The following is a 56,740-nucleotide window of genomic DNA, read 5'->3' as shown; positions in this document are numbered from 1 at the left end:
GCCGTCGCTCGACATCGTGTTGAACCTTCCCGGTACGCACAATGTCCAGAACGCATTGGCCGCGATTGCGATTGCGAGCGAACTCGAAGTGAAGGACGCGGACATCCAGCGCGCGCTCGCCGAATTCAACGGCGTGGGCCGCCGCTTCCAGCGCTACGGCGAAATTGCGGTCAACGGCGGCGGCACTTACACGTTGATCGACGATTATGGCCATCACCCGGTGGAGATGACCGCGACCATCGCTGCTGCGCGCGGCGCGTTTCCCGGGCGCCGTCTCGTGCTCGCGTTCCAGCCGCACCGCTATACGCGCACGCGTGACTGCTTCGAAGATTTCGTCAAAGTGCTGTCAACCGTCGACGCGCTCGTGCTGACCGATGTCTACGCCGCGGGCGAAGCGGCGATCGTTGCCGCCGATGGCCGCGCGCTTGCGCGTGCGATCCGCGTGGCAGGCAAGGTCGAGCCGGTGTTCGTCGAAACGGTGGACGAGGTGCCGAACGCGCTTGCCGCAATGGTGCGCGACGGCGATGTGGTGATCACGATGGGCGCGGGGTCGATCGGCAGTGTGCCGGGTCGCGTCGCTGCCAGCGAAGAGAAGGTGTGAGATGAGCGGCATTGATCCCAGGCGGTTCGGCAAGGTGGCGGTATTGCTCGGCGGCGTGTCCGCCGAGCGCGAGGTTTCGCTGAAGTCCGGCCGCCTCGTGTATGAAGCGCTGCGTGGCGCGGGCATCGACGCGCATCTGTTCGACCCGTCCGAGCGGCCGCTTTCGGCGCTCAAGGAAGAGGGCTTCGTGCGCGCGTTCAACGCACTGCACGGCGGCTACGGCGAGAACGGCCAGATCCAGGGCGCGCTCGACTTCGAGGGCATCCGTTACACGGGCACGGGCGTGCTCGGCTCGGCGCTCGGCATGGACAAATTCCGCGCCAAGCTCGTGTGGCAGCAGCTCGGCATTCCGACGCCGCCGTTCGAAACCGTGCTGCGCGACGACGACTACGCGGCGAAGGCGCCGGCCATCGTCGCGAAGCTCGGCCTGCCGCTCTTCGTGAAGCCGGCGTGCGAAGGTTCCAGCGTCGCGGTCATCAAGGTGAAGACCGCCGCCGAACTCGCACCGGCGCTCGAAGAGGCCGCGAAGTTCGACAAGATCGTGCTGGTGGAGAAGAGCATCGAAGGCGGCGGCGAGTACACCGCGTGCATCGCGGGCGATCTCGACTTGCCGCTCATCAAGATCGTGCCCGCGGGCGAGTTCTACGACTACGACGCGAAGTATCTCCTCGACAGCACGCAATACCTGATTCCGTGCGGCGTGGCGCCGGAGGAAGAGGCGCGCCTGAAGAAGCTCGCGCGCCGCGCGTTCGAGGTGCTCGGCTGCTCCGAGTGGGGCCGTGCCGATTTCATGATCGACGGCGCGGGCAACCCGTATTTCCTCGAGGTGAACACGGCGCCGGGCATGACCGATCACTCGCTGCCGCCGAAGGCGGCGCGCGCCATCGGCATCTCGTATCAGGATCTGGTTGTGCAGGTGCTCGCGCTTACGTTGAAGGATTGACGCCACTAATTGACGCCACTAACGGACCTTTACCGACGAATTGAATTAAGCCAACTGACGCAACAATCTCGACATGTGGAATAACGTACGCCAGCTCAACCTCGCCGCCAATGCAATGCACGCGTTTCTCGCGCTCGCATTGCTGGTGGCCGGTGGTTTCTGGCTGGTGCAGCGGCCGAATTTTGCGCTGCGCGAAATCCGCATCGAGGGCGACACCGATCACATCAATGCGCCGACCGTGCGCGCGAGCGTGGTGGGCCGGCTGAAAGGCAACTACTTCACCGTCGATCTCGATGCCGCGCGCCAGGCCTTCGAGCAGATGCCGTGGGTGCGTCACGCGAGCGTGCGCCGCGTGTGGCCGAACGCGCTGGCGGTGAACCTCGAAGAGTACAAGCCGATCGCCACCTGGGGCAGCGATCAGCTCGTGAGCACGGACGGCGAGTTGTTCACCGCGAACCAGGCCGAACTCGACGAGGAACTGCCCGCGTTCGACGGTCCCGAAGGCAGTGCGAAAGAGGTCGTTGCGCGTTACCGCGATTTCGTCAAATGGTTTGCGCCTCTCGGCCTCACCCCGGACGAAGTGACGCTCTCGCCGCGCTACGCATGGACCGTCAAGCTTTCGAACGGCACGCAGGTGGAACTGGGCCGCGAGCGCAACGCGGAAACGCTCGGGGAGCGCTCGCGCCGGCTCATCGCGGCATGGGCAGCGGTCACGCAACGTTGGGGGGAAGACGTCGAGTATGCGGATTTGCGCTATCCGAATGGATTTGCGATTCGAGCGGCCGGCATGCGCTTTATCAGCGACACGGCCCCCGGCAAGAAGTAACAGCACATCACACGCAACGAGCACGCTATGAGTAAAGACTACAAAGATCTGCTGGTCTCCCTCGACATCGGGACGTCGAAGGTGGTGGCCGTCGTCGCCGAATTGAAGGGCGAAGGCCACTACGAGGTGATCGGACTCGGCCAGAGCGAATCGAAGGGGCTCAAGAAGGGCGTCGTGGTGAATATCGAGGCCACGGTGCAGTCCATTCAACGCGCGCTCGAAGAAGCGGAGCTGATGGCGGACTGCAAGATCACGAACGTGTTTACCGGCATCGCGGGCAGCCATATCCGCAGCTTCAATTCGAGCGGGATGGTCGCGATCAAGGAGAAGGAAGTCACGCAGGCGGACGTCGCGCGCGTGATCGAGACCGCGAAGGCGATCAACATCCCGACCGACCAGCAGGTGCTGCACATCCTCACGCAGGAATTCATCATCGACGGCCAGGAGGATGTGCGCGAGCCGATCGGCATGAGCGGCATCCGTCTCGAAGTGAAGGTGCACATCGTCACGGGCGCGGTGAGCGCGGCGCAGAACGTCGTGAAGTGCGTGCGCCGCTGCGGCCTCGAAGTGAACGATCTGATCCTGCAGCCGCTGGCGTCGTCGCTCGCGGTGCTGACCGAGGACGAAAAGGAACTCGGCGTCGTGCTGGTGGACGTGGGCGGCGGCACGACCGACATCGCGATCTTCAGTGAAGGCGCGATTCGCCAGACGGCGGTGATTCCGATCGCGGGCGACCAGGTGACGAGCGACATCGCGATGGCGCTGCGCACGCCGACGCCCGACGCGGAAGACATCAAGGTGAGCTACGGCATCGCGAAGCAGGCGCTGGCCGATCCGGACGAGATGATCGAAGTGCCGGGGCTCGGCGAGCGCGGTCCGCGCACGCTGTCGCGCCAGGCGCTGGCGGCTGTGATCGAGCCGCGCGTGGAAGAGCTTTTCTCGCTCGTGCAGCAGGTGGTGCGCGAGTCGGGTTACGAAGAACTGCTGAGTTCGGGCGTCGTGCTGACGGGCGGCGCCGCGATGATGCCGGGCATGGTCGAACTCGGCGAGGACATTTTCCTCAAGCCGGTGCGCATTGGCGTGCCGGAGTATGCGGGCGGTCTCGCTGACGTCGTGCGCAATCCGCGCTACTCGACGGCGATGGGCCTGCTCGCGGAAGGCCGCTCGCAGCGCATGCGCGGTCGCAAGGTTGCAGTGCAGTCGGGATCGATGGGCCAGGTCTTCACGCGGATGAAGGACTGGTTCCTCGGCAACTTCTGACGACAGGGAACAAGCAGGTAATAAGCAGGGAACAGGCAGGAAACAAGTAATTGGCAGATGAGAATACGCGCCGGTGACGGCGGCCGGCGCGCACAGGAAGGTTGCCCGATCTTCCTGCGGATAACGGCCGAAGAGCGGTATCTCTTTCTTGACGGAGGCAACATGGAATTCCAGATGCTGGAAACGGAAACCAACGGCACCATCATCAAGGTGGTGGGCGTAGGTGGCGCTGGCGGCAATGCCGTGCAGCACATGATCAACCGCGGCGTTCAGGGCGTCGACTTCATCGTGATGAACACGGATGCGCAGGCGCTTTCGCGCTCGCGCGCATCAGCCGTGATCCAGCTCGGCAACACTGGCCTTGGCGCCGGTGCGAAGCCGGAAATGGGCCGCCTGGCGGCTGAAGAAGCACGCGAGCGCATCGCGGACGCACTGCTCGGCGCGCACATGGTGTTCATCACCGCGGGCATGGGCGGCGGCACCGGCACGGGCGCAGCCCCGGTCGTGGCGCAGATCGCCAAGGAAATGGGCATTCTGACTGTTGGCGTCGTGAGCAAGCCGTTCGAGTTCGAAGGCGGCAAGCGTATGCGCGTGGCAGAAGCCGGTGCGCAGCAACTGGAGGATCACGTCGACTCGCTGATTGTCGTGCTCAACGACAAGCTGTTCGACGTGATGGGCGATGACGCCGAGATGGACAAGTGCTTCCAGTGCGCGGACGACGTTCTGAACAACGCAGTGGCCGGTATCGCCGAAATCATCAACGTCGACGGTCTCGTGAACGTCGACTTCGAAGACGTGAAGACGGTGATGGGCGAGCAGGGCAAGGCGATGATGGGCACGGCGACGGTTGCCGGCGTCGATCGCGCGCGCCTCGCAGCCGAACAGGCCGTGGCGAGCCCGCTGCTCGAAGGCGTCGATCTGTCCGGCGCGCGCGGCGTGCTGGTCAACATCACGTCGAGCCGCTCGCTGCGTTTGTCGGAAACGCGCGAAGTGATGAACACCATCAAGAGCTACGCGGCGGAAGACGCCACGGTGATCTTCGGCGCGGTGTACGACGACGCGATGGGCGACGCGCTGCGCGTGACGGTGGTCGCAACGGGTCTTGGCCGCGCGGCGAAGAAGCAGCAGTCGGCGGCGCCGATGACGCTGCTGCGCACCGGCACGGACAACCATCCGGTTCCGGCGATGCAGGCGTACGCACCGCAGTCCTCGGCGGGCGCGACGGCCGATTACGGCGCGCTCGATACGCCGGCTGTGTGGCGCACGTCGCGCGACACCGCGGCTTCGCATGTTCAGGCGCTGCAGGAAAAGGGCGTCGATACGTACGATATCCCGGCGTTCCTGCGCAAGCAGGCGGACTGAGGGCTGGCGTACATGGGACCAGCGTGCGGTGCGGCCAGGCCGGAGTAAGCACGGCGGGATCTGAGTGAGCGATGCGGGATCTGAGTGGGCGCTAAAGCGCCAGCTCCGGTCGAGACGCAGACTTGGGTCGATACGCCAGCTCCGGCCGACGCGCGCGAAGCGTCGCGATGAAAGCCAGCAGGGCCGCGTCCGCGAGGACGATCGGCAGGGATGGTTGCCCGCTTGCGTTTCTGCGAGCAGGGAGGACGGTGTTCCGTCTGACGATTCTGAAAGCCTGGTGGCAGATAATGGCGAGATATCGCGCGTTGAACGCTGGCGCACGTAGGCGAACAACGAGTAGCAGGACGAGTAGTGATCGAACTGGGTGAATCGCTGCCGGACGTGAACCTCCACGAATTCGTCGAGGACATGCACGAAGGCTGCACGCAGGGGCCGAAAAGCCTGAGCGTGCGCGAAGAGGCGGCGGGCAAATGCGTGGTGATCTTCGGATTGCCGCGTGCATTCACGCCCGCGACTTCGGCGAGACAGGTGCTGGGATACGTCGAGTGGGCCGAGGCGATTGCCCCGGCTGGCATCGACGAAATCTGGTACGTGTCGGTTAGCGATGCGTTCGTGACGGGCGCGTGGGGACGCGATCTGCGTACCGCGGGCAAGGTACGCACGATGGGCGACGGCAGTGCAACATTCACCCTGGCGCTTGGTCTGGAGCAGGATTTGTCGGCGCGTGGCATGGGGATTCGTTCCCTGCGCTACGCAATGGTGGTCGACGATGGCGTAGTCAAGACGCTGGATGTCGAAGCACCCGGCAAGTTCGAAGTCAAGGATGTGTCGAACATCCACGCAACGTTGAGGCCCGAATGAGCGCTTCGACCGGCGACACGTTGCCGCAGCGCAACGAGCCGGCGGCGCAAATGTGACGGGCCATTACGTCGCACCAGGCGGGCCGATGACCGAAAACGCCTCCGTTTCGGACATCGGCTCCGCTGTTTCTCCCGCTCGCGTAATAGCGGGAAACAGATTGTCACGCTGGGGGAAACAGCGAAAACCCTATATCTGGAGTATAATTCGCGCTATTAGTTAAAAAGTCCCGATTGGGATTTTCTATGGGCAGGGTTATGTTGAAGCAGCGAACCATTAAATCGATCGTGAAAACGGTCGGCATCGGCCTGCACTCGGGCCGCAAAGTCGACTTGACGCTCCGTCCGGCTGCGCCGGATACGGGCATCGTGTTTTCGCGCGTGGATTTGCCGACTCCGGTGGATATTCCCGCGTCGGCGATGTCGATTGGCGACACGCGTCTCGCGTCGGTGCTGCAAAAAGACGGCGCGCGCGTTTCGACGGTCGAGCACCTGATGTCCGCGTGCGCGGGCCTTGGCATCGACAACCTCTACGTCGACGTGACCGCCGAAGAAATTCCGATCATGGACGGTAGCGCGGCCTCGTTCGTGTTCCTGATCCAGTCGGCCGGGATCGAAGAGCAGAACGCCGCGAAGAAATTCATCAAGGTCAAGAAGCCCGTGGAAATCCGCGAGGGCGACAAGTTTGCGCGCCTCGATCCGTATTTCGGCTTCAGGCTCAAGTTCACGATCGATTTTCGCCATCCGGCTGTCGACAAGACGGGCCAGGCGCTCGAAGTCGATTTCGCCAACACGTCGTATGTGCGCGAAATCGCGCGCGCGCGCACGTTCGGCTTCGCGCATGAGGTCGAAATGATGCGCGAGCTGGGCCTCGCGCGCGGCGGAAGCATGGACAACGCGATTGTGCTCGACGAGTACCGCATCCTGAACAACGACGGCCTGCGCTACGACGACGAATTCGTGAAGCACAAGATGCTCGACGCCATCGGCGATCTTTATGTGGTGGGGCACCCGCTGCTCGCGTCGTACACGGCGTACAAGTCGGGTCACGGCCTGAACAACTTGCTGCTGCGCGAATTGCTCAAGCACGAGGACGCTTACGAGATCGTCACCTTCGACGACATGCACAAGGCGCCGCGCGGCTTCGGCTACGAAGCGCAGACCGCATTCGCCTGAGCGCGAACGCGAACACGTCAGGCGATCAGCGAAAAGGGTGGCATCATGCCGCCCTTTTTCATTTTCAGCGCTTGTTCGAATGGCGCGCCGCCATTTTCGCCAGCGCGATTTGCAGCGGCGAAGGCGGCAATTCCTCGCTGAGCGCCTGCAGCGCCGCCGCGCCGACCGGCGTCATGCGCGCCTGCTTCGGCGGTTTCGCTTCCTTGACCGATTGCGGACGCACGCGGATACGCACGGCGTCGAGCGGCCAGCCGCGCGCCTGCAGGTCGGCCACGAGGCGCGGTTCCAGATGCCGCAGCCGCGCCGCGAGCGCATTATGGGCGGTGAAGAGCGCGAGCTTGCCGTCCTTGATGAAGCCCGGCTCCACGCTGGCCGCGAGGTAATCGGGCAGCAGCGCGTCGAGGTCGCGCTGCATCGCCGCCATCTGCTCGACGCCGGCGCGCAGCGGCGCGAACGCGTCGGTGCGGCTCAGCAGTTCGCCCACGGGCTGGGCGTAGCGCGGCGCAGACGGCCTTGAAAATGGCGAGAAGCGGCTCATGTTGGGAAGAGGACGGGCGCACACGTAAAGTCGCGTGCAATTGCCGCCATTGTAGCTTGCACGGCAAGCGCCCACGCGCCTTCCGGCAGCCTGGACCGGACCTGCCAGCAGGCAGGGCCGCTCAGCCGGGAGGCTTTCCGTGCGGGCATTTGGCGCGTCATCTCGTCTTGCCGCTGACATAAGCGGGCATGAGGGTGCGTGCTAAAATGCCCGATTCGAATCCACCATTTTGGGCTTAAGCCGCCGAGGTCTTTCCGATTCGGGTGCAGCCGCAGGTTTGGCAGGTTGAACGCCGAAAACCACGCACGAATCCCGACCGAAGCCGCGACGCAGACACCGATCCGATGACCACCGGTTTCTTACAGAAAATCTTTGGCAGCCGCAATCAGCGCCTGATCAAGCAATATCAGAAGACGGTCGCGGCGATCAATGCGCTCGAACCGCAGATCGAGCAGTACAGCGACGAGCAACTGCGCGCGAAGACCACTGAGTTCCGCGAGCGCGTGGCGAACGGCGCGTCGCTCGACGAACTGCTGCCGGAGGCTTTCGCGGTCTGCCGCGAGGCCAGCAAGCGCGTGCTCAAGATGCGCCACTTCGACGTCCAGCTGATCGGCGGCATGGTGCTCCATTACGGCAAGATCGCCGAAATGCGCACCGGCGAGGGCAAGACGCTCGTCGCAACGCTCGCTGCCTACCTGAACGCGCTCTCCGGGCGCGGCGTGCACGTCGTGACGGTGAACGACTACCTCGCGCAGCGCGACGCCGAATGGATGGGCCGCCTGTACAACTTCCTGGGCCTGAGCGTCGGCGTCAATCTCTCGCAGATGGACCACGCCATGAAGCAGCAGGCGTACAGCTCGGACATCACGTACGGCACGAACAACGAGTTCGGCTTCGACTACCTGCGCGACAACATGGTCTACGAGACCGAGCAGCGCGTGCAGCGTGCGCTGAACTTCGCCGTCGTCGACGAAGTGGACTCGATCCTCATTGACGAAGCGCGCACGCCGCTCATCATCTCCGGCCAGGCCGAAGATCACACCGAACTCTACGTGCGCATGAATGCGCTGCCGCCGCTGCTCGAGCGCCAGATCGGCGAAGAGAAGGCCGACGGCACGGGCGTCGAAAAGCCGGGCGACTATACGCTCGACGAAAAGGGCCGCCAGGTGTTCCTCACGGAGTCCGGCCACGAGAAGGCCGAGCGCATGCTCTCCGAGTGGGGACTGATCGGCGAGGGCGAAAGCCTTTACGCGCCGCAGAACATCACACTGATGCACCACGTGTACGCGGCCCTGCGCGCGCACACGCTGTTCTTCAAGGACCAGCACTACGTGGTGCAGAACGGCGAAGTCGTCATCGTCGACGAATTCACCGGCCGTCTGATGTCCGGCCGCCGCTGGTCGGATGGCCTGCACCAGGCCGTCGAGGCGAAGGAACACGTGAAGATCCAGAGCGAGAACCAGACGCTCGCCTCGATCACGTTCCAGAACTACTTCCGCATGTACGCGAAGCTGTCGGGCATGACCGGCACCGCCGACACGGAAGCGTACGAATTCAACGAGATCTACGGTCTCGAAACCGTCGTGATCCCGACGAACCGCGTGCCCAAGCGCGCCGACAAGCAGGATCAGATCTACAAGAGCGCAAAAGAGCGTTACGACGCCGTGATCCGCGACATCCGCGAGTGCTACGAGCGCGGCCAGCCGGTGCTCGTCGGCACGACGTCGATCGAGAACTCCGAACTGCTCTCCGACCTGCTCACGAAGGCCGGGCTGCCGCACGAAGTGCTCAACGCCAAGCAGCACGCGCGCGAAGCGGCGATCGTCGCCGAAGCGGGCCGTCCGCAGCGCATCACGATCGCCACGAACATGGCGGGCCGCGGTACCGACATCGTGCTCGGCGGCAATGCCGAAAAGCAGGCGTCGTTCATCGAAGCCGACGAATCGATCGCCGACGACGAAAAGGCGCGCCGCATCCAGCAGCTCAACGACGAATGGCAGACGCTGCACGATCATGTGAAGGCCGCAGGCGGTCTGCACATCATCGGCACCGAGCGCCACGAGTCGCGCCGTATCGACAATCAGCTGCGCGGCCGTGCGGGCCGTCAGGGCGATCCGGGTTCGTCGCGCTTCTATCTGTCGCTCGAAGACCCGCTGCTGCGCATCTTCGCAGGCGACCGCGTGCGCTCCATCATGGACCGCCTGAAGATGCCCGAAGGCGAGGCGATCGAGGCAGGCATCGTCACGCGTTCGATCGAGTCGGCGCAGCGCAAGGTCGAAGCGCGCAACTTCGATATCCGCAAGCAGCTGCTCGAATACGACGACGTGTCGAACGACCAGCGCAAGGTGATCTACCAGCAGCGCAACGAACTGCTCGAAGCGCACGACATCACCGAAACCATCGGCGCGATGCGTCATGGCGTGATGTCGGAACTCGTGCGCGAGTTCGTGCCGGCGGGCAGCATCGAGGAACAGTGGGACGTGCCCGAACTGGAGGAAGTGCTGCGCAACGAATGGCAGCTCGACCTGGCGATTCAGGAGATGATCAACGAGTCGTCGTCGATCGACGCCGACGAGATTCTCGAAGCCGTGGTCGCCGCCGCCGACGAAGCCTACGAGCAGAAGGTCGCGCTCGTCGGACGCGAATCGTTCAGCGCATTCGAGCGCTCGGTCATGCTGCAGACGCTCGACCGCAGCTGGCGCGAACACCTCGCTGCGCTCGACCATCTGCGCCAGGGCATCCATCTGCGCGGCTATGCGCAGAAGAATCCGAAGCAGGAATACAAGCGCGAGGCGTTCGAACTGTTCGCCGCGATGCTCGACGCCGTGAAGAACGAAGTCACGAAGATCGTGATGAACGTGCAGATCCAGTCGCCCGAGCAGCTCGAAGAGGCCGCCGAGCAACTGGACGAGCAGGGCGGCCATCTCGAGAATGTCGAGTTCCGCCACGCCGAATTCGCCGAAGCCGATGCAGTGACGGCGGCGCCTGTTGCGGCCGACGCCGCTGCGGCGATGGTCGGCGCGGCCATGAGCCACGCGCACGCCGCGCCGGACGGCCAGAACATGCCGAAGGTGGGCCGCAACGATCCGTGCCCGTGCGGCAGCGGCAAGAAGTACAAGCAGTGCCACGGCAAGATTGCGTGATGCCGGGCGGCGCGCGCTTGATGTGATGCGCGCCGCCGTCGGCTTTGCGCGGCCCCGCAGTTGGCTCAGCAGTTTGCTCAGCGGTTAGCCCCGCAGTTGATTCCGTGGCCCGGACTTCGTGTCTGGGCCTTGCCTTTTGATTCCCAATGCCGGCCAGGCTGTAAGCGCCTCGGTCGGCATTGCCTTTTCGACAGGTCGCCACCATGGCTGTCAATTTTCCCTCGATCGATCCCGCACAACTTCATCCGGTCGCCGGCGTGACGCTCGGCTGGGCCGAAGCCAACATTCGCAAGCCCAACCGCAAGGACGTGCTGGTGATTTCCGTCGACAAAGGCGCGAGCGTCGCGGGCGTGTTCACGCTGAACCGCTTCTGCGCAGCGCCGGTAACGGTGTGCCGCGAGCATCTCGCGAAGGTGCGTAGCGGCAGCAAGGGAATCCGCGCGCTCGTCATCAACACGGGCAACGCGAATGCGGGCACGGGCGAGCCCGGTCTTGCCGACGCGCGCGCGACCTGCGATGAACTCGCGCGTCTCGCGGGCATCGAGCCCGCGCAGGTGCTGCCGTTCTCGACGGGCGTGATTCTGGAGCCGTTGCCGGTCGACCGCCTGAAGGCCGGCCTGCCTGCCGCGCTCGCGAACCGCAAGGCCGCGAACTGGTACGACGCGGCGCAATCGATCATGACCACCGACACGCTGCCGAAGGCCGCGTCGCGCCAGGTGGTGATCGATGGCCACACGGTCACGCTCACGGGCATCAGCAAGGGCGCGGGCATGATCAAGCCGAACATGGCGACGATGCTCGGCTTCCTCGCATTCGATGCGAACGTGGCGCAGCCGGTGCTCGACGAACTCGTGAAGCACGTCGCGGACCGCTCGTTCAACTGCATCACCATCGACGGCGATACGTCGACGAACGACTCGTTCATGCTGATCGCATCGGGCAAGTCGAGCCTGCCGGCCATCACGTCGACGGACTCGCCCGCCTACGCGGCGCTGCGCGACGCCGTGACCGACGTGGCGCAGACGCTCTCGCAACTGATCGTGCGCGACGGCGAAGGCGCGACGAAGTTCATGACAGTGCAGGTCGAAGGCGGCAAGGACGTCGCCGAATGCCGCCAGATCGCCTACGCGATCGGCCATTCGCCGCTCGTGAAGACGGCTTTCTACGCATCGGATCCCAACCTCGGCCGCATCCTGGCCGCAATCGGCTATGCGGGCGTGACGGATCTCGATGTCGGCAAGATCGACCTGTATCTCGACGACGTGCTCGTCGCGAAGAGCGGCGGGCGCAACCCGGCGTACCGCGAGGAAGACGGCCAGCGCGTCATGAAGAAGAGCGAGATCCTGATCCGCGTGCTGCTCGGCCGCGGCGATGCACAGGCCACGGTCTGGACCTGCGATCTCTCGCACGACTACGTGAGCATCAACGCCGACTACCGCTCCTGATCTGGCGGCTTACGGCTCTTCAGGCTCTTACGCACATGGACAAGCTCGAACAGTTTCTGACCCGCGCCGAAGCATTGATCGGCCGCCTCGAAGCGGTGCTGCCGCCGGCCGCTCCGGTTGTCGACTGGAACGCTGCGGTGGCGTTTCGCTGGCGTAAGCGTCAGGGCCGCGGCTATCTGCAGCCGGTGCCGTCGGTGTCGTCGATCACGCTCGACGACCTGCAGAACATCGACCGCCAGAAAGATCTCATCGAACGCAACACGCGCCAGTTCGTGCAGAAGAAGCCCGCGAACAACGTGCTGCTCACCGGCGCGCGCGGCACGGGCAAGTCTTCGCTGATCAAGGCGTGCCTGAACGCATTCGCGAACGACGGCCTGCGCCTCATCGAAGTCGACAAGGACGATCTGCACGATCTGGGTGACATCGTCGATCTGATCTCGGGGCGCACCGAGCGATTCATCGTGTTCTGCGACGACCTCTCGTTCGAGGAAGGCGAATCCGGCTACAAGGCGCTCAAGGTGGCGCTGGACGGCTCGGTGGCCGCGCAGGGCGACAACGTGCTGATCTACGCGACCTCGAACCGCCGCCACTTGCTGCCCGAGTACATGAGCGAGAACGAGACGTACCGGCATATGCCGGACGGCGAAATCCATCCGGGCGAGGTGATCGAGGAGAAGATCTCGCTGTCCGAGCGCTTCGGCCTGTGGGTGAGCTTCTATCCGTTCAAGCAGGACGACTATCTGACAATCGTCGGCCACTGGCTGCGCCATTTCGGTTGTGGCGACGCCGATGTCGAAGCCGCACGCAGCGACGCGCTCGTCTGGGCGCTGGAGCGCGGCTCGCGCTCGGGCCGCGTCGCGTGGCAGTTCGCGCGCGACTGGTCGGGCAAGAAGGTGCAAGACGCATGAGCGGCGCCAACGGAGCAGGTAAGGCGCAGACGCGTCCGGTGACAGAAGTGGCGGTTGGCGTGATGGTGCAGCCGGACGGCCGCTATCTGCTCGCGCAGCGCCCTGACGGCAAACCCTACGCGGGCTACTGGGAGTTTCCGGGCGGCAAGCTGGAGGCGGGCGAGTCGGTCGAGGCGGCGCTTGCGCGCGAGCTGCACGAGGAACTGGGCATCGACGTGAAGGCGTGCCATCTGTGGCACACGCTCGAACACGATTATCCGCACGCGTACGTGCGCCTCTATTTCTGCAAAGTGACCGAGTGGAGCGGCGAGCCGCACGGACGCGAGGGCCAGGCGTTCGTCTGGCAGTCGCTGCCGGCGAGCGTCGAACCGCTTCTGCCCGCCGCCATTCCCGTGCTGGAATTGCTGGCAGCCGAGTGAGGCGACAAAAAAAGCCGCTGCGTGAATCGCGTAGCGGCTTTTTGCTTTTTGGTGTGTCTGCTTATTGGCCTGCTTGTTGACCTGCTTACTGGCGCGTGTCGGTGGGGGGCGCGTCCTCGGGCGGCGTCTCTTCGTCGTTACCGCCGATGCGGTACTTTTCGGCGGCCCAGGCGCCCAGGTCGATCTGCCTGCAACGTTCGGAGCAGAACGGGCGGAACCGGTTTTCCGGCACCCAGCGGACATCCTTGCCGCAAGTCGGACATTTGACGACGGTGACCATTTGCTTAGCCGGCTGCTGCCGCGTTGGTGAACATGTTGCCGTGACGCGACATCACAGGCTGCACAGCGTGAGCTGGAACGGCACGTCGACATCGACGGCGCGCGGCCGCAGATCGCCATCCTGCACGGTGAAGCGCACCCACAGCATGTACTTGTTGGCGCTCGCTTCCGGGATCATGCGCAAATCCGGTGCCACGCGTACCTGCATCAGCTGATAGGCACGGCCCGCGAGCATCTGCTGGTAGCTGCCCTGCATTGCCATCACCTTCGACGCCTGACCCGATTCGCGCGCGAGACGCAGCACGATCGAAGCCGCGTCGCGCAACGGCAGCAGCGGCATCACCCACTTGGCGATATCTTGACGGCGCTGGTCGGGATGCAATTGTTGCCACGCGTAGTACGACGGCAGGTCGAACTTGCAGGTGCCGCCCGGAATGATCGCGCGGCTGCGGATGCTCGTGAGCCACTCGTTTTCGGAGAGATGCTGGCCGGTCTTGCCCTGCATCTGCGTGAGGCCCGCGAGTGTCTGCTCGATTTCGCCGAGCACGGTTTCGAGCGCGTTCTGTTCGATGCCGGGATTGCCGCGGAACGGTGCGAGCGTCTGACGTTGCCTTTCGAGTTCCTTCATCAGGTCCGACTTGAGGTCGGCGCGGCCTGCGACTTCCGCGATTTCGAAAAGCGTGGTGAGCGCGACGTGGTGTTCCCTCGGATCCTCCTGCGTCAGGAAAAACGTGAAGCGCTCGAACAGGTCTTCGAGGCGCAGCAGCGTACGGATTCGCTCGTTGAAGGGATACTCGTAAAGAATCAAGCGCGCTCGCCTCTGGCGTGGTCGGTGAAGGATTGCAGCACATTCTAATGCCGCAAGACTACGGTCGCAATCGCGGGGGGACCGGGCAGTTGCGCGTAATTTCGGCGGACCACATGTCGATCGCAGCCCGATCACGCGTGGATCGCCGACTTGTCACCGGTTGATCGCCAGCATGACGCGCTCGTGTAGCAACGCTTAAGTACGACGAACGCTTCTTTGCACGCCTGTGGCGGCACGCTTGCCGAGGCTGCTGCAGCTCAGGCGTGCGGGCCTGCTGCCTGTTCCTGTGCAAGCGCGACGTACTCCGCGTGCAGTGCATCCACGTCGCGGCCGAGTGTTTCGAGCGATGCGCCGTCGTTGAGCACGACGTGATCGGCCGCGGCGAGACGCGCCTCGCGCGTGGCCTGGCGCGCGATGATGGCCAGCACCTGCTCGCGCGTAAAGTCGTTGCGGCGTATCACGCGTGCGATCTGTGTCTCGACGCTGCAATCGACGTCGAGGACACGGTCGACGCGCTTCTTCCAGGTACCGGATTCCACGAGAAGCGGCACCACGACGATCACATAGGGCCCGCTCGCGGCGCGCGACGCCCGCTCGGTTTCCGCGCGGATCAGCGGATGCGTAATCGCTTCGAGCCGCTTGCGCGCCGATTCGTCGCTAAAGACCCGCGCGCGCATGCGGGCGCGGTCCATCGAGCCGTCGGGTGCAACGAATTCGGGGCCGAATTGTTCCAGGATCTGTGGCATCGCGGCACCGTGGGGAGCCGTGATCTGATGGGCGATCAGATCGGTGTCGATCACCGGCACGCCGCGTGCCGCAAACAGATCCGCCACAGTCGATTTGCCGCTGCCTATGCCTCCTGTCAGTCCGACTGAGAACATCGATCAGTTCCCCCACACAAAATAAAGCGGCGTGCCTGCGAACAGCGTGACAAACGCGCCCAGGGCAAGATACGGACCGAACGGCAGCGGCTCTTCGAAGCGCATGCGCCCGGTCCATGTGGCTGCGAGTCCGATCACCGCGCCAGCCACGGCGGCGATTGCGACGATCTGGGGCAGCGCGCCCCAGCCGAGCCACGCGCCGAGCGCAGCCAGCAGCTTGAAATCGCCCTGACCCATGCCTTCGATGCCGCGCAGCAGCCGGAACAGCCAGTAGATGCACCAGAGTGCGAGATAGCCTGCGATGGCGCCGATTACCGCAGCGCGCAGGCTGACGAACGTGCCGGACAGATTCACGATCAGTCCGGCCCAGAGCAGCGGCTGCGTGATTTCGTCGTAAAGCATCTGATGCTCGAGATCGATCGCGCTTGCAGCAATCAGCGCCGCGCACAGTGCGAACGCGGCCAGCGCCTTGCCCGAAGGGCCGAACACGGCGAGCGCGAGCAGCGCACACAGCGCGCCCGCGAGTTCGATGAGCGGATAGCGAACGCTCACACGCGCGCGGCAGTGGCTGCAGCGTCCGCGCAGTACGAGCCAGCTCAGCAAGGGAATGTTTTCCCACGCGCGCAGTACGTGGCCGCAGTGCGGGCAGGCGCTGCGCGGAAGCCACAGGTTGTAGCGGCCGGGCAGGCCGTCGTCGGCGAAGTGCTCGCCGGTGGTTTCCACGGCGTCGGCGGAATCAGCGGCAGCGGCATCGGCGCGCCAGGCGCGTTCGAGCATGATCGGCAAGCGATGCACGACCACGTTCAGAAAGCTGCCCACGACGAGCCCCAGCACGATTGCCAGGCAAGCCAGAAGGGCGGGCGGCAACGCACCGAGTGGTCCGTCAGACGCGAACCCGGAAGTGAACAGAATATGAGCGGGCATGGGCAGTATTGGAATCTGGCAGCGATGCTACACCACGTTGCCGAGTTCAATGATAGGAAGATACATCGCGACGACAAGTCCGCCGACGAGCGCGCCGAGCACGACGATCACAAGCGGCTCGCATAAACTCGAAAGCAGCCCGATTTTTTCGTCAACCTGACGGTCGGCGAGCGACGCGACGTCGAGCAGCATCGCGTCGAGCGCCCCCGACTCTTCCGCCACGGCAACCGGCTGGATCACTTCGACAGGAAAGCAGCCCGCAGCGCGCATGGCGGCTGCGAGCCGCTCGCCATGCCGCAGCCGTGTGCTGATGCCCACAGTCGCGTGGTCGAAGTGTGCGTTGCCGCTGGCATGGGTGAGCGAGTCGAACGCGTCGGCGAGCGGCGTGCCTGCGGCGAGTAGCGTGCCGAGCGCCCGGCTCCAGCGCGCCGCGCAGAGTGCGGTGAGCAGTGTGCCCGCGAGCGGCAGTTTCAGCGCGAGGCGACCGAAGGCGATGCGGGCGCGCGCGGAACGTCGCATCGCGCCGCGCGCTGCGAACACGGCTGTTGCGCAGCACGCGGCGACGGGCAGGCTCCAGCGTGCCGCCCCCGCTGACAGCATCAGCACGAACTGCGTGGGCGCCGGCAATGCCGCGCCGAAGCCTTCGAAGATCTGCCTGAACGTTGGGACGACCCAGATGAGCAATGCCGCCGTGATCGCGACCGCGAGCAACAGCACGGCAACCGGATAGGTGAGTGCAGCGCGCACTTTCGCGCGTTGTGCGGCGGCGCGCTCGCGATCGTCGGCGATGCGCGCGAGCACGGCGACCAGCGCGCCCGACGCCTCACCGACCGCCACCAGCTGGCAATACAGTGCGCCGAAACGCTGAGGATGGCGTGCGAGTGAATCGGAAAAGCGCATGCCGGCCGAGATATCGCGCGCGAGCGTGCCGACGATGCGCGGCATGCCCTGCGGTCCCGGTGACTGTGCGAGCAGGTCGAGTGCGGGTGCAAGCGGCAGGCCGGCGTGCAGGAGGCTCGACAACTGGCGTGTGAAACGCGTGATGTCTGCCGGACCGGCGCGTGGGACGGGTGCCTCGCGCTGTCGTGCGAGCGCTGTGATCGTGATGCGTTCGCGCTTGAGCGCGTCGCGCGCGGCAGCGGCGTCGATAGCGATCGACGTGCCGCGCCTCACTGCGCCCGTCGCGTCAATGCCGCGCCAGGCGAACCGCCATTCAGACGGCGCGCGATCCCGATGAGGGCGTGCGGGCGTCATGGCGAATCCGTGGCCGAGAGCGCCTCGGCAAGGCTCGTCGTACCGTCGCGTACGCGTGCCAGTGCGGCTTCGCGCAGCGTCGCCGCGCCGTCCGCGCGCGCCTGCTGGGCAATGACGTGTGCACCTTGCTTCGCGACGATCCGTTCGCGCATCGCAGCCGAGACCGGCATGACCTCATGGATTCCGATGCGCCCGCGATACCCGATGCCGTGGCACGATTCGCAGCCGCATGCTTCGTAAATCGTTTGATCTCCGTCCAGCCCGGCCGCGCGCAACACCGCTGCCGATTCCCGCGCCGGCACGCGGCATTGCGGGCAAAGCCTCCGCACGAGCCGCTGCGCCGTGACGAGCCGCAGCGCGCCCGCAAGGTTATAAGGCTCGACGCCGATATCGATCAGGCGCGCGGCTGCTGCGGGCGCGTCGTTGGTGTGCAGTGTCGAGAGCACGAGGTGGCCGGTCTGCGCGGCTTTCACCGCGACGCTCGCGGTTTCCTCGTCGCGAATCTCGCCGATCATGATCACGTCCGGGTCCTGGCGCAGCAATGCGCGCAGGGCGACGGCAAACGTGAGTCCGGCCTTCTCGCGCACATTGACCTGGTTGATGCCCGCGAGCTGGATCTCCGCGGGATCTTCCACCGAGCACAGATTGCGCGAGTCGTTGTTCAGCATCTGCAGGAAGCAGTACAGCGAGAGCGTCTTGCCGCTGCCGGTCGGCCCCGTCACGAGCACGAGGCCGTGCGGCGCGCGGATCGCATCGGCGACGCTCTGCCGCTGTGCTTCGTCGAGCCCGAGCGCCGCGAGCGTGAGGTTCTCGGGCAACGCTTCGAGCCGCCGCAACACGAGCTTTTCGCCGAACAACGTAGGCAGCGAATTCACGCGATAGTCTTCGGCGGCTTGCGCCGGCAGCGGCGATACGAGCCGCAAGCGGCCGTCGAGCGGAACGCGCCGCTCGGCGATATCCATGCGTGCGAGCACCTTGACGCGTGTGATGAACGCATCGCGTAGATGCCTGGGCGGCCGCGCCACCTCGTGCAGCACGCCATCGATGCGCAGCCGGATACGCCAGCCGTGCTCGAGCGGCTCGACGTGAAGATCGGAGGCGTTGCGGCGTGCCGCAACGCTCAGCATGTCGGTGAGGAGGCGCACGGCAGGAGCGTCGTCGACGCCCGCCGAGGCAGCGGGTGTGGCGAAGCGCGGTGCGGGCACCGCGGGGCGCGGCGCGCCGCCGCTCGCCACGGTCTGAAGAGCCGCGAATACGCGGTTCGATGCCAAACGATAAGGAATGGAAAACATCGGACGGAGCCACCTCGAACAAGGAACGGCTCCATCATCGAACGGCGCACGGCTCGCGCGCCATTCGGCCAGACGGCTAACGGCGCGACAGCAGCTTCTTCGTTTTCTTTTGCGGGTTCGCGCCCGGCTTGAAGAGCTTCACCGTGCGCACGGCCTGATCGTCGCTGCGCAGCACTTCGAGCTTCGCGTCGCCGATCTGCATGCAGACGTCGCCTTCCGGAATCTCTTCGAGTGCTTCGAGGATCAGGCCGTTGAGCGTCTTCGGTCCGTCGGTGGGAAGCGTCAGGTGCAGCCAGCGGTTCAGTTCGCGCAACGGCATGCTGCCGGGCACGATGCATTCGCCGTCCTCGTTCCAGCCGCCGCGGCCTGCGCCGCTCCTCGGCAGCGTCGTCGTGAATTCGCCGATCAGTTCCTCGATGATGTCTTCCGGCGTGACGATGCCTTCCATCTCGCCGTATTCGTTCACGACGAGCGCGATGCGGTGGCGGCTTTCCTGGAAGTACTGAAGCTGCTGGAACACGGGCGTGCCGGTCGGCACGAAGTAGGGATCGGCGAGCAGCTCGCGCAGCGTCTCGCGGTCCACTTGCCGGTTGTGCAGCGCGGACAGCGTCTTGCGCACGTGCAACACGCCAAGCACGCGGTCGATATCGCCCTGATAGACGATCAGCTTGTTGTGATAGCAGGTTTCGAGCTGATGCAGGATGTCTTCGAGCGGCGCTTCGAAGTCGAGCGCCTCGACGCGGCGGCGCGGGATCATCACATCGTCGACGGTGATGTTTTCGAGATCGAACAGGTTCAGCAGGATGCTGCGGTGCTTGGTCGGCATGAAGCTGCCGGATTCGAGCACGATGGTGCGCAGTTCCTCGGTCGAGAGGCGCTGGTCGCGCCCCTGGCTCGTGTTGATGCGCAACAGGCGCAGGACGCCGTTCGCGAACTGGTTCACGAACCACACGACAGGCTTGGTGACGCGCATGAGCGGCGCGATCATGAGGCTCGCGGGCAGGGCGATCTTCTCGGGGAAGGTTGCGCCGACGATCTTCGGCATGATTTCCGCGAACACGATGATCAGGAATGCGACGATACCGGTCGCGATCGACAGGACCAGATTGTCGTGGCCGAACGTGCGCAGCGCGATCGAGGTGGTGAGGACCGGGATGATCGTGTTGAACAGGTTGTTGCCGATCAGGATCACCGTGAGCAGCAGATCGGTGCGGCCGAGCAGGTTTTGCGCGGTCTTCGCGCCGAGCGCGCCGTGGTTGACGAGGTATTTCAGTCGATGACGGTTGAGCGCCATCATCGACGTTTCAGAGATGGAGAAGAAGCTGGAGCCGATGAGCAGGAGTAAGACGGCGCAAACTTGCGCCCATAAAGGAATTTGGTCCACGCGTCGTGAATGTCAGAGTGAGTGAAACGGATGAGATGACTATAGCAGAGGGGGTCTTGCGGTACTGGCGCCGCGATGCAGCCGGCGTTGGGGCGCACACGGAGGCGGGCGGTGCGCGGGGACTAGGCTATCCCGCTTGTAGCCCGCTTCCGTCCGGCTTCTGTCCGGCTTCTGTCCGGCTTCTGTCCGATTGCGCGGCAGGCGCGAAGTGAGTCTTAAGACGTGAGCCTTAAGAAGCAAGCCTTAAAAGCAGGCAAAAAAAAAACCGCACAACATGTGTGCGGTTTTTCGAAATTCTGGTCGGGGTGAGAGGATTCGAACCTCCGGCCTCTACGTCCCGAACGTAGCGCTCTACCAGGCTAAGCTACACCCCGAAATTTCCTGCTACTCAACTAGACTTTACAGCTTGCTTCGTCTTCTTCAAGACTGGCGCGTCGTCGAGTAAGAACATAATTCTAGCAGGCTATCTTTGTAAATGGAAGAGGGGAAGGCCGAAATTGCATCGGCGGCGGCTTGTGCCTCGGCCTTCGCGCACGCGAGCGTGTGATCGAGCGCGCCCGAGCGCGTGATCGCCGTGAAGATTTCATTGAAGCGCGTCGTGCCGCCTTGTTCGATGGCTTCGCGCGCAAGCGCCGATTCCGCTGCCGTGCCGTGCTCGATCAGCCAGATGAGCGGCAGCGTGGGCTTGCCTTCGCGCAGATCGTCGCCGGCGTTCTTCCCCATCGCTTCGGCCGTGCCTGCGTAGTCGAGCCAGTCGTCCATGATCTGGAACGCCGTGCCGATGCGACGGCCGAACTCCGCAGCCGCTTCCTCGGTTCGCGCGTCCGACCCCGACAGCACCGCGCCAAGCTGCGCCGCAGCCTCGAAGAGCTTCGCGGTCTTGTAACGGATCACGCGCATGTAGCGGGACACGTCCACGTCGGCGTCGTGCATGTTCAGGAGCTGGAGCACTTCGCCTTCGGAGATGATCGTCGTGGCTTGCGACAGGATTTCCATCACGCGCATCTTGCCCACGCCCACCATCATTTCGAACGAGCGCGAATACAGATAATCGCCGACCAGCACGCTCGCTGCGTTGCCGAACAGCGCGTTGGCCGTCTGGCGGCCGCGCCGCAGGTCGGATTCGTCGACCACGTCGTCGTGCAGCAGCGTCGCCGTGTGGATGAACTCGACCACGGCGGCGAGTGAGTGCCGGTGCGTGCTGCGGTCGCCGAGCGCGCCAGCCACGAGCAGCAGCAGCGCCGGGCGCAGCCGTTTGCCTCCCGCGCCGATGATGTACTCGGAGATCTGGTTGATCAGCATCACCTCGGACGCCAGGCTTTGCCGGATGACGCGGTTGACCTGCTCCATGTCAGCGGCGATCGGGGCAAGCAGGGTAGTTGCGCTGGGGGTAGGGGTGGCGGTGGACGGCATGATGACGTTTATCGATAGTGCCGCGGATTATAAGGCGAATCGCGCGATTCCCGGACGTTGTCATACGGTCCTGGCCGCTTCTTCATCGCTTGCTCTTCGCTTCCTGGCCGGCTGCCTTGCCGCTTCACCGTCGTTTCCTGGCGCTTTCCAGGCAGTTTCCTGGCGGTTTCCTGGTGGCGAGCAGCGGTCCCGTCAGGCGCCGCCGCCCGGAAAAGGTGCGCCGGGCGGTGCCTGGACGCTTGCGGGCGTTCGGTGTCAAGGAGTTTTGACTGCGCAGCTAACTCCATGTATAATCAGCGGTTTCCAGCGCCAAATGTAGCTTGCAGGTTTGTCAACAAACAGGCTGGAAAGTATTTTTAGAGTGAGGTTCTCAATGTACGCGGTCATAAAAACCGGCGGCAAGCAGTATAAGGTTGCCGTTGGCGAAAAACTTAAAGTAGAACAGATACCGGCAGACATTGACGCAGAAATCACGCTCGACCAGGTTCTCGCAGTGGGCGAAGGCGAATCGATTAAGTTCGGTACGCCGCTGGTCAGTGGGGCTTCCGTCAAGGCTACCGTTGTCTCGCAAGGTCGTCACGCCAAAGTGACCATCTTCAAGATGCGTCGCCGGAAGCACTACCAGAAGCACGGCGGCCACCGCCAGAACTACACCGAACTGCGCATCGACGCGATCAACGCTTAAGTCGACGCAAAGCGCACGAAGGTAAAGGAGCAAACAAATGGCACACAAAAAGGCTGGCGGTTCCTCGCGGAACGGCCGTGACTCAGAGTCGAAACGACTTGGCGTGAAGGTGTTCGGCGGCCAGGCGATCCTCGCAGGCGGCATCATCGTTCGCCAGCGCGGCACCCGCATGCACCCGGGCAACAACGTCGGCATCGGCAAGGACCACACGCTGTACGCGCTGGTTGACGGCCACGTCACGTTCACGACCAAGGGCGCAGCGAATAAGCACATGGTCAACGTCGTCCCGGCAGCGGCCTAAGCTTTTTAGCCCGCTCGCAATCGACGCAAGGAAGGCCCCGCGAAGTTTGCGGGGCCTTTTTGTTTATTGTTGTTTATCGTTTTTTATTGGCCCGGGCCATGCCGGTCTCAGCCGTTCGGCCAGGTTGGTCAAGCGAAGCGGCGCGCGGCAAAATAACGACATCCACGGGACGGAGTAACGCATGAAGTTCATTGACGAAGCGAAGATCGAAGTCATCGCCGGCGATGGGGGCGATGGCAGCGCGTCGATGCGGCGCGAGAAGTTCGTCCCGTTCGGCGGCCCGGACGGCGGCGACGGCGGGCGCGGCGGCAGCGTCTACGCGATTGCAGACCGCAACATCAACACGCTGATCGACTACCGCTATACGAAGAAGCATCTGGCGCGCAACGGCGAGAATGGCCGCGGCGCGGACTGCTATGGCAAGGGCGGCGACGACGTCACTCTACGCATGCCGGTAGGCACGGCCATCACCGATCAGGACACCGGCGAGCTGATCGCCGACCTCACCGAGCACGACCAGCGCGTCATGGTCGCGCAGGGCGGCGCAGGCGGCCTCGGCAATCTGCATTTCAAGTCGTCCACGAACCGCGCGCCGCGCCAGAAGACCGAAGGCAAGCCCGGCGAGCGCCGCATGCTCAAGCTCGAACTCAAGGTGCTGGCGGACGTCGGCCTGCTCGGCATGCCGAACGCGGGCAAGTCCACGTTTATTTCGTCCGTGTCGAACGCGCGGCCGAAAGTGGCGGACTATCCGTTCACGACGCTTGCGCCGAACCTCGGCGTGGTCCGCGTAGGGCCGAGCAAGAGCTTCGTGATCGCCGATATTCCGGGCCTGATCGAAGGCGCGGCGGAAGGCGCGGGCCTCGGTCACCAGTTCCTGCGCCATCTGCAGCGTACCAACCTGCTGCTGCATCTTGTCGACCTCGCGCCGTTCGACGAAGCGGTCGACCCGGTGGCTGAGGCGAAAGCCATCGTCGGCGAACTGCGCAAATACGACGAGTCGCTCTACGAGAAGCCGCGCTGGCTCGTGCTCAACAAACTCGACATGGTGCCCGAAGAGGAGCGTGCCGCGCGCGTGGCCGATTTTGTGAAGCGCTACGAGTGGGACGGCCCCGTGTTCGAGATCTCGGCGCTTACCGGCCAGGGCTGCGAAAATCTCTGCTACGCCGTGTACGACTACGTCTCCGCGCATTCGGATGCGCGCCGTGCCGAGCAAGCTGAAGATCTCGCGTCCGACGTGCGCTTTCGCGACACGCCGCCCGCCGAAGGCGGCGTCGCCCAGCCGCAGGAGTAATACCTCGCCAGTGTCGGCGCGCAGGGCGCGCCGGCGGTCGCATCGTCATCCGTTATTTGGGGAGATCGCGCAGTATGCGTTCCGTCATCGCCGATTCCCGGCGTCTGGTAGTGAAAGTCGGTTCGAGCCTCGTCACGAACGACGGCCGGGGGCTCGATCATGCGGCGATCGGCCGCTGGGCCAAGCAGATCGCGGCGCTGCGTTCGCAGGGCAAGGAAGTTGTGCTGGTCAGCTCGGGCGCGATTGCCGAAGGCATGCAGCGGCTCGGGTGGTCGAAGCGCCCGCGTGAGATCGACGAACTGCAGGCAGCCGCGGCGGTTGGCCAGATGGGGCTCGCCCATGTGTACGAGAGCCGTTTTGCCGAGCATGGCATCCGCACGGCGCAGATCCTGCTCACGCACGCCGACCTCGCCGATCGCGAACGCTATCTGAACGCGCGCTCGACGCTGCTCACGCTGCTGCGTCTCGGCGTCGTGCCGATCATCAACGAGAACGACACGGTCGTTACCGACGAAATCAAGTTCGGCGACAACGACACGCTCGGCGCGCTCGTCGCCAATCTGATCGAAGGCGACGCGCTCATCATCCTGACCGACCAGAGCGGCCTTTACACGGCCGATCCGCGCAAGGATCCGACGGCGACGCTCGTTCAGGAAGCGGACGCGGGCGATCCGGAACTCGAAGCGATGGCGGGCGGCGCCGGATCGAGCATCGGCCGCGGCGGCATGCTGACCAAGATCCTCGCCGCCAGGCGCGCGGCCCACAGCGGCGCGAATACCGTGATCGCGAGTGGCCGCGAGTCCGAGGTGCTCGTGCGTCTTGCTGCGGGCGAGGCGATCGGCACGCAGTTGATCGCACGCACCGCACGCATGGCCGCACGCAAGCAGTGGATGACCGACCACCTTCAGGTGCGCGGGCACGTCGTGATCGACGATGGCGCCGTTCAGAAGCTCACCACCGATGGCAAAAGCTTGCTGCCGATCGGCGTGACCGGCGTGCACGGCGCTTTTGCGCGCGGCGAGGTGATTGCGTGTCTGAACCTTGCGGGCGTCGAGGTCGCGCGCGGACTCACCAACTACAGTAGCGCGGAAGCAAATCTGATCCAGCGTCACGCGAGCAGCGAGATCGAGAGCGTCCTCGGTTACATGCTCGAACCCGAGCTGATCCACCGCGACAATCTCGTGCTCGTCTGACACTTCTCCATACGCGTACCCAGCAAAAAAGCCGCGCCGGCGCAGAGCCGGGGCGGCTTTCGTACTTTAAAACGCAACATCGGAGCGAAGCTTAAGAACGCAACTTAAAACGCAACTTAAACGCAACGTCAGCGAATGAGCGTGGATTGCGTGCGTCCGTAACGCAGGTTCTGGAGGATGACCGCCGCCTTCGCCATGGGCAACTTGTTCTCGCAGAAGTAGTCCTGATAGAGCGAGGCGTGATACGCGTTCAACGAGCCGTTCTCGATGCGCGACCAATCGTTCGCCACGGTTTTGTCCCAGCCGTTGTGATCGGCGTCGAGGCTCGCATAGAGGCGCCATTCGTACGTATCGCAGCGAATGCCTTCGTAGTTCACGTTGCGTGCGCCCGTCGGGCTCGTGATGACGATCGTGTAGCGCACGACGCCGTCCGTGCCGACCGTGAGCGAAGCGGGATCGACGGCGAACTTGAGCGGCGTGTTGTTGGAGACGTCGAACGGCAGCAGCTTCGCATCGGCCTGGGGCAGCGGCGGCAGCGCTTCGAGCTTGTTTTCCTGCCAGTCGCCTTTACGGTCGAGCAGATAGACGAACGCGCTGTCGTCCTTGTTGGTGGGGCCGGAGCTGCCGCAACCGGCCAGCAGGACGCTACTTGCGGCTGCGGCGCACACCGCAGCAAGAGCAATTCGGTTCAAATTGATTTCCCTTCGTAGCAACGTCGCGACGCGCGCGAAGAGCACCGCGACGCAAATGCAAACGGCGACGCGAGTCTGGCTCGCGCCGCCGGTTCTTGTGTCCAGCGCGCCGTCGTCGGCCTGTCAGTCATGCTCGTCCGGCGCAGGCACGATCATACTCTGGCTCGGACTGCAATCGCCTTCGGCCGATGCGCCATCCGGCTCGTGGACGAACTCGGGCTCGGCCTGCACCGCGTTGGCGTGCGCCGACGTGACGACGCGCGGATAGCGCACTTCGTGAGCGTGCAGGCTGGCACGATCCTGCCGCGCCGCTGCGGGGCGCCGCAGGAAGCGCGACAATTCCGTCAACGCGAGTTGATAGACGTCGCGCTTGAACTCGATGACCGCTTCGAGCGGCACCCAGTATTCGTTCCAGCGCCACGCATCGAACTCGGGATGCTCCGTTGCCCGCAGGCAGATATCGCAGTCGCGCCCGACCATGCGCAGCAGAAACCAGATCTGCTTCTGACCGCGATAATGGCCGCGCACTTCGCGCTTGATGAACTTGTCCGGCACCTCATAACGCAACCAGTCGCGCGTGCGACCGACAATCTTGACGTGCTCAGGTAGCAGCCCGGTTTCTTCTTGCAACTCCCGATACATTGCCTGCATGGGGGTCTCACCATATTTGATGCCCCCTTGCGGAAACTGCCAGGAATGTTCGCGAACCCGCTTGCCCCAAAACACCTCGTTATGCGCGTTCAAGAGGATGATGCCGACGTTCGGGCGAAAGCCTTCACGATCCAGCATACAACCACCTTCGAATCCTTTAAAATTGCTTTGATTATAAACAGATAACGGTCCTCACGCACCCGAGCGCCGGAAGATTGGAGCGATTTACTGCGCATTCTCGCAAGAGCGCACAAACGACGCGCGCAATCAAGGTACGAAGGAGCGTTCGCTCGCGAGGTCGGCTCGCGCCCTGTTTAGTGCGCTAGCATGTCGACACCGCGCAGTTCCGGGAATGCCTATACCCGTTTCCCGTTTCACCTTGTTCGGGCGGTCCGCACGGGCCGCCGCTTTTGGAAAATCTGAATGAAAGCCTCCCGTTTCTTTATCGGCACCCTGAAGGAAGCGCCGGCTGACGCCGAGATCGTCAGCCACAAGTTGATGGTTCGCGCGGGCATGATCCGTCGCGTCGCAGGCGGCATCTACAACTATCTGCCGATCGGCCTGCGCTCGATCCGCAAGGTCGAGCAGATCGTGCGCGAGGAAATGAACCGCGCGGGTGCGATCGAACTGCTGATGCCGTCGGTGCAGCCGGCCGAACTGTGGCAGGAATCGGGGCGCTGGGAGCAATACGGACCGGAGCTGCTGCGCTTCAAGGACCGCAAGCAGAGCGATTTCGTGATGGGGCCGACGCACGAGGAAGTCATCACCGACATCGCGCGCAACCAGATCAAGAGCTATCGCCAGATGCCGGTGAACTTCTATCAGGTGCAGACGAAGTTCCGCGACGAAATCCGTCCCCGTTTCGGCGTGATGCGCGGCCGCGAATTCATCATGAAGGACGCGTATTCGTTCGATAAGGACGTCGACGGCCTCAAGGTTTCGTACCAGAAGATGTACGACGCCTACACGCGGATCTTCACGCGTCTGGGCCTTCAGTTCCGCGCCGTGGCGGCCGACAACGGTTCGATCGGCGGCAGCGGCTCGCACGAATTCCACGTGATCGCCGAGACCGGCGAGGACGACATCGCCTATTGCCCGACGTCCGATTTCGCGGCGAACGTCGAAGCCGCCGACGCGCTGCCGCTCATCGCGCAACGCGGTGCGGCAACCGAAGCGCTCACGAAGACCGCGACGCCGAGCGCGCCGAAGTGCGAGCAGGTCGCCGAGCTGCTCGGCATTCCGCTTGAGCGCACGATCAAGTCGATCGTGCTCGCGACGGATAACGACGAAGGCGCCGAACCGACGATCTGGCTGTTGCTCCTGCGCGGCGACCACGATCTGAACGAGATCAAGGCGAGCAAGCTCGAAGGCCTCGCCCATTTCCGCTTCGCGAGCGAAGCCGAGATCGTCGAGTGGTTCGGCACGCCGCCGGGCTACCTCGGCCCGATCGGCACGAAGAAGCCGGTGAAGGTAATCGCCGATTCGACGGTCGCGAACATGAGCGACTTTGTCGTCGGCGCGAACGAAGTGGACTTCCACACGACGGGCGTGAACTGGGGCCGCGATCTGCCGGAGCCGGTCGTCGCCGACATCCGCAACGTGAAGAAGGGCGATCCTTCGCCGGACGGCAAGGGCGTGCTCGACATCTGCCGCGGCATCGAAGTGGGCCACGTGTTCCAGCTCGGCACGAAATACTCCGAAGCGATGAACGCCACGTTCCTCGGCGAAAACGGCAAGCCGCAACCGATGCAGATGGGCTGCTACGGCATCGGCGTCACGCGTATTCTCGGTGCCGCGATCGAACAGAACTTCGACGACAAGGGCATCATCTGGCCGGAATCGATCGCACCGTTCCACGTCGTCGTGTGCCCGATGGGCCTCGACCGCAGCGAACTCGTGCGCGAGCACGCCGAGCGCGTCTACGACGAACTCCTGAAGGCGGGCATCGACGCGATCCTCGACGATCGCGGCGAGCGTCCGGGCGTTATGTTCGCGGACTGGGAACTGATCGGCGTGCCGCATCGCCTCGTGATCGGCGAGCGCGGCCTGAAGGAAGGCAAGATCGAGTACCAGGGCCGCCGCGACACGGAAGCGACGCTGCTGCCGGTCGACGAGGCCGCACAGGCCGTGGCGCAGAAGGTCCGCGCCGCGCTCGCGCGCTAAGCGTCGCGGAGCACGGCAAGCGTGGAGTACAGCTTTCTGTCCGCGACGGTCCTGCTGCTGCTCATCACCGATCCGCTCGGCAACATTCCGCTCTTCATCGGGTGTTTGCACCATGTACCGCCGGCGCGCCGGGCGATCGTGATCCTGAGAGAAGTGGCGATTGCCTTCGTGATCCTGCTCATCTTCATGGTGGCCGGCAACGCCTTCCTGCGGATGATGGGGCTCACGGATACGTCGCTGCGCATCGGCGGCGGCATCGTCCTGTTCCTCATCGCGCTGCGCATGATCTTCCCGCATCCGGGCGGTCCGTTCGGCGGCAGCGACAAGGGCGGCGAGCCGCTTATCGTGCCGCTGGCCATTCCCGCGCTGGCGGGGCCCTCGGCGCTCGCCACCGTGATGCTGCTCACCTCGCAGGCGCCTGGCAAGCTGCTCGAATGGATGGCGGCGCTCACGGTGACGATGGTGGTCTGCGCGGTGGTGCTCGTGCTGGCCGAGCGCATTCAGCTGTGGCTCGGCGAGCGCGTGGTGACGGCGTTTGAACGGCTCATGGGACTCGTGCTGGTGGCGATCTCGGTCGAGATGATCCTCGCGGGGATCAGCAAGTTCGTCCACAGCCTTTGATCGCTCGCGAATGCGCCAACGAAAAAGCCGCCCCCTTCAGGGCGGCTTTTTTACGTCGCGTATTCCGCGCGCGCGGCGGGGCGCATGAATTACCTATGCGTCCGCTTATGTGCTTGCTTATGCGTCTTCAGTCAGCGCGCGGATAGTCGGCAGATTGCGCCAGTATCCCTTGGCGTCCATGCCGCAGCCGAATACGTAGCGATCCGGCACCGGGAAGCCGCAATAGTCGGGATGCAGCGGCTTCGCCTTCGGGATGATCTTCTCGCACAGCACCGCCGAGAGGAATCGCTTCGCACCCATCGCGAGGATGCGGTCGCGGATCGCGGCCATGGTCTCGCCTTCGTCGAGGATGTCGTCGAGCACCAGCACCACGCGATCCTTCACCGATTCGCGCGGCGCCACGCGCCACTGCATTTCGGCGCTGCCCTTGATGGCATTGCGATAGCGCGTGAGGTGGATGTAATCGAATTCGAGCGGGAAGTCGAGGTGGGGCAGCAGCATGCCGGTGAAGACGGCGGCGCCGCCCATCACCGAAAGCACGAGCGGGAAGTCTTCGCTGACTTCGGCGCGGATGGCTTCGGCCATCCGGCCGATCGACTCATCGACCGCTTGCCTGGAAACGATCTCTTCGGAGTGGCGGAATATGTGCAGGGCTTCTTCGCGATTCATGACTCAGGCGGGATCGTAGCTGTAGCTATTCAGTGTGGAAAATAACGCTGGCGCGCGCTACAGCATAAACCCGCGCTTTCCGGCTCGCGCGCCGCATTACGGACGATGGGCCGCCGCGCTGCGCCCGAACGCATCCGGGCGCCGCGCCGGACCCGAAAGATTACCGCATGCCGGGCATCATGCCCTTCATGCCGCGCATCATCTTCTGCAGATTGCCGCCCTTGAGCTTCTTCATCATGGTGCGCATCTGCTCGTACTGGTTCAGCACGCGATTCACTTCCTGGACCTGCACGCCCGCGCCCGCCGCGATGCGGCGCTTGCGGGTTGCCTTGATGAGTTCCGGCTTGGCGCGCTCGGCGGCCGTCATCGAATTGATGATGCCTTCCATGCGGCGCAGCTGCTTTTCGGCGACGCCCATGTCGGCGCCCGCGGCGGCCTGCTGGAACTGTGCTGGCAGCTTGTCCATGAGCGTCGAGAGACCGCCCATTTTCTTCATCTGCGAAAGCTGCGCGCGGAAATCGTTGAGATCGAAGTCGCCGCCTTTCTTGACCTTGTCGGCGAGCTTCTGCGCGGCCTGCACGTCGACGCCGCGCTGCGCTTCCTCGACGAGCGCAAGAATGTCGCCCATGCCGAGAATCCGGTTCGCCATGCGATCCGGATGGAAGACTTCGAGGCCGTCGAGTTTTTCCGCGACGCCGACGAACTTGATCGGCTTGCCCGTGATGTGGCGCACGGAGAGCGCCGCGCCGCCGCGCGAGTCGCCATCGAGCTTGGTGAGCACGACGCCGGTGAGCGGCAGGGCGTCATTGAACGCCTTCGCGGTGTTGACGGCGTCCTGGCCGAGCATCGCATCGACGACGAAGAGCGTTTCTGCGGGATTGAGCGCCGAGTGAAGCGCGGTGATCTCGTTCATCATCGCTTCGTCGATGCCGAGGCGGCCGGCCGTGTCGACGAGCAGCACGTCGTGATAGTGGCGCTTCGCCCAATCGACGGCCGCATTGGCGATGTCGACGGGTTTCTGGTCGGGCTGCGACGGGAAGAACTCGGCGCCGACCTGCTCGGTCACCGTCTTCAACTGCGCGATGGCGGCCGGACGATAGACGTCGCACGAAACGGTGAGCACCTTCTTCCTGTGCTTGTCGCGCAGCAGTTTCGCGAGCTTGCCGACGGTGGTCGTTTTACCGGCGCCCTGCAGGCCGGCCATCAGGATCACGGCGGGCGGCGAGACGGCGAGATTGAGTTCGGCGGCCTTGCCTTCGTAATCGCCGCCGATCACGGCGGTCAGCTCGCGCTGCACCACGCCGACGAGCGCCTGCCCGGGCGACAGGCTGCCGATCACTTCTTCGCCGAGCGCCTTTTCCTTCACCTTGGCGATGAATTCGCGCACGACGGGCAGCGCGACGTCCGCCTCGAGCAGTGCAAGACGCACTTCGCGCAGCATTTCCTGCGTGTTGGCCTCGGTCAGCCGGGCTTCGCCGCGCAGCGTCTTGACGACGCGCGCCATCCGTTGAGTGAGATTGTCGAGCATGGGGAGCGGTGAACAGTGCAGCCCGAGTCACAAGCGCGCGGGTGCAACCGTCGCTGCCTGAGGGGGCTATAGTAAACTTCGAATATGGATATTGTACTGTATGCCCTCACTGCACTCCTCTACGGCGGTTTGTGCACCGCCGACTGGCGCGCGCTGCGCCGCGCAGGCGCGCGCCCGCTCCTCGGCAGCGTGCCGCCGGTGCCGATCACGGCGCCGGTAGACGTCGCCGGCGACGGAGTGCCGCGCACCCGCAGTTTCGGGCCGGTATCGCGTACTTTGCTGTTCATCGCGCTTGCGGCGCACGGCCTGCTGCTGCACACGACGATCTTCCACGACAACGAGATGATCTTCGGCTTCGCGTTCGCGTTGTCGGCGATGCTCTGGCTCGGCGTAGGCATCTACTGGATCGAGAGCTTTTTCTTCCAGCTCGACGGGCTGCGTCTCATGCTGCTGCCGCTCGCCGTGGTGGCGTTGCTTTTGCCCGTTTTGTTCGGTGGCGTGCGCGTGCTTCCATATGCCGCAGCGCCGATGTTCAAGCTGCACTTCGTCATCGCGAACGTCGCCTACGGCCTCTTCGCCATCGCCGCTTTGCACGCCATCCTGATGCTCGCCGTCGAGCGCCGTCTGCACGCGCTGCGCGGCGGCGGCATGCAGCACAACGCGCTGACGCGCGGCGGCGGCTGGCTGTCGAGCTGGATCGAAACGCTGCCGCCGCTCCTCACGATGGAGAAGCTGCTGTTCCGCCTGATCAGCGCAGGCTTTGCACTGCTCACGCTCACGCTCGTCTCGGGCATCGTGTTCAGCGAGCAGTTGATCGACAAACCGCTCTCGCTCGACCACAAGACCGTCTTCGCGATCCTCTCGTGGCTGATGTTCGGCGCGCTGCTCACGGCACGCAAGATTTCGGGCTGGCGCGGCCGCGCCGCGCTGCGCTGGGTGATCGCCTCGTTCGTTGCGTTGCTGCTCGCGTACGTCGGCAGCCGGTTCGTCTTCGAGGTGCTGCTGCACCGTTCCGTTGCCTGAGCGCGTATCGATACGCGCATCGATATCATGAGACAGCTTTTCCTTCTGATTCTGCTGTTCGTCGTCGGACAGTGGTTCGTCAAGTCACTGCGCGGCGCACAGTCGCGTTCCGGCTCGCAAGGGCAACGCACGCCAGGCGCCCAGGGTGGCCAAGGCGCTCAAGGTGGCCAGAGCGGCCAGAGCGGGCGGGGCGCAAGCCGTCCGAATGGCCAGCCGGCGCTGGCTGAACCGATGGTCCGCTGCACCGAATGCGGCGTGCACGCGCCGCGCAGCGAGTCCGTGATGATCGGCTCGCAGTCGTTCTGCAGCGACGAACACGCGCGCGCCTACGCCGCACGCACGGCGAGCCAGGATCGCGCCGCGCGATGAGCGCAGCGTCACCGTTCGAGGCGGACGCGCAGGGCTGGGTGGCCGCCGCGCGCCGCCTGCCGTCGCCGAACTTCGAAGCGCGCCCCGCGGGCGCCGTGCCGACGCTCATCGTCGTGCACAACATCAGCCTGCCGCCCGACACCTTCGGCGGTCCGGAAATCGCCGACCTCTTCCTCAATCGCCTCGACTGCGACGCGCATCCTTACTTCGATCAGCATCTGCGCGGCGTGCGCGTGTCGGCGCACTTCGTGATCCATCGCGATGGCGCGCTCGAACAGTTCGTCTCCTGCGACGCGCGTGCATGGCACGCGGGCGTGTCGAACTTCTTCGGCCGCGAGCGTTGCAACGACTTCTCGATCGGCATCGAACTCGAAGGCAGCGACACGACGGCGTTCGAGCCCGCGCAATACGCGACGCTCGCGGCGCTCGTGAAGGCGCTCGCCGCGCGCTATCCGATCCGTGCGCTCGCCGGTCATTCAGACATTGCACCGGGCCGCAAGACCGATCCCGGGCCGCATTTCGACTGGGCGCGCCTGCAACGCGACACGCAGCTTGCCGACGCGTACTTCCCCTGCTTTCGTCAGCCGGGCGCAACCGATGCGACGCTGTGACTCTGCGTTGCTGGCATAAAAAATCGCTCTGACAGTTGCGTTACCGCAAGGCCCCGGCGCGCCGGAGCGTTTCTGATTGTCAAGAGTTTGCGCTGAAATAAATTGGTTTGATCGAGTCCGAATCTTCACTATACTTGGTGAACGACATTCGCTTTTACACCATATGTTGTGTTGTGATGCGGCGCCCGGCTCCTTGAGCACGGCGCCGCGTGCATTAGCGGCACAGGAAAAAAGAATGATGTGCGGTGTATCCGGCGCAAGCAGGCGCAAGCCGGCGCACCGGCTGTAGTCGGGAAAGAGGGCGCAGCCAATGATCGCGGCATGCACGATGAACACTCGTATCGCGTTTGTCCCATCTGCCTTGCCGCATCCGGCAGCCTCGCCAGGCTGGCTTTCTTTCTCCACCCGATCGACCGCGCACGGGGGCGCGGCATCCGATTTAATCCGCGAAAACGCTTCGCACACTTCCAGGACCAGGAGCTTTGCACATGCAAACGACCGATAACGTCTCGAGCCGGGTAGAAGGCGCGCCTGTTGCGCATACGCCGGGTGGCCAGCCGCAAACCGGCCAGGCGGGCACGTCGCAGTTCGAGGACCACAAGGTGATCCGTCGCAACGGCAGCGTGGTGCCGTTCGAGCCGTCGAAGATCGCGATCGCGATGACCAAGGCATTTCTGGCCGTCAACGGCGGACAGGGCGCGGCCTCGGCACGCGTGCGCGAACTCGTCGAGCAACTCACGCAGAACGTCGTGCGCGCGCTCGTGCGCAGCCGTCCGAATGGCGGCACGTTCCATATCGAAGACATCCAGGATCAGGTCGAACTCGCGCTGATGCGCGGCGGCGAGCACAACGTCGCGCGCGCCTACGTGCTGTATCGCGAGAAGCGCAACCAGGAACGCGGCCACGCGCTCGAAACGCAGGCAGCGGCGGCGCCTGGCCTGAACGTCACCGACAACGGCGTGACGCGTCCGCTCGACATGGGCGCGCTGCGCGCGCTGATCGTCTCGGCATGCGAGCACCTCGGCGACGCAGTGAACCCGGATCCGATCGTCGCGGAAACGGTGAAGAACCTCTACGACGGCGTGCCGATGGCACAGGTCTACGACTCGGCCATCCTCGCTGCACGCACGATGATCGAAAAGGACCCGGCGTACAGCCAGGTCACGGCGCGCATTCTGCTGCACACGATCCGTCGCGAAATTCTCGAAGAGGAAGTGACGCAGGCGCAGATGGCCGAGCGCTACGCCGAATACTTTCCGCAGTTCGTGAAGCGCGGCGCGGAAGCGGGCCTGCTCGACGACAAGCTGCTCCAGTTCGACTTGAAGCGCCTCGCATCGGCGCTCGACGCGAACCGCGATCTGCAGTTCGGCTACCTCGGCCTGCAGACGCTCTACGACCGCTACTTCCTGCACGTCGAAGGCACCCGCATCGAGATGCCCCAGGCATTCTTCATGCGCGTCGCGATGGGCCTGTCGCTCAACGAGATCGACCGCGAAGCGCGCGCGATCGAGTTCTACAACATCCTTTCGTCGTTCGACTTCATGTCGTCGACGCCGACGCTGTTCAACTCGGGCACGCACCGCTCGCAGCTCTCGTCGTGCTACCTGACGACCGTCTCCGACGATCTCGACGGCATCTACGAGGCGCTCAAGGACAACGCGCTGCTTTCGAAGTTTGCTGGCGGCCTCGGCAATGACTGGTCGCGCGTGCGCGCGCTCGGCTCGCACATCAAGGGCACCAACGGCAAGTCGCAGGGCGTGGTGCCGTTCCTGAAGGTGGTCAACGACACGGCGGTCGCCGTGAACCAGGGCGGCAAGCGCAAGGGCGCAGTCTGCGCGTACCTGGAGTCGTGGCACCTCGACATCGAAGAGTTCCTCGAGCTGCGCAAGAACACCGGCGACGACCGCCGCCGCACGCACGACATGAACACGGCGAACTGGATTCCCGATCTGTTCATGAAGCGCGTGATGGAAGGCGGCGACTGGACGCTCTTCTCGCCGTCGTCCTGCCCGGACCTGCACGACAAGTTCGGCGAGGACTTCGAGCGGGCTTACGTCGCTTACGAAGAGAAGGCCGCGCGCGGCGAGATCAAGCTGTACAAGAAAATGCCGGCGGCCCAGCTGTGGCGCAAGATGCTCGGCATGCTGTTCGAAACCGGCCATCCGTGGATCACGTTCAAGGACCCGTGCAACGTGCGCTCCCCGCAGCAGCATGTCGGCGTCGTCCACTCGTCGAACCTGTGCACGGAAATCACGCTCAACACCAACGACAACGAGATCGCGGTCTGCAACCTCGGCTCCGTGAACCTCGTCGCGCACATGGTCGAGCAGGCCGACGGCAGCTACGCGCTCGACCAGGACAAGCTCAAGCGCACGATCAGCGTCGCGATGCGCATGCTCGATAACGTTATCGACATCAACTACTACGCGGTGCCGAAGGCGCGCAACTCGAACCTGAAGCACCGTCCGGTCGGCATGGGCATCATGGGCTTCCAGGACTGTCTGCATCTGCTGCGTACGCCGTATGCATCGCAGGCGGCGGTCGAGTTCGCCGATCAGTCGATGGAAGCGGTCTGCTACTACGCCTACTGGGCGTCGAGCGAGCTGGCCGAAGAGCGCGGCCGCTACTCGACGTATCGCGGCTCGCTGTGGGATCGCGGCATCCTTCCGCAGGACACGCTGAAGCTGCTGGCCGACGCGCGCGGCGGTTACGTCGAAGTCGACACGAGCGAGACGATGGACTGGGCGTCGCTGCGCGCGCGCATCGCAACGCACGGCATGCGCAACTCGAACTGCGTGGCAATCGCGCCGACGGCGACGATCTCGAACATCATCGGCGTCGCGGCCTGTATCGAGCCGACGTTCCAGAACCTCTACGTGAAGTCGAACCTCTCGGGCGAGTTCACGGTGGTCAACGATTACCTGGTGCGCGACCTGAAGGCGCGCGGCCTGTGGGACGAGGTGATGGTCGCCGACCTGAAGTACTTCGACGGCACGCTCTCGCGCATCGACCGCGTTCCGGCCGATCTGCGCGCGATCTACGCGACGGCGTTCGAAGTCGATCCGACGTGGCTCGTCGAAGCGGCGTCGCGCCGCCAGAAGTGGATCGACCAGGCGCAGTCGCTGAACATCTACATGGCGGGCGCGTCGGGCAAGAAGCTCGACGAGGTCTACAAGCTCGCATGGGTGCGCGGTCTGAAGACGACGTACTACCTGCGCACGATGGCGGCGACGCACGTCGAGAAGTCGACGGTGGCGCACGGCGCGCTGAACGCGGTGCCGACGGGCGGCAACAGCGGCGATGGCGGCAACGGCGGCGGCACTGGCGGCAGCGGCGCGGCGGGCTCCGGCGGCGCATTCGGCGGCGCGGGTTTTGGCGGGTCAGGTGGTGGTGCCGACTCGACGCTCCTGCAATCGGCAGCGCCCGAGGCCGACGGTCCCGTGTGCATGATGCGTCCGGGCGATCCGGGCTTCGAAGAGTGCGAAGCCTGCCAGTGATGCACGCTGCAGTGCACCGCGTTTGAAGCGGCACAGCAGCCGTACTAGTAAACAGCAGGCAGCAGTTAACAAGAAAAGGCGAGGAAAAGGCGGCGCGTGCGATGCGCGCCGCCAACAGCCAGGTTCGCGGCGCTCGCATCAACCGCGACCGCACATTTCCCGGCACGCACGCCGCGACTCGCGCAAAGATCGGCGAGAGGGCATCAGGAATCCCTGGAGTTTTCGCCGATGCACGCGGGTTGCTTCATGGGTTGCTTCACGACATGCAGCGACATGCAGCGACGAGCATGCGAAGTCCGCCGGTGAAGCAGTGACCGAGGCATGCAGTGCTCTTGCACGTCGTGCGTCGCGCGCTGCGAACACACGCTCTTTCAAGACTCATTCGACACACGCGAAGGCATTCACTCACGCAGTTATCGCAGCGCTTGCGCGAAGCGATCGACACGATGCGATGACAAAGTGTTGTATGCAGGTCGCACCGTGAATCGAAATCAGAACTTTTCGTGTGCGAGCCCTTTTACCGCTCACGAAAAGATGGTACAAACCGATCTAAATTGATGGTGACATTTATGCTCAACTGGGATGACGAGATCACGGCCGTAAATCCGTCGAGCGGTGCGCAGCAAAACACGATGCGTAACGCCGCGGGCCAGGCTGTCCCGGCTGCCGATGTGCAGTTCGGTCTGCGTTCCACTCCTCAGGCAACCACGGCGGAAAATATTTTCTCCAGCGACTTCGCAGTTCCCCCGCCGCCTCCGGCGCCGGTGTCCTCCGAAGCGCGCGTGAATGTCGCCGACAAGCGCATCATCAACGGTCAGACCGACGTGAACCAGTTGGTCCCGTTCAAGTACAAGTGGGCCTGGGAAAAATATCTGGCGGGCTGCGCGAACCACTGGATGCCGCAGGAAATCAACATGTCCCGCGACATCGCGCTCTGGAAGGACCCGAACGGTCTGTCCGACGACGAGCGACGCATCGTCAAGCGCAACCTCGGCTTCTTCGTGACGGCCGACTCCCTCGCCGCGAACAATATCGTACTGGGCACCTACCGCCACATCACGGCGCCCGAATGCCGCCAGTTCCTGCTGCGCCAGGCGTTCGAAGAGGCGATCCACACGCACGCTTACCAGTACATCGTCGAATCGCTCGGTCTGGACGAGGGCGAGATCTTCAACGCGTACCACGAGGTCAAGTCGATCCGCGACAAGGACGAGTTCCTGATCCCGTTCATTCATACGCTCACGGATCCGTCGTTCAGGACCGGCACGCTCGAAGCCGACCAGAAGCTGCTCAAGTCGCTGATCGTGTTCGCCTGCATCATGGAAGGCCTGTTCTTCTATGTCGGCTTTACCCAGATCCTCGCGCTTGGCCGCCAGAACAAGATGACTGGCGCGGCGGAGCAATATCAGTACATCCTGCGTGACGAGTCGATGCACTGCAACTTCGGCATCGACCTCATCAACCAGATCAAGCTCGAGAACCCGCACCTGTGGACCCCCGCGTTCCGTGCAGAGATCGCTGATCTGTTCAAGCAGGCGGTCGACCTCGAATACCGCTACGCGGAAGACACGATGCCGCGTGGCGTGCTCGGTCTGAACGCGGCGATGTTCAAGGGCTACCTGCGCTTCATCAGCAACCGTCGTTGCCAGCAGATCGGTATCGATCCGCTGTTCCCGAACGAGGAAAACCCGTTCCCGTGGATGAGCGAGATGATCGACCTGAAGAAGGAGCGTAACTTCTTCGAAACACGTGTGATCGAATATCAGACAGGCGGTGCACTGTCCTGGGAGTGAGCGGGACGCACAGCGGATCAAGTCTTTGTGGGGATGCCGGCGGCGCTTGCGCAAGCGCCTCTACCGGCTAGATGATTAGGAGCAGGAACGCCTGATGCAAAGCGTGCCCGGAGCCCTGGCGGCTCACCGATATGACTGGCACTTTGCGAACCCTTCAGAGGGATGGGCAAACTTCCCCCCGGAAAAAGGCGCGGGCCGTGTGGCCGGCGTCTTCAACGAACGTTGGCCGGCGTCGGTATCCGATGCCGGATTGACATGGCGCGCGGTGCCAAAGGGCATCGCGCGCCTTACCGCATTCATTAGCGTAAGCGCGCGGGATCAGCGTACGCCGATGAATAGCCCGCTTCGCAGCGTGCGCCTTGAGAAGCGTTCGCGGGAAGCGGGTTTTGACGAAGGGCGATGTTTGAACTGACTCTCATCTGAACCTGAAGGAGAAGAAAATGGTTACTGCCAAGAAGAAACCGGCGGCCAAGAAGGCTGCAGTGAAGAAAGTCGCAGCGAAGAAAGCCGCACCGGCAAAGAAAGTCGCAGCGAAGAAAGTAGCGGTCAAGAAGGTCGCAGCGAAGAAAGTCGCCGTGAAGAAGGTTGCTGCGAAGAAGGCAGCGCCGGCGAAGAAGGCCGCTGTGAAGAAGGTTGCAGCCAAGAAGGTCGTGGCGAAGAAAGTCGCGGCCAAGAAGGTTGCAGCGAAGAAAGTCGCCGTGAAGAAGATCGCAGCGAAGAAGGCTGCACCGGCGAAGAAGGCCGCAGCGAAGAAAGTTGCAGCGAAGAAAGTCGCCGTAAAGAAGGTTGCGGTGAAGAAGGCTGCACCGGCGAAGAAGGCCGCTGCGAAGAAGGCTGCGCCCGCGAAGAAGGCTGCAGCGAAGAAGGCTGCGCCTGCGAAGAAGGCTGCAGCGAAGAAGGCTGCGCCTGCGAAGAAGGCTGCTGCGAAGACGGCTGCGCCTGCGAAGAAGGTCGCACCGGCAAAGAAGGTCGCGCCGGCAAAGAAGGTCGCTGCAAAGAAGGCACCGGCGAAGAAGGCTGCCGCCAGGAAGGCCGCCGCTGCGCCCGCACCCGCTGCCCCTGCTGCTGCGCAATCGCCCGCTCCCGCAGCAACCGTGAAGACCGCCCTGAACCCGGCCGCAGCATGGCCGTTCCCGACCGGCAGCCGTCCGTAATACGCAGTACCAGGCGAGGCGCGCATCGCGCGCTTCGCGCTTCGGGGCGATTCGAGGCCCGATGCAGATCCCGTCGCAGGGCACGCCCGCGACGGGATTTTTTTCGCCCATTATCGGGGCGAACATCGGGGCGAACATCGGCCCGAACGCCCGTGCGCAGGCATGAAAAAAGGCGCATGCACAGGGGAGCACATGCGCCTGAGGTTCCGCGTGTGGCGAGAGGCGCCTTTCGCGGTACAGGGGAAACCGGTGTCGTTGCTTAGTGCGTGACGCGGGTGACGCCGCCGCTCGAGAGCAGCCGTACACGGTCTCCGGCGTTGAAGACTTCGCCCGTGGCGGTCTGCGTGATCGCACGCAGGTCGCCCGTGTCGAGGCGCACGGTGATCTCCAGGCCGTCGTGCATCGCGAGACCGTTTTCCGCTGCGTTGCCGGCCACCGCGCCCGCAATGCCGCCAATGATGCCCGTGACGATCGAGCCGCGCCCGCCGCCGATCGCACTGCCGGCCACGGCGCCGAGCGCACCGCCGCCGATGGCGCCCAGGCCGCTCGGCTGGCCGTCGTTCGAGCTGATCTTCACGACACGCACGCTTTCGACCGTCGCCATGCGAACCGTGGCCTCGCGCTGCGCTTGCGACGCCGTGTAGACGTTGGCGGAACTGCTGTTATACGCACAGCCCGTAACCGCGAGCGAACCTGCGATCAGGACTGCAACAATTGGACGATTCATTAGATTCATTATTCTGATACCCCGTAGGTCTCAACGGCATTCTCGAAGGTGTTCAAAGGCCCCCGCGCGGGGACCGGGTTCAATTCGGCAGTTCGTAACCGAACGCCTGCTTGAACCGTTCATTGATCTGCGCGCGCGTGGGCGCGTAGGTCTGCGGACCAAGATGTTCGATCTTGAGCGCGCCCATCAGGCTGGCGAGCCGTCCGGCGGTTGCCCAGCCGAGACCGTTCTCGATGCCGTAGAGCAGGCCGCCGCGGAACGCGTCGCCGCAACCGGTCGGATCCAGCACGCGGGCAGCCTGGACCGGAGGAATTTCCTCGACGCCGCCGTCGTGGTAGATCTGCGAACCGTGCTCGCCGCGCGTGACGATCAGCGCATCGACCTTGCCGGCGATTTCTTCGAGCGACCAGCCGGTGCGGTGACTGACCAGGTTGGCTTCGTAGTCGTTGACCGCGACGTAGGTCGCGAGTTCAATCGCGTGCCGCAGCGACGGACCGTCGAAGAGCGGCAGACCCTGGCCCGGATCGAAGATGAACGGCACGCCGGCGGCGGCCATCTGCTCGACGTGCTGGACCATGCCGTCGAAGCCGTCCGGCGCGACGATGCCGAGCTTGATGCCGGGCGCTTCATCGGCGCGGTTCAGGTGCGACTGCATCATCGCGCCCGGATGGAATGCGGTGATCTGGTTGTTCTCGAGGTCGGTCGTGATCATGGCCTGCGCCGACCACGTGTCGGGCAGCACGCGCACGTGCGCTTTCGACAGGCCGAGCGTGTCGAGGCGGTCGAGGTAGGGTTGCGCGTCGGCGCCGCCGAGCGTCGCCATGATGCGCGCATCGCCGCCGAGCAGATGCAGCGAGTAGGCGATGTTGCCCGCGCAGCCGCCGAATTCGCGGCGCATCGTCGGCACGAGGAAGCTCACGTTCAGGATGTGCACCTGTTCGGGCAGGATGTGTTCCCGGAAGCGACCTTCGAAGGTCATGATGTTGTCGTAGGCGAGCGAGCCGCAAATCAGCGTAGCCAAGGCTGGAATTCCTGTAGGGCGTGTGGAGAGAGTTGAGAAAGCCGCGCGCCGCCGCCCTGCGTGTGCAGTGCGCGGCGCGCGGCTGCCAGATTACTTCAGTGCGGCGAGCGCAGCATCGTAGTTCGGTTCGTTCTTGATTTCGGCCACGCGTTCGGCGTAGACGACCTTGTCGTTCGCGTCGATGACGACCACCGCGCGCGCGGTCAGGCCGGTGAGCGGGCCGCTCGTCACATCGACGCCGTACGCCTGGGCGAAATCATGGCCGCGGAAGGTCGAGGCCGTGACGACGTTGTCGATGCCTTCGGTCGTGCAAAAGCGCGCAGCCGCGAACGGCAGATCGCCCGAGATCACGACGACGACCGTATTGTCGAGCTTGCCCGCGGCTTCGTTGAACTTGCGCGTCGACGTGGCGCAGACCGGCGTGTCGAGGCTCGGGACGATGTTGAGCACCTTGCGCTTGCCCGCGAAGTCGGCGAGCGAGACGGGCTTCAGGTCCTTGCCGACGAGCGAGAATGCCGGTGCTTTCTGCCCGGCGGTCGGGAACGGACCTGCGACGTCGATCGGGTTACCACCCAGCGTGACTTGACTCATGATGTGCTCTCCGGAAGTTCATGTAGCAACGAAAGAGGCACCCGGCAGCGCCGGGCGCAGGGAGCGCGCGAGCCGCGCGAGAGCGACTGCGCAGAGGGAACGTGCATCAGGGATAGAAGATCTCGATGCGGAAGTTCGATGCGACGACATTGCCGGTATCGAGCCGCACGATGATCGTCTGCGTGGTGCGAGCGGGCAGGCCCGCCTCGATACGCGTGCCGGGCGCGACGTAATCCTGTGGCCACAGCACGCGGCGCACGACCACGTTGTTCTGACGGTCGAGCAGCGTGAGTTCGATGGCCGGAAACGCGAGCGCCACGTCGAAGTGATTGCGCAGCGGCACCTTCAGTTCGAGATGGTGCGGATCGTCGACCTGGCGCAGATCGGACGGCTCGACCTGCAGGCCGTCGATGTCGCGCGGCGGCAGCACGCGGCAGCCGAGTTGCTCGCACGCCTGCACATAGAACCGCTGCGAGGCGGGCCAATAGACCATCACGGTTTCGCGCATCCACCAGGCAGCCTGAGCGGCGAGCAGCGCGAGCAGGACCAGCGCGAGCAGCGCGCCGACGATGCGCCAGCCCGTGCGGCGCGATTCGCGTGCGGGCGCCTCGCGGGTGACGGCGAACGGTGCGGCGCCTTCATCCGGTGAAAGCGCGCTGAAGCCGGGCTTTGCAGATGCGGAAGCGGCTGCTGCTGAGGCGGCAGCGCCGGGCGGGACAGGATCGGGCGCGCCGGTGTGGGCGGACGATGCTTCGTTCGCCGAAAGGGTCGGTTCGGTGAGATCCGGTGTGACCTGCTGCCAGTGCGCGGCGGCCGAATGTGCCGCTGCAGCCGCTCCTGCGGCTGCAGCTGCTTGTGCAGCACCTGTGTCTGCTGGCGGTTCGGGCGGGAAGTGCGGCTCGGCGGGCGCATGCACGATTGTCGGCGTGACGCTCGGCGTCAGTCCGGACGACGGCAGATGCTCGGCGTTGTAGAGGAAGCGGTCGTCGATATGGCTGTCGGCGCGCTGCGCCCACGGATCCCATCCGGGGGTGGCGAAGTCGGGTGCGCCGGGTGTGCCGGTTGGCTGGCTCGCCGCAGGCGAGCCTTCGGGCGGATGCACAGCGGCGGGCGCGGGCTGCGCTGCGGTCAGGCCCGCAACGACGTCGGCGGCAACGGGTACGGCACTGGCGAAATCGCCGCCCACGGGCACGTCGAACAGGCTGCCCGACGCGTCAAACGTTTCCTGACAGTGGCCGCAGCGCACAAGTCCGCGCCGCACGGCAAGCTGCGCGGGCTGGATTCGGAAGACGGTTTCGCAGAATGGGCAGCGCGTTGCCAGAAGCATGTGGGCTGGGGATCCGGGTAGGCCGTACAGTTGGCGATACCCGCCATTCTACTGGCATTCCGCGGTTAGCCGCGCCGCGTGCCTGCGAGGCACACCCAGCCCTCGTGTTCGCGCCAGACCGAGATATCGATCCACGGCTCGTAGACGCGCGCGACTTCCTCCGCCTGGCGCGCGAGGATGCCGGACAGCGCGAGGCGTCCACCCGGCTTCACGCGCGACGAGAGCATCGACGCCATGAGCTTCAGCGGGTTCGAAAGAATGTTCGCGACGACGATGTCGAATTCGCCCGGCGGGCAGTCGTCGGGCAGGCCGTAGGTGACATCGGCGTGATTGCGCGCGCTGTTCTGGCGTGCCGATTCGACGGCCTGCGGATCGATGTCGATGCCGATCACGGGATTGGCGCCGCACTTCTTCGCAAGAATCGCGAGGATGCCCGAGCCGCAGCCGTAATCGAGCAGCGATGCGCCCGGCTTCACGTTCTGTTCGAGCCACTCCATGCACAGACGCGTGGTGGGATGGCTGCCGGTGCCGAATGCAAGACCCGGATCGAGTTCGAGCACGAGCGCGTCGGGATCGGGCGCATCGTGCCATGACGGCACGACCCAGATGCGCTCGCCGATCTGGATCGGCGCGAACTGCGATTGCGTGAGCCGCACCCAGTCCTGCTCTTCGACTTCGCGCAGCGCGAACTTCGGCGTTTCAGCGAGGCCGATTTCGTTCGCGGCGGCCGCGAGCAGCAGCGCAGGATCCTGATCGTCGCCGATCAGCGCGATCACGCGCGAGTGCTGCCACGCCGTGCGCTCGGGCGTGAGGCCCGGCTCGCCGAAGAGCGGCTGTTCGTCGGGCGTGTCGGCGTCGGCGTCTTCCACCGATACCGACAGCGCGCCGAGTTCGATCAGCGCGTCGGAGAGTGCTTCGGCGCGCTTGCGATCCAGCTCGACGATCAGTTCCCGATAGCTCATGAATTACGCTTCTTCCTTCTGAACCTGCTGGCGCGCGGCCAGACGGTTTTCGAGGTAATGGATGCTCGTGCCGCCCTCGACGAACTTCGCGTCGAGCATCAGTTCGCGGTGCAGCGGGATGTTGGTCTGGATGCCTTCGACCACCATTTCCGACAGCGCGATGCGCATGCGCTGGATCGCCTGCTCGCGCGTCGCGCCGTAGGTGATCAGCTTGCCGATCATCGAATCATAGTTCGGCGGCACGAAATAGCCGTTGTAGGCATGCGAGTCGACGCGCACGCCGGGGCCGCCCGGCATGTGCCACGACGTGAGACGTCCCGGCGACGGCGTGAACTTGAACGGATCTTCGGCGTTGATGCGGCACTCGATTGCGTGGCCCTTCAACTGGATGTCGCGCTGGCGGAACGAGAGCTTCTCGCCTGCGGCGATGCGGATCTGTTCCTGCACGATGTCGATGTCGGTGATCAGCTCGGTGACCGGGTGCTCGACCTGCACGCGCGTATTCATCTCGATGAAGTAGAACTCGCCGTTCTCGTACAGGAATTCGAACGTGCCCGCGCCGAGGTAGCCCATTTTCTTGCAGGCGTCGGCGCAGCGGTCGCCGATGCGGTCGAGCAGGCGGCGCGCGATGCCGGGCGCCGGTGCTTCCTCGATCACCTTCTGGTGGCGGCGCTGCATCGAGCAGTCGCGCTCGCCGAGCCACACGGCGTTGCGAAACGAATCCGAGAGCACCTGGATTTCGATGTGGCGCGGATTCTCGAGGTACTTCTCCATGTAGACCTGCGGATTGCCGAACGCACGGCCCGCTTCCTCGCGCGTCATGTTGACCGCGTTCACGAGCGCCGCTTCCGTGTGCACGACGCGCATGCCGCGTCCGCCGCCGCCGCCCGCGGCCTTGATGATGACCGGATAGCCGACCGCGCGCGCAATCTTGACGATCTCCTTCGGATCGTCGGGCAACGCGCCTTCCGAGCCCGGCACGCACGGCACGCCGGTCTTGATCATCGTCTGCTTCGCGGTGACCTTGTCGCCCATCATGCGGATCGTTTCCGGGCGCGGGCCGATGAACGTGAAGCCCGATTGCTCGACGCGCTCGGCGAAGTCCGCGTTCTCGGAGAGGAAGCCGTAGCCGGGGTGGATCGCTTCGGCGTCGGTGACTTCCGCCGCGCTGATGAGCGCCGGCATGTTGAGGTAGCTGAGGTTCGACGGCGCCGGGCCGATGCAGACAGCCTCGTCGGCGAGCTTGACGTACTTGGCTTCCTTGTCGGCTTCCGAGTAGACGACGACCGTCTTGACGCCGAGTTCGCGGCACGCGCGCTGGATGCGGAGCGCGATTTCGCCACGATTGGCAATGAGGATTTTTTCAAACATGTTGGGTATTCGACTCTTCAATGGGCGCCGCAAGGGGTTCTGGCGGGCCGCCTCAGAGGATCGGCCGCGCGTGCCTCGCGAAGCGAGCGCCCAATACGTGGCTCAGGTGGCGCGGGTGGCACGGGGGCGGCACAGGCAACGCATGCACGAGGCACGGGCGGCGCTGCCGCGCGCGCAGCGCATGGCGTTAAGCGACCACGAAGAGCGGCTGGCCGTATTCGACAGCCTGGCCGTTCTCGACGAGGACTTCCTTGATCACGCCAGCCATGTCCGATTCGATTTCGTTGAGCAGCTTCATCGCTTCGATGATGCACAGCGTCTGACCTTCCTTGACCGTGTCGCCGACCTGGACGAACGGATCGGCGCCCGGCGACGGCGCGCGGTAGAAGGTGCCGACCATCGGCGAGGTCACGACGTGGCCCTGCGGCGCAGCCGGCGCGGCGGCGGGAGCGGCTGCGCCTTCCGCGGCCTGGCCCGGCGCGGCGAGCGGCGCTGCGAACTGCCCGGCGACAGGCGCCGCGTACTGGGCTGCCGGCTGGACGTACACCGGCGGCGCATTTTTGACGATACGCACCTTGCCTTCGCCCTCGGTGACTTCGAGTTCCGAAATGCCCGATTCGGAGACGAGGTCGATCAGAGTCTTCAGCTTACGTAGATCCATGGTGCAGCCCCTTTGAATACGTGTGTGCCGGACGCGCGCGCCGGCACGGGATTAGTGTTGTCTGTCAGAGTGCGTCGGTTATCCGACCCGCGAATCAGGCGCCCTTGGCGGCGGCAAGCCGGTCAAGCGCGAATTCGAGCGCGTACAGGTAACCCTTCCAGCCGAGGCCGCAGATAACGCCTTCGGCCAGGTCGGAGAAATACGAGTGATGCCGGAAGGCTTCGCGGCGATGCACGTTCGACAGGTGAATCTCGACGAACGGTATGCCGACGCCAGCCAGCGCGTCCCGGATCGCTACGCTCGTGTGCGTGTCCGCAGCCGGGTTGATCAGAATGAAATCGGTTTGTTCGGCGCGCGCGGCCTGAATCCGGTCGACGAGCGCCCCTTCGTGATTGCTCTGGAAAGTCGCGAGCTCGACGCCCGCATCCGCGGCTTGTTTGGCGAGTGCCTGATCGATCTGCGGGAGCGTCACGCGCCCGTACACCTCAGGTTCCCGGGTGCCGAGAAGGTTGAGGTTGGGGCCGTGCAGAACCAGCAGTCTCGTCATGGTCGCTTCGTTTTCTGTGGAATTGCGCGAACTTTAGCGCTGATTAGAGAAATTTGTCTAGTTTTCCGAGCGGCTGATATGGCCCCGGGATTGGCCGGCGTCCGACAGCGGCTCTGATCTCCCGCCAAAAGGCATAAAAGACGCGGCAAAAAGTGCCGTACGGTGCCTAATGCCCGGTCAATTGTTCTGACGCGTCAAAGTGCATCGAGCGTGTGACGAAGTTCGTCTGGTTTGATTTGGCCTAATTTTGTCGCGCGTACGGTGCCGTTCGCGTCGATTACGACCGTGTAAGGCAAGCCGCCGACTGAGTTGCCGAACGCGCGTGCGACATCGGCGCCGCCGAATCCGGCCACGTAGACGGGGTAGTCGACCTTCACTTTTTGAAGGAAAGCTTTGACGTTGGTGCTGGAGTCGACGCCGAGGCCGACGAACTGAATGCCCTTCTTCGCGTATTCGCGCTGCATGGCGGACAGCTCCGGCATCTCCGCGACGCACGGTCCGCACCACGAAGCCCAGAAGTTCACGACGATCGGCCGGCCCTTGTAGGCTGCGAGCGACTGGGGCTGGCCGTCGGGCGTGGTGACCGCTGCACTCCACAGCTTGCCGAGCGCCTCCTGCGGGTTCGCCGTCGCCGCCGCATCGGCCGTGGCCGCGCCTGCGTTCGCGCTTCCATCCGAACCGCCGCCGCGTGTCCAGTACCCGGCCAGAATGCCGCCGCCGACAGCCACTGCAACGACTGCGAGTGTGACCAGAATCCGCTTTGAGTTCATCGGTGTGCCTGAAATCCGTAGATCGTGCTGTTAAATGTCGACAATGAAGTTATCGATGAGGCCGACGAGGTCATTGGGCCGGGGTTGTCGCGCCGCTCTCGTCGATCAGCGCCTGGAGCGCCTGGGCGTTCGCGCGCGGCAGACGGCCGCGCGGGTCGGCACGTACGGCGCCGCGCAGATCGTCGGTGTCATAGAGAGCAACATGGATGCCCACAGGTTCCTCATCGCGCGATGCCCGGTACATAAAGCTCAGCGTCTCCACGTAGCCGCGGGCGGCAAAATGGCGCGTCTCGGACACGTCGTATGGCACATTTGCGTTCAGGAGCCAGATGGCGACGTCTTTCGGGTTGTCGCAGAAGATCTGCAGATGGATGTCGGAATGCGCGCCCGCCGTGCCGTTGAGCACGGCGCCCGTGACGAACGGGTTGAACTCGCCGAGCCGGCGCATCCAGTCGAGCGCGATTTCGCGCAGGCGCCGCAGCACCAACGGCTGGCTTTCGCCCTGGAAGAGCGCCTGATATTCGCGGATCTCGTCTTCGATCTGGTCGTTGTCGGGCAGCCAGGCGCTTTCGATGCGTGTATCCCCGGCGACCTGCCGCGCCGCCTTGCGTTTGGCGCTTGCGTAGTCGAGCCCGTCCTCGGCGATCATCCGTGCTGCCGCGATGGCGATTTCCTCGCGCACGCGTTGCGGATCGAAATGTGATCTGCGAACCATCCAGCCATCATACTAGAGAATGCTGCGTGGACCTTGCGCTGTCAGGGAAAGCGGCGCAGTACGCCTCGCGCGCTCGGGTACAATAGCGTCCTTCGTTGTGGCGGTGCCGGGCGAGCCGCGCCGCCGTCTTCGCGTTCCCCATCCAGATAACCCGTTTCCCGACGCCCGCGCGGCGCGACAGGCTTATGCACATCCATATCCTCGGCATCTGCGGCACGTTCATGGGCGGTCTCGCGGTGCTCGCGCGCAGCGCCGGCCACACCGTGACCGGCTGCGACGCGGGGGTTTATCCGCCGATGAGCACCCAGCTCGAGGCGCAGGGCATTCGCCTCATCGAGGGCTACGACGCCAGCCAGATCGATCTGAACCCCGATCTCTACGTGATCGGCAACGTCGTGTCGCGCGGCAATCCGCTCATGGAGGAGATCCTCGACCGCGGGCTGCCGTACACGTCGGGGCCGCAGTGGCTCGGCGACCACGTGCTGCGCGACAAGTGGGTGCTCGCGGTCGCGGGCACGCACGGCAAGACCACGACGACGTCGATGCTCGCGTGGCTGCTCGAAGACGCGGGCCTGAACCCCGGCTTTCTGATCGGCGGGGTGCCGCTGAACTTCGGCGTCTCGGCGCGGCTCACCGATTCGAGCTTCTTCGTGATCGAAGCCGACGAATACGACACCGCGTTTTTCGACAAGCGCTCGAAGTTCGTCCATTACCGCCCGCGCACGGCGGTGCTGAACAATCTCGAATACGATCACGCCGACATTTTTCCCGATCTCGCCGCCATCGAGACGCAGTTCCATCATCTCGTCCGCACGATTCCCGGCATCGGCCGCATCGTCACGAACGGCCGCTCGGATGCGCTTGAGCGCGTGCTCACGCGCGGCGTGTGGAGCGAGGTGGAGCGTTTCGGCGTCGATGGCGGCTGGCAGGCGCTGCCCGCCGAAGACGGCGTTCCCGTCGACGAACGCTTCGCCGTCTATCACCACAGCGAGCGCGCGGGCGTGGTCGGCTGGCAGATCCAGGGCGACCACAACCGCCTGAACGCGCTCGCGGCGATTGCGGCTGCGCGCAGCGTCGGCGTGCCGCCCGCGCAAGCGGCCCAGTCGCTCGCGACGTTCCGCAACGTGAAGCGCCGCATGGAAGTGCGCGGCAGCGTCGATGGCGTGACGATCTACGACGACTTCGCGCACCATCCGACTGCGATCGAGACGACCCTCGCCGGGTTGCGAACCCGCGTGGGACGCGACAACACGCGCATTCTCGCCGTGCTCGAACCGCGCTCGAACACGATGAAGCTCGGCGTGATGAAGGCGCAACTGCCCGCGAGCCTCGCCGACGCCGACCTCGTGTTCGGCTACGGCGCGCCAGCGGGCAAGGACGCGCTCGGCTGGGATCTCGCCGGTGCGCTCGCGCCGCTCGGCGGCAAGGCGCGGGCATTCCACGACCTCGACGCGCTCGTGAAGGCCGTGGTTGCCGCCGCGCGCCCGGGCGACCAGGTGCTCGTCATGAGCAACGGCGGCTTCGGCGGCGTGCATCAGAAGCTGCTCGATGCGCTTTCGGCACGGAGCGCCGCGTGATCGTCTATCTGCATGGCTTTCGTTCGTCGCCGAATTCGTTCAAGGCGAAGCTTCTCGCGGCGCGCCTCGCTGCACTGGGCCGCGCCGACGAATGGTTCTGCCCGATGCTGCCGGTGTCGCCCGCCGAGGCCGTCGCGCTCGCCGGGCGTGAAATCAGTGCGCGCCTGAAGCCGGGCGAGCGCGTGACGCTGATCGGCAGCTCGCTCGGCGGCTATTTCTCGACCTGGCTCGCCGAGCAGCACGGCTGGCGTGCCGCGCTCCTGAACCCGGCGGTGGTGCCCGACCGCGATCTGTCGAAGTATCTCGGCGAGCAGCCGCTCTGGCACGGCGGCGGCAGTATCGTCGTCGAGCCGCGCCATCTGGACGAATTGCGCGCGCTGGCCATCGCGTCGGTGACGCAGCCCGCGCGCTACTATCTGATCGCCGCAACCGGCGACGAAGTGCTCGACTATCGTGAAATGCTCGCCCACTATCCGGGCGTGTCCACGAAGCTGATCGAGGGCAGCGACCACGGCATCAGCGACTTCGCCGACTATGTCGACGACGTGATCGCCTGGTGCGACGCGCCCTGACGCATCTCCCTGTGAAGGCTTCGCGCCGCGCGCGAACGCCTATATGTATACGGCAATACGGCACCGCCCCGGCGTACGACGTACGGCGTGGGCGGTCCATGCAAGTCTGAACGAGAGTATTGAGTGAACGTTTTCTTTGAGGAATCGGGCAGTTTCAAGGCCGGCAGCGTGCTGTCGCGCCAGGGTGATGCATTTCAGGTCGAGTTGCCGGGCGGACGCCGCGCGAAGGTGCGTGCGAAGGACGTGCTGATCGAATTCGAAAAGCCCGCCGCCGGCGAGTTGATGGAGCAGGCGGACGCCGCCGCGCAGGAGATCGACCTCGACTTCCTGTGGGAATGCGCGCCCGCAGACGAGTTCGCCTTTACGGCGCTCGCCGCCGAATACTTCGGCGAAAACCAGAGCGCGGTCGAGCGCGCCGCGCTCGTGCTGTGTCTGCACGGCTCGCCGGTTTATTTCCGCCGCAAGGGCCGCGGCCAGTACCTGCGCGCGCCCGAAGAGCAGCTGAAGATGGCGCTCGCGTCGCTTGAGCGCAAGCGTCAGCAGGCGCTCGTGCAGGCGGGCTACGAAGAGGAACTGAAGGCGGGCAAGCTGCCCGAGGCGCTCAAGGACAAGGCGCTCGGCCTGCTCACGAAGCCGGACAAGAACACCATCGAATACAAGGCGCTCGAAGCGGCGGCGGCTGCGCGCGGGATTTCGATGCCGCGCCTGATGCTCGAATGCGGCGGCATCGCGTCGCCGCGCGCGCTGCACGAGGCGCGCTTCCTCGCGGAATTCTTCCCGCACGGCACGGGCTTCCCGGCCGTCGCCGTGGGCGCGCTGCCCGACGATCTGCCCGAAGCGCACGTCGAGGCGTTTTCCATCGACGACGTGACGACGACCGAAATCGACGACGCGTTCTCGATCGAGCATCTCGCCGATGGCCGCGTGCGCATCGGCATTCACATCGCGGCGCCTGCGCTCGGCATCCAGCGCGGCGACATGGCGGACACGATCGCGCGCACGCGCCTGTCGACCGTCTACATGCCCGGCGACAAGATCACGATGCTGCCCGACGATTTCGTCGATGCGTTCACGCTCAAGGAAGGCGGCGTGCGTCCGGCGCTGTCGCTCTACTGCATCGTGAATCGCGAGACGCAGGACATTGTCGCGACCGAGACGCGCGCCGAGCGCGTGTTCGTGAAGAACAACCTGCGCCACAACACGCTCGACGAACTCGTCACCGAAGAGACGCTCGCGGCCGGCAGCGGCGAGTATCCGCACAAGGACGACATCGCCGTGCTGTGGCCGTTCGCCCAGGCGCTCTTCGAAAAGCGCCAGCAGGCGCGCGCTGGCTACGGCCTGCGCCGCGAAGTGCAGCGCAATACCGACTTCAACTTCTACGTGGACGGCGAGCACGTCACGATCACGCCGCGCCGCCGCGGCTCGCCGCTCGATCTGATCGTCGCGGAACTCGCTATCCTCGCGAATTCGACGTGGGGTGCGTTCCTGCACGATCACGGCGTGCCGGGCATCTATCGCTCGCAGCGCGCGTTCGGCGCGCCGAGCGGCCCGAAGCGCACGCGCATGCAGACGAGCGCGGCGCCGCACGAAGGGCTCGGCGTCGCGCAGTACACGTGGAGCACGTCGCCGCTGCGCCGCTACGTCGACCTCGTGAACCAGTGGCAGTTGCTCGCGTGCGTCGAGCACGGCGTCACCGCGAAGCTCGCTGCGCCGTTCAAGCCTAAGGACGCCGATCTTTTCGCGGTCGTGCAGGGCTTCGACGAGACGTATACGGCCTATGCCGATTATCAGCGCCGCATGGAGTATTTCTGGTGCCTGCGCTGGCTCCAGCAGGAAGACCGCCGCGAATTCGCCGCGACCGTGGTGAAGGACGACCTCGTGCGCTTCGAGGAAGTGCCGCTGATCATGCACGTGCCCGCGCTCGGCGTGCATGCGCGCGGCACGCGCGTGCTGCTCGAAGTGATGTCGATCGACGAGCTGACCATCGAGGCGTCGGTGCGCATGCTGCGCGTGCTCGACGCGCCGGTCGTCACGAGCGGCGCCGAAGCGCAAGAGGAAGAGGGCGAGGACGAAGAGCTGATCGAAGCCGCCGATGCATCGGCGCAAAGCGAAGCCGAAGCGCTGGCCGAGTCGGATGTGTCTGAAGGTGCCGACGAAGCCGCAAACGAAGCCGCTGAAGCCGAAGCTCCGGTCGAGCCGAACGGGCAACAGGCGCAGCAGGCACAACACGCAGCGGAGACCCGCGAATGAGCACAGGCGGCGTACAGGCGGACGCAGGGGGCGGCACACAGGTTGATCGCTATGCCGTGATCGGCAATCCGGTCGCGCACAGCAAGTCGCCCGCCATCCACGCGCAGTTCGCCGCACAGACCGGCGAGCGCATCGAATACGGACGCCTGCTCGCGCCGCTCGACGGTTTCGTCGCGGAAGTCAACGCATTCAAGGCCGCGGGCGGCCGCGGCCTGAACGTGACCGTCCCGTTCAAGCTCGAAGCGCACGCGCTCGCGCACCGGCTCTCGCCGCGCGCGGCGGCGGCGGGCGCGGTCAACACGCTGCGCTTCGACGCCGACGGCATCTACGGCGACAACACCGACGGTTTCGGCCTCGTGCGCGACATCGAAGCGAATCTCGGCGTGGCGATCAAGGGCGCGCGCGTGCTGCTGCTCGGCGCGGGCGGCGCGGCGCGCGGCGTCGTGCTGCCGATGCTCGAACGCGGCCCGCGCGAGATCACCATCGTCAATCGCACGGCTGCGAAGGCGCACGAATTGATCGGCCAGTTCGGCGCGGCGGCCGCCGAGGCTGGCTGCCTCATCAACGGCGGCGGTCCGCGTGCGCTCGATCCGGCGCCCTACGACGTGATCGTCAACGCGACGGCGAGCAGTCTCGACGCCGCGCTGCCCGAATGCGACGAGCGTGCGTTCGGCGCAGGGTCGCTCGCCTACGACATGATGTACGGCGCGCAGCCGACCGTGTTCATGCGCCACGCGCAGGCGCTCGGCGCGCGCGCGGCGGACGGACTCGGCATGCTCGTGGAGCAGGCCGCCGAATCGTTCTACGTCTGGCGCGGCGTGCGTCCCGACGGCGCGCCGGTGCTGGCCGCGTTGCGCGCGCAGCTGGCAGCGCAGGCTTAACGCCACCGCACGCGCAACGGGGACGCGATGCCGAAGCGCAAAGCCGCGAAGCGACCGGGCGTCGTGCGCTGGATGGCGTATGCCGCCGCGGTGTTCGTCATCGCGTGGATTGCGCTGCAGGCGTTCTACTTCGCGCAGATCGCGGCCTGGAATGTCATCGATCCTCGATCGACGGCGTTCATGCGCACCGATGCGGCGCGCCTTGGCGCCGACCGTCCCGATCTCTCGATCCAGCATCGGTGGGTGCCGTACGGCGAGATTTCGCGCAACCTCAAGCGCGCGATCATCGCGTCCGAAGACGCCGACTTCGTCAATAACAGCGGCTACGAAACCGACGCGATCCTGGAGGCGTGGGAAAAGAACAAGCGGCGCGGACACATCGTCAGCGGCGGCTCGACGATCACGCAGCAACTCGCGCGCAACCTGTTCCTGTCGCGCGAGAAAAGCTATATCCGCAAGGGCCAGGAATTCATCATTACGTGGATGCTCGAAACGCTGCTCGACAAGGAGCGCATCTTCGAGATCTATCTGAATTCGGTGGAGTGGGGCAACGGCGTGTATGGCGCTCAGGCGGCGGCGCGTTATTACTTCCGCACGACGGCGGCGAAGCTCACGCCCTGGCAGTCGGCGCGGCTTGCCGTGATGCTGCCGCGCCCCAGGTACTTCGACGCGCATCGCAACGCGCCCTGGCTCGCGCAACGCGCTGCGGTGATTGCGCGGCGCATGGGCGCCGCCGAGCTGCCGCACTGATTGCATGCAGAAAGCGCCCCGAAGGGCGCTTTCTGTATTTCCCGCTTATTTTTTCCGCTTATTTCACGCTACTGCCGCGCGAGCCGCGCGTTGTCCGGCATCGGCATGTTGAAGTTGGTGCGGAACGGATTGATGTCGAGCCCGCCGCGGCGCGTGTAGCGCGCGTAGATCGCGAGCCGGTCCGGTTTGCAGGTGCGCAGGATGTCCACGAACATGCGCTCGACGCATTGCTCGTGAAAGCCCGTGTGATTGCGGTACGAAATGATGTAGCGCAGGAGCCCGGCCTGCTCGATCTGCGGCCCGACGTAGTGGATCTGGACGCTGCCCCAGTCGGGCTGGCCGGTCACGGGGCAGTTCGACTTCAACAGATTCGAGATCAGCGTCTCTTCGACCGGCGCTTCGTTGAACGCGGCGGTGAGCAGCGACGGCTCCGGCTGATAGACCTCGGCTTCGAGATCGAGACGGTCGAGCGAGAGGCCTTCGAATTCCTCGAACTGAATCTTGTGAAAGCCGCCTGGCTGGTCGAGCCGCACCGAAGCCGGTGCGCCGCAGGCTGCCGAAATATCGCGCTTGAGCAAATCGCGCACGGCCTCGGCGGAATCGAGCTTCGTCTGCGCGAACGAACCCAGATAGAGCTTGAACGACTTCGATTCGACGATATTCGGCGAATCGGCGGGGATGAAGAACGTCGCGATTGCGATCTGCGGCTTGCCGCGCGCGTTCAGCCACGAAAGCTCGTAGGCGTTCCAGATATCGGTGCCGAAGAAGGGCAGTTGCTCACCGATGCCGATCGCTTCGCGTGCAAGCGCGCGCGAAATCGGGAACAGCAGTGAGGCGTCGTACTGTTCGGTGTAGGCGGCGGGCTTGCCGAGCGGAGATTGGTCTGGAGTCATGATGCGCTGGTTACAGTTGCTGCGGGGTTGCTACCGGATTTACTACCGGGTTTGCCATATTGGCCACGCCGCTCGCCACGTGCCCGGTCGCGGTAACCGAGTTGGCCGATTCGCAGTGGCGGATCTGGTCGTCGAAGAAAAAATCGGGCTCGAACTCGCGCAGGAACGGGCCTTTGTCGAGTCCGCCGAGGAACATCGCTTCGTCGATTTCGATGTTCCATGCCATCAACGTGCGGATGGCGCGCTCGTGCGCGGGCGCCGAACGCGCGGTGACGAGCGCCGTGCGGATGCGCATCTGCGTGTCTGCACCATCACCATTCGCACTATTCGCGCCCGCAAGCTTTTGCAGGCCGTGCAGCGCTTCGAGCAGCGGCTTGAGCGGGCCTTGCGCAAGCGGCAGTTCGCGGTTGTCGCGCTCGTGGCTCACGAAGGCGCCCAGGCCCTCGCGCTGGAAGATCTGCTCGGCTTCGTCGGAAAAAAGCACGGCATCTCCGTCGAATGCGATGCGAATTTCGTTCGCGTCGCCACGCGCCATTGTCGCCGAATCCGCGGAATCCGTATCGACGCGCGGAAACACGCGCGCGGCAGGAAACCCGGCGGCGAGCGCGTCGCGCACGTCATCCTGGTTCGCGGAAAGAAATAGCGACGCATTGAGCGGCTTCAGGTACGCCCAGGGTGCGCGTCCGCGCGTGAACACGCCGCGCTGGATTTCGAGTGCGTGCTCGCGGCACGAACTGAACGCGCGCAAACCGCTGATCGGATCGCTGCGCGAGAGGATCACCACTTCGACGCGATGCGCGCCGTCGTTGAGCGCAAGCAGCTTGCGGATCGGCGCGAACGCGACGCCGGGCTGCGCGGGCACGTTCAGCCGCGCGCGCTGTAACGCCTCGTAGGCCGCGAGGTCGCCCGCCTCGAAGATGCGGTTTTCCTCCTCGAAATCGAAGAGGGCGCGCGACGAGACGGCGACGACAAGTTTGTCGGAGAGCGAAACGCCCACGTTGGCGGCCCCTTGCACGATTGCGATGATTACGACGATTTCGACGATTACGCGAGAAACAGCCGGTAAGCCGGATTCTGCGTCTCTTCCCAGTGCGGATAGCCGAGCGTCGCGAGAAAGCGCCGGAATTCGGCGTCGTCGGCGCCAGGCACCTGAATGCCCACGAGGATCGAA

53 protein-coding genes, 1 tRNA gene and 1 pseudogene (1 of these 55 cut by a window edge) are annotated in these 56,740 nt (G+C 64.7%); 29 read left to right on the top strand and 26 right to left on the bottom strand.

What is annotated here, in order from left to right; all coding sequences use genetic code 11:
• The 7 genes from murC to lpxC form a co-directional block, all read left to right on the top strand.
• A protein-coding gene (gene murC / locus EPN59_RS04645) for a UDP-N-acetylmuramate--L-alanine ligase (RefSeq protein WP_293042874.1) crosses the window boundary here: on the top strand, positions 1-601 show its final stretch. It extends 794 nt beyond the left edge of the window; 601 of the gene's 1,395 nt are visible here — the last part of the coding sequence; the start codon falls outside the window, past its left edge; it ends in the stop codon at positions 599-601.
• Position 602: 1 nt separating this feature from the next.
• Positions 603-1,544, top strand: a complete 942-nt coding sequence (locus EPN59_RS04640) for a D-alanine--D-alanine ligase (RefSeq protein WP_293042872.1) — start codon at positions 603-605, stop codon at positions 1,542-1,544.
• Between the two features lie 73 nt (positions 1,545-1,617).
• Positions 1,618-2,370: a cell division protein FtsQ/DivIB gene (locus EPN59_RS04635; RefSeq protein WP_293042869.1), complete on the top strand. Its 753-nt coding sequence runs from the start codon at positions 1,618-1,620 to the stop codon at positions 2,368-2,370.
• Between the two features lie 27 nt (positions 2,371-2,397).
• Positions 2,398-3,630 (top strand): cell division protein FtsA, encoded by a 1,233-nt coding sequence (ftsA, locus tag EPN59_RS04630; RefSeq protein ID WP_293042867.1) that lies wholly within the window; start codon positions 2,398-2,400, stop codon positions 3,628-3,630.
• Between the two features lie 162 nt (positions 3,631-3,792).
• Positions 3,793-4,992, top strand: coding sequence for a cell division protein FtsZ (gene ftsZ / locus EPN59_RS04625; protein WP_293042899.1), 1,200 nt, complete (start codon positions 3,793-3,795; stop codon positions 4,990-4,992).
• A gap of 351 nt (positions 4,993-5,343) precedes the next feature.
• Positions 5,344-5,853: a peroxiredoxin gene (locus EPN59_RS04620; RefSeq protein ID WP_293042864.1), complete on the top strand. Its 510-nt coding sequence runs from the start codon at positions 5,344-5,346 to the stop codon at positions 5,851-5,853.
• 254 nt (positions 5,854-6,107) lie between these two features.
• Positions 6,108-7,025 (top strand): UDP-3-O-acyl-N-acetylglucosamine deacetylase, encoded by a 918-nt coding sequence (gene lpxC / locus EPN59_RS04615; RefSeq protein WP_293042862.1) that lies wholly within the window; start codon positions 6,108-6,110, stop codon positions 7,023-7,025.
• A 64-nt stretch (positions 7,026-7,089) separates the two neighbouring features.
• Here the strand turns inward: lpxC and EPN59_RS04610 are convergent, their stop codons facing one another.
• Positions 7,090-7,563: a DUF721 domain-containing protein gene (locus EPN59_RS04610; RefSeq protein ID WP_293042897.1), complete on the bottom strand. Its 474-nt coding sequence runs from the start codon at positions 7,561-7,563 to the stop codon at positions 7,090-7,092.
• Positions 7,564-7,907: 344 nt separating this feature from the next.
• Between EPN59_RS04610 and secA the strand changes: the two genes are divergently transcribed.
• From secA to mutT, 4 genes are all read left to right on the top strand, one after another.
• On the top strand, positions 7,908-10,706 hold the full coding sequence (gene secA, locus EPN59_RS04605; protein ID WP_293042859.1) for a preprotein translocase subunit SecA: 2,799 nt from the start codon (positions 7,908-7,910) through the stop codon (positions 10,704-10,706).
• A 203-nt stretch (positions 10,707-10,909) separates the two neighbouring features.
• On the top strand, positions 10,910-12,151 hold the full coding sequence (gene argJ, locus EPN59_RS04600) for a bifunctional glutamate N-acetyltransferase/amino-acid acetyltransferase ArgJ (RefSeq protein WP_293042857.1): 1,242 nt from the start codon (positions 10,910-10,912) through the stop codon (positions 12,149-12,151).
• A 35-nt stretch (positions 12,152-12,186) separates the two neighbouring features.
• Complete coding sequence (locus EPN59_RS04595) at positions 12,187-13,059, top strand: ATP-binding protein (RefSeq protein WP_293042855.1); 873 nt, start codon at positions 12,187-12,189, stop codon at positions 13,057-13,059.
• Complete coding sequence (gene mutT, locus EPN59_RS04590) at positions 13,056-13,478, top strand: 8-oxo-dGTP diphosphatase MutT (RefSeq protein WP_293042853.1); 423 nt, start codon at positions 13,056-13,058, stop codon at positions 13,476-13,478. Before EPN59_RS04595 ends, mutT begins: the two co-directional genes overlap by 4 nt.
• 85 nt (positions 13,479-13,563) lie before the next feature.
• Here mutT and EPN59_RS04585 read toward each other — a convergent pair whose 3' ends face one another.
• The 9 genes from EPN59_RS04585 to EPN59_RS04545 all read right to left on the bottom strand — a co-directional run bounded on the left by EPN59_RS04585 (position 13,564) and on the right by EPN59_RS04545 (position 21,713).
• A complete protein-coding gene (locus EPN59_RS04585; RefSeq protein ID WP_293042850.1) occupies positions 13,564-13,758 on the bottom strand; it encodes a DNA gyrase inhibitor YacG in 195 nt (64 codons plus the stop codon).
• A gap of 51 nt (positions 13,759-13,809) precedes the next feature.
• Positions 13,810-14,565 carry a cell division protein ZapD gene (gene zapD, locus EPN59_RS04580; RefSeq protein WP_293042848.1) on the bottom strand — a complete coding sequence of 252 codons (756 nt, stop codon included), beginning with the start codon at positions 14,563-14,565 and terminating at the stop codon, positions 13,810-13,812.
• Positions 14,566-14,822: 257 nt separating this feature from the next.
• On the bottom strand, positions 14,823-15,446 hold the full coding sequence (gene coaE / locus EPN59_RS04575; protein ID WP_293042845.1) for a dephospho-CoA kinase: 624 nt from the start codon (positions 15,444-15,446) through the stop codon (positions 14,823-14,825).
• Positions 15,447-15,449: 3 nt separating this feature from the next.
• Complete coding sequence (locus EPN59_RS04570) at positions 15,450-16,370, bottom strand: A24 family peptidase (protein ID WP_293042843.1); 921 nt, start codon at positions 16,368-16,370, stop codon at positions 15,450-15,452.
• A gap of 27 nt (positions 16,371-16,397) precedes the next feature.
• Positions 16,398-17,624: a type II secretion system F family protein gene (locus EPN59_RS04565; protein WP_293042841.1), complete on the bottom strand. Its 1,227-nt coding sequence runs from the start codon at positions 17,622-17,624 to the stop codon at positions 16,398-16,400.
• Positions 17,621-18,916: a GspE/PulE family protein gene (locus EPN59_RS04560; RefSeq protein WP_293045610.1), complete on the bottom strand. Its 1,296-nt coding sequence runs from the start codon at positions 18,914-18,916 to the stop codon at positions 17,621-17,623. The genes EPN59_RS04565 and EPN59_RS04560 overlap by 4 nt, the downstream gene beginning before the upstream one ends.
• Before the next feature lie 76 nt (positions 18,917-18,992).
• Positions 18,993-20,300, bottom strand: coding sequence for an HlyC/CorC family transporter (locus EPN59_RS04555; RefSeq protein WP_293042835.1), 1,308 nt, complete (start codon positions 20,298-20,300; stop codon positions 18,993-18,995).
• Positions 20,301-20,597: 297 nt separating this feature from the next.
• Positions 20,598-20,674 (bottom strand) — tRNA-Pro (locus tag EPN59_RS04550).
• A gap of 46 nt (positions 20,675-20,720) precedes the next feature.
• A complete protein-coding gene (locus EPN59_RS04545; protein ID WP_293042833.1) occupies positions 20,721-21,713 on the bottom strand; it encodes a polyprenyl synthetase family protein in 993 nt (330 codons plus the stop codon).
• 373 nt (positions 21,714-22,086) lie between these two features.
• On the opposite strand from EPN59_RS04545, the gene rplU reads away from it, so the two are divergent.
• The 4 genes from rplU (at position 22,087) to proB (ending at position 25,183) form a co-directional block, all read left to right on the top strand.
• Positions 22,087-22,398 (top strand): 50S ribosomal protein L21, encoded by a 312-nt coding sequence (rplU, locus tag EPN59_RS04540; RefSeq protein WP_007180329.1) that lies wholly within the window; start codon positions 22,087-22,089, stop codon positions 22,396-22,398.
• 37 nt (positions 22,399-22,435) lie between these two features.
• Positions 22,436-22,699, top strand: coding sequence for a 50S ribosomal protein L27 (gene rpmA, locus EPN59_RS04535; RefSeq protein ID WP_293042744.1), 264 nt, complete (start codon positions 22,436-22,438; stop codon positions 22,697-22,699).
• Positions 22,700-22,880: 181 nt separating this feature from the next.
• The gene (gene cgtA / locus EPN59_RS04530; RefSeq protein WP_293042741.1) at positions 22,881-23,990 is read left to right on the top strand and encodes an Obg family GTPase CgtA; all 1,110 of its coding nucleotides are present in this window, start codon (positions 22,881-22,883) and stop codon (positions 23,988-23,990) included.
• 74 nt (positions 23,991-24,064) lie between these two features.
• Positions 24,065-25,183: a glutamate 5-kinase gene (gene proB / locus EPN59_RS04525; RefSeq protein ID WP_293042738.1), complete on the top strand. Its 1,119-nt coding sequence runs from the start codon at positions 24,065-24,067 to the stop codon at positions 25,181-25,183.
• 128 nt (positions 25,184-25,311) lie between these two features.
• Here the strand turns inward: proB and EPN59_RS04520 are convergent, their stop codons facing one another.
• Positions 25,312-25,875 carry a CNP1-like family protein gene (locus tag EPN59_RS04520; protein ID WP_293042735.1) on the bottom strand — a complete coding sequence of 188 codons (564 nt, stop codon included), beginning with the start codon at positions 25,873-25,875 and terminating at the stop codon, positions 25,312-25,314.
• A gap of 315 nt (positions 25,876-26,190) precedes the next feature.
• A pseudogene (locus EPN59_RS04515) lies at positions 26,191-26,664 on the bottom strand (RNA pyrophosphohydrolase); the annotation flags it as partial.
• A gap of 285 nt (positions 26,665-26,949) precedes the next feature.
• Between EPN59_RS04515 and EPN59_RS04510 the strand changes: the two are divergent.
• Positions 26,950-28,689, top strand: coding sequence for a proline--tRNA ligase (locus EPN59_RS04510; RefSeq protein ID WP_293045608.1), 1,740 nt, complete (start codon positions 26,950-26,952; stop codon positions 28,687-28,689).
• Between the two features lie 21 nt (positions 28,690-28,710).
• On the top strand, positions 28,711-29,310 hold the full coding sequence (locus EPN59_RS04505; protein WP_293042726.1) for a MarC family protein: 600 nt from the start codon (positions 28,711-28,713) through the stop codon (positions 29,308-29,310).
• A 117-nt stretch (positions 29,311-29,427) separates the two neighbouring features.
• Here EPN59_RS04505 and EPN59_RS04500 read toward each other — a convergent pair whose 3' ends face one another.
• The gene (locus EPN59_RS04500; RefSeq protein ID WP_293042724.1) at positions 29,428-29,979 is read right to left on the bottom strand and encodes a hypoxanthine-guanine phosphoribosyltransferase; all 552 of its coding nucleotides are present in this window, start codon (positions 29,977-29,979) and stop codon (positions 29,428-29,430) included.
• Between the two features lie 160 nt (positions 29,980-30,139).
• A complete protein-coding gene (gene ffh, locus EPN59_RS04495) occupies positions 30,140-31,507 on the bottom strand; it encodes a signal recognition particle protein (RefSeq protein WP_293042721.1) in 1,368 nt (455 codons plus the stop codon).
• 84 nt (positions 31,508-31,591) lie between these two features.
• Here ffh and ccsA point away from each other — a divergent pair, with 84 nt between their 5' ends.
• The 7 genes from ccsA to EPN59_RS04460 all read left to right on the top strand — a co-directional run bounded on the left by ccsA (position 31,592) and on the right by EPN59_RS04460 (position 39,954).
• Positions 31,592-32,530, top strand: a complete 939-nt coding sequence (ccsA, locus tag EPN59_RS04490; protein WP_293042719.1) for a cytochrome c biogenesis protein CcsA — start codon at positions 31,592-31,594, stop codon at positions 32,528-32,530.
• A 27-nt stretch (positions 32,531-32,557) separates the two neighbouring features.
• A complete protein-coding gene (locus tag EPN59_RS04485; RefSeq protein WP_293042717.1) occupies positions 32,558-32,899 on the top strand; it encodes a PP0621 family protein in 342 nt (113 codons plus the stop codon).
• Positions 32,896-33,510 carry a 1,6-anhydro-N-acetylmuramyl-L-alanine amidase AmpD gene (gene ampD, locus EPN59_RS04480; protein WP_293042715.1) on the top strand — a complete coding sequence of 205 codons (615 nt, stop codon included), beginning with the start codon at positions 32,896-32,898 and terminating at the stop codon, positions 33,508-33,510. Before EPN59_RS04485 ends, ampD begins: the two co-directional genes overlap by 4 nt.
• Positions 33,511-33,998: 488 nt before the next feature.
• A complete protein-coding gene (locus EPN59_RS04475) occupies positions 33,999-37,007 on the top strand; it encodes a ribonucleoside-diphosphate reductase subunit alpha (protein WP_293042713.1) in 3,009 nt (1,002 codons plus the stop codon).
• A 569-nt stretch (positions 37,008-37,576) separates the two neighbouring features.
• Entirely contained in the window at positions 37,577-38,800 is a 1,224-nt protein-coding gene (locus tag EPN59_RS04470; protein WP_293045606.1) for a ribonucleotide-diphosphate reductase subunit beta, read from the top strand.
• Between the two features lie 94 nt (positions 38,801-38,894).
• Entirely contained in the window at positions 38,895-39,212 is a 318-nt protein-coding gene (locus EPN59_RS04465) for a hypothetical protein (RefSeq protein ID WP_293034751.1), read from the top strand.
• A gap of 28 nt (positions 39,213-39,240) precedes the next feature.
• Positions 39,241-39,954: a histone H1-like DNA-binding protein gene (locus tag EPN59_RS04460; RefSeq protein WP_293034750.1), complete on the top strand. Its 714-nt coding sequence runs from the start codon at positions 39,241-39,243 to the stop codon at positions 39,952-39,954.
• 259 nt (positions 39,955-40,213) lie between these two features.
• Here the strand turns inward: EPN59_RS04460 and EPN59_RS04455 are convergent, their stop codons facing one another.
• The 10 genes from EPN59_RS04455 to EPN59_RS04410 form a co-directional block, all read right to left on the bottom strand.
• The gene (locus EPN59_RS04455) at positions 40,214-40,690 is read right to left on the bottom strand and encodes a glycine zipper 2TM domain-containing protein (protein ID WP_293034749.1); all 477 of its coding nucleotides are present in this window, start codon (positions 40,688-40,690) and stop codon (positions 40,214-40,216) included.
• A gap of 70 nt (positions 40,691-40,760) precedes the next feature.
• Positions 40,761-41,702: a carbohydrate kinase family protein gene (locus EPN59_RS04450; protein ID WP_293034748.1), complete on the bottom strand. Its 942-nt coding sequence runs from the start codon at positions 41,700-41,702 to the stop codon at positions 40,761-40,763.
• 90 nt (positions 41,703-41,792) lie between these two features.
• Positions 41,793-42,293, bottom strand: a complete 501-nt coding sequence (gene tpx / locus EPN59_RS04445; RefSeq protein ID WP_293034747.1) for a thiol peroxidase — start codon at positions 42,291-42,293, stop codon at positions 41,793-41,795.
• A gap of 106 nt (positions 42,294-42,399) precedes the next feature.
• Complete coding sequence (locus tag EPN59_RS04440; protein ID WP_293034746.1) at positions 42,400-43,620, bottom strand: DUF3426 domain-containing protein; 1,221 nt, start codon at positions 43,618-43,620, stop codon at positions 42,400-42,402.
• 65 nt (positions 43,621-43,685) lie between these two features.
• Positions 43,686-44,582: a 50S ribosomal protein L11 methyltransferase gene (prmA, locus tag EPN59_RS04435; protein ID WP_293034745.1), complete on the bottom strand. Its 897-nt coding sequence runs from the start codon at positions 44,580-44,582 to the stop codon at positions 43,686-43,688.
• Positions 44,583-44,585: 3 nt separating this feature from the next.
• Positions 44,586-45,953: an acetyl-CoA carboxylase biotin carboxylase subunit gene (accC, locus tag EPN59_RS04430; protein ID WP_293034744.1), complete on the bottom strand. Its 1,368-nt coding sequence runs from the start codon at positions 45,951-45,953 to the stop codon at positions 44,586-44,588.
• Positions 45,954-46,140: 187 nt separating this feature from the next.
• The gene (gene accB / locus EPN59_RS04425) at positions 46,141-46,614 is read right to left on the bottom strand and encodes an acetyl-CoA carboxylase biotin carboxyl carrier protein (protein WP_293034743.1); all 474 of its coding nucleotides are present in this window, start codon (positions 46,612-46,614) and stop codon (positions 46,141-46,143) included.
• 94 nt (positions 46,615-46,708) lie between these two features.
• The gene (gene aroQ / locus EPN59_RS04420) at positions 46,709-47,161 is read right to left on the bottom strand and encodes a type II 3-dehydroquinate dehydratase (RefSeq protein WP_293034742.1); all 453 of its coding nucleotides are present in this window, start codon (positions 47,159-47,161) and stop codon (positions 46,709-46,711) included.
• A gap of 194 nt (positions 47,162-47,355) precedes the next feature.
• Complete coding sequence (locus EPN59_RS04415) at positions 47,356-47,931, bottom strand: TlpA disulfide reductase family protein (RefSeq protein ID WP_293034741.1); 576 nt, start codon at positions 47,929-47,931, stop codon at positions 47,356-47,358.
• 70 nt (positions 47,932-48,001) lie between these two features.
• On the bottom strand, positions 48,002-48,646 hold the full coding sequence (locus tag EPN59_RS04410; protein WP_293034740.1) for a UDP-N-acetylmuramate--alanine ligase: 645 nt from the start codon (positions 48,644-48,646) through the stop codon (positions 48,002-48,004).
• 185 nt (positions 48,647-48,831) lie between these two features.
• On the opposite strand from EPN59_RS04410, the gene mpl reads away from it, so the two are divergent.
• From mpl to mtgA, 5 genes are all read left to right on the top strand, one after another.
• Positions 48,832-50,223: a UDP-N-acetylmuramate:L-alanyl-gamma-D-glutamyl-meso-diaminopimelate ligase gene (gene mpl / locus EPN59_RS04405; RefSeq protein WP_293034739.1), complete on the top strand. Its 1,392-nt coding sequence runs from the start codon at positions 48,832-48,834 to the stop codon at positions 50,221-50,223.
• Entirely contained in the window at positions 50,220-50,795 is a 576-nt protein-coding gene (locus EPN59_RS04400) for a YqiA/YcfP family alpha/beta fold hydrolase (RefSeq protein WP_293034738.1), read from the top strand. Before mpl ends, EPN59_RS04400 begins: the two co-directional genes overlap by 4 nt.
• Positions 50,796-50,918: 123 nt before the next feature.
• On the top strand, positions 50,919-53,045 hold the full coding sequence (locus EPN59_RS04395; protein WP_293034737.1) for an RNB domain-containing ribonuclease: 2,127 nt from the start codon (positions 50,919-50,921) through the stop codon (positions 53,043-53,045).
• Positions 53,042-53,926: a shikimate dehydrogenase gene (gene aroE / locus EPN59_RS04390; RefSeq protein WP_293034735.1), complete on the top strand. Its 885-nt coding sequence runs from the start codon at positions 53,042-53,044 to the stop codon at positions 53,924-53,926. The genes EPN59_RS04395 and aroE overlap by 4 nt, the downstream gene beginning before the upstream one ends.
• Before the next feature lie 27 nt (positions 53,927-53,953).
• Entirely contained in the window at positions 53,954-54,676 is a 723-nt protein-coding gene (gene mtgA / locus EPN59_RS04385; RefSeq protein WP_293034733.1) for a monofunctional biosynthetic peptidoglycan transglycosylase, read from the top strand.
• A 68-nt stretch (positions 54,677-54,744) separates the two neighbouring features.
• Here mtgA and queF read toward each other — a convergent pair whose 3' ends face one another.
• On the bottom strand, positions 54,745-55,569 hold the full coding sequence (gene queF / locus EPN59_RS04380) for an NADPH-dependent 7-cyano-7-deazaguanine reductase QueF (RefSeq protein WP_293034731.1): 825 nt from the start codon (positions 55,567-55,569) through the stop codon (positions 54,745-54,747).
• Positions 55,570-55,579: 10 nt separating this feature from the next.
• Positions 55,580-56,566 carry a 5'-nucleotidase gene (locus EPN59_RS04375; RefSeq protein ID WP_293034753.1) on the bottom strand — a complete coding sequence of 329 codons (987 nt, stop codon included), beginning with the start codon at positions 56,564-56,566 and terminating at the stop codon, positions 55,580-55,582.
• Positions 56,567-56,740: the final 174 nt, after the last annotated feature.

Origin of the sequence: Paraburkholderia sp. (genome assembly GCF_004298475.1) — a bacterium.
Taxonomy (GTDB): Bacteria; Pseudomonadota; Gammaproteobacteria; order Burkholderiales; family Burkholderiaceae; genus Paraburkholderia; species Paraburkholderia denitrificans.
Note: the sequence above shows the minus strand (reverse complement) of the source record. Positions and strands in the feature narration are given on the sequence as shown.

Excerpts from the sequence above, each read along its gene's own strand:
- EPN59_RS04640 (WP_293042872.1), top strand. The coding sequence starts at position 603 with ATGAGCGGCATTGATCCCAGGCGGTTCGGCAAGGTGGCGGTATTGCTC.
- EPN59_RS04635 (WP_293042869.1), top strand. The coding sequence starts at position 1,618 with ATGTGGAATAACGTACGCCAGCTCAACCTCGCCGCCAATGCAATGCAC.
- ftsA (WP_293042867.1), top strand. The coding sequence starts at position 2,398 with ATGAGTAAAGACTACAAAGATCTGCTGGTCTCCCTCGACATCGGGACG.
- ftsZ (WP_293042899.1), top strand. The coding sequence starts at position 3,793 with ATGGAATTCCAGATGCTGGAAACGGAAACCAACGGCACCATCATCAAG.
- lpxC (WP_293042862.1), top strand. The coding sequence starts at position 6,108 with ATGTTGAAGCAGCGAACCATTAAATCGATCGTGAAAACGGTCGGCATC.
- EPN59_RS04610 (WP_293042897.1), bottom strand. The coding sequence starts at position 7,563 with ATGAGCCGCTTCTCGCCATTTTCAAGGCCGTCTGCGCCGCGCTACGCC.
- secA (WP_293042859.1), top strand. The coding sequence starts at position 7,908 with ATGACCACCGGTTTCTTACAGAAAATCTTTGGCAGCCGCAATCAGCGC.
- argJ (WP_293042857.1), top strand. The coding sequence starts at position 10,910 with ATGGCTGTCAATTTTCCCTCGATCGATCCCGCACAACTTCATCCGGTC.
- EPN59_RS04595 (WP_293042855.1), top strand. The coding sequence starts at position 12,187 with ATGGACAAGCTCGAACAGTTTCTGACCCGCGCCGAAGCATTGATCGGC.
- mutT (WP_293042853.1), top strand. The coding sequence starts at position 13,056 with ATGAGCGGCGCCAACGGAGCAGGTAAGGCGCAGACGCGTCCGGTGACA.
- EPN59_RS04585 (WP_293042850.1), bottom strand. The coding sequence starts at position 13,758 with ATGGTCACCGTCGTCAAATGTCCGACTTGCGGCAAGGATGTCCGCTGG.
- coaE (WP_293042845.1), bottom strand. The coding sequence starts at position 15,446 with ATGTTCTCAGTCGGACTGACAGGAGGCATAGGCAGCGGCAAATCGACT.
- EPN59_RS04570 (WP_293042843.1), bottom strand. The coding sequence starts at position 16,370 with ATGCCCGCTCATATTCTGTTCACTTCCGGGTTCGCGTCTGACGGACCA.
- EPN59_RS04565 (WP_293042841.1), bottom strand. The coding sequence starts at position 17,624 with ATGACGCCCGCACGCCCTCATCGGGATCGCGCGCCGTCTGAATGGCGG.
- EPN59_RS04560 (WP_293045610.1), bottom strand. The coding sequence starts at position 18,916 with ATGTTTTCCATTCCTTATCGTTTGGCATCGAACCGCGTATTCGCGGCT.
- EPN59_RS04545 (WP_293042833.1), bottom strand. The coding sequence starts at position 21,713 with ATGCCGTCCACCGCCACCCCTACCCCCAGCGCAACTACCCTGCTTGCC.
- rplU (WP_007180329.1), top strand. The coding sequence starts at position 22,087 with ATGTACGCGGTCATAAAAACCGGCGGCAAGCAGTATAAGGTTGCCGTT.
- rpmA (WP_293042744.1), top strand. The coding sequence starts at position 22,436 with ATGGCACACAAAAAGGCTGGCGGTTCCTCGCGGAACGGCCGTGACTCA.
- cgtA (WP_293042741.1), top strand. The coding sequence starts at position 22,881 with ATGAAGTTCATTGACGAAGCGAAGATCGAAGTCATCGCCGGCGATGGG.
- proB (WP_293042738.1), top strand. The coding sequence starts at position 24,065 with ATGCGTTCCGTCATCGCCGATTCCCGGCGTCTGGTAGTGAAAGTCGGT.
- EPN59_RS04510 (WP_293045608.1), top strand. The coding sequence starts at position 26,950 with ATGAAAGCCTCCCGTTTCTTTATCGGCACCCTGAAGGAAGCGCCGGCT.
- EPN59_RS04500 (WP_293042724.1), bottom strand. The coding sequence starts at position 29,979 with ATGAATCGCGAAGAAGCCCTGCACATATTCCGCCACTCCGAAGAGATC.
- ffh (WP_293042721.1), bottom strand. The coding sequence starts at position 31,507 with ATGCTCGACAATCTCACTCAACGGATGGCGCGCGTCGTCAAGACGCTG.
- ccsA (WP_293042719.1), top strand. The coding sequence starts at position 31,592 with ATGGATATTGTACTGTATGCCCTCACTGCACTCCTCTACGGCGGTTTG.
- EPN59_RS04485 (WP_293042717.1), top strand. The coding sequence starts at position 32,558 with ATGAGACAGCTTTTCCTTCTGATTCTGCTGTTCGTCGTCGGACAGTGG.
- ampD (WP_293042715.1), top strand. The coding sequence starts at position 32,896 with ATGAGCGCAGCGTCACCGTTCGAGGCGGACGCGCAGGGCTGGGTGGCC.
- EPN59_RS04475 (WP_293042713.1), top strand. The coding sequence starts at position 33,999 with ATGCAAACGACCGATAACGTCTCGAGCCGGGTAGAAGGCGCGCCTGTT.
- EPN59_RS04470 (WP_293045606.1), top strand. The coding sequence starts at position 37,577 with ATGCTCAACTGGGATGACGAGATCACGGCCGTAAATCCGTCGAGCGGT.
- EPN59_RS04465 (WP_293034751.1), top strand. The coding sequence starts at position 38,895 with ATGCAAAGCGTGCCCGGAGCCCTGGCGGCTCACCGATATGACTGGCAC.
- EPN59_RS04460 (WP_293034750.1), top strand. The coding sequence starts at position 39,241 with ATGGTTACTGCCAAGAAGAAACCGGCGGCCAAGAAGGCTGCAGTGAAG.
- EPN59_RS04455 (WP_293034749.1), bottom strand. The coding sequence starts at position 40,690 with ATGAATCTAATGAATCGTCCAATTGTTGCAGTCCTGATCGCAGGTTCG.
- tpx (WP_293034747.1), bottom strand. The coding sequence starts at position 42,293 with ATGAGTCAAGTCACGCTGGGTGGTAACCCGATCGACGTCGCAGGTCCG.
- EPN59_RS04440 (WP_293034746.1), bottom strand. The coding sequence starts at position 43,620 with ATGCTTCTGGCAACGCGCTGCCCATTCTGCGAAACCGTCTTCCGAATC.
- prmA (WP_293034745.1), bottom strand. The coding sequence starts at position 44,582 with ATGAGCTATCGGGAACTGATCGTCGAGCTGGATCGCAAGCGCGCCGAA.
- accC (WP_293034744.1), bottom strand. The coding sequence starts at position 45,953 with ATGTTTGAAAAAATCCTCATTGCCAATCGTGGCGAAATCGCGCTCCGC.
- accB (WP_293034743.1), bottom strand. The coding sequence starts at position 46,614 with ATGGATCTACGTAAGCTGAAGACTCTGATCGACCTCGTCTCCGAATCG.
- aroQ (WP_293034742.1), bottom strand. The coding sequence starts at position 47,161 with ATGACGAGACTGCTGGTTCTGCACGGCCCCAACCTCAACCTTCTCGGC.
- EPN59_RS04415 (WP_293034741.1), bottom strand. The coding sequence starts at position 47,931 with ATGAACTCAAAGCGGATTCTGGTCACACTCGCAGTCGTTGCAGTGGCT.
- EPN59_RS04410 (WP_293034740.1), bottom strand. The coding sequence starts at position 48,646 with ATGGTTCGCAGATCACATTTCGATCCGCAACGCGTGCGCGAGGAAATC.
- mpl (WP_293034739.1), top strand. The coding sequence starts at position 48,832 with ATGCACATCCATATCCTCGGCATCTGCGGCACGTTCATGGGCGGTCTC.
- aroE (WP_293034735.1), top strand. The coding sequence starts at position 53,042 with ATGAGCACAGGCGGCGTACAGGCGGACGCAGGGGGCGGCACACAGGTT.
- mtgA (WP_293034733.1), top strand. The coding sequence starts at position 53,954 with ATGCCGAAGCGCAAAGCCGCGAAGCGACCGGGCGTCGTGCGCTGGATG.
- queF (WP_293034731.1), bottom strand. The coding sequence starts at position 55,569 with ATGACTCCAGACCAATCTCCGCTCGGCAAGCCCGCCGCCTACACCGAA.